The sequence below is a fragment of the Mycobacterium interjectum genome, from assembly GCF_900078675.2.
Lineage (GTDB): Bacteria > Actinomycetota > Actinomycetes > Mycobacteriales > Mycobacteriaceae > Mycobacterium > Mycobacterium interjectum.
Window position 1 is genome coordinate 2,977,347 of record NZ_LT546237.1, and the last position, 50,189, is coordinate 3,027,535.

At 68.2% G+C, this 50,189-nt stretch carries 45 protein-coding genes, 5 pseudogenes and 1 riboswitch; of the genes and pseudogenes, 27 read left to right on the plus strand and 23 right to left on the minus strand.

Features of this window, described 5'->3' with window-relative positions:
- The 9 genes from BN4348_RS48640 to BN4348_RS48675 all read right to left on the minus strand — a co-directional run.
- Nucleotides 1-672 (minus strand): PE family protein (locus tag BN4348_RS48640; RefSeq protein ID WP_235852785.1); only part of this gene is annotated, 672 nt, incomplete at its 3' end.
- A 290-nt stretch (nucleotides 673-962) separates the two neighbouring features.
- Nucleotides 963-1,247: a hypothetical protein gene (locus BN4348_RS59655; RefSeq protein WP_142308734.1), complete on the minus strand. Its 285-nt coding sequence runs from the start codon at nucleotides 1,245-1,247 to the stop codon at nucleotides 963-965.
- 199 nt (nucleotides 1,248-1,446) lie between these two features.
- Nucleotides 1,447-2,931, minus strand: coding sequence for an aldehyde dehydrogenase family protein (locus tag BN4348_RS48645; protein ID WP_066915016.1), 1,485 nt, complete (start codon nucleotides 2,929-2,931; stop codon nucleotides 1,447-1,449).
- Between the two features lie 91 nt (nucleotides 2,932-3,022).
- Nucleotides 3,023-4,240 carry a cytochrome P450 gene (locus BN4348_RS48650; RefSeq protein WP_066915018.1) on the minus strand — a complete coding sequence of 406 codons (1,218 nt, stop codon included), beginning with the start codon at nucleotides 4,238-4,240 and terminating at the stop codon, nucleotides 3,023-3,025.
- 8 nt (nucleotides 4,241-4,248) lie between these two features.
- Entirely contained in the window at nucleotides 4,249-5,229 is a 981-nt protein-coding gene (locus BN4348_RS48655) for an SDR family oxidoreductase (RefSeq protein WP_066915020.1), read from the minus strand.
- A complete protein-coding gene (locus BN4348_RS48660) occupies nucleotides 5,222-6,355 on the minus strand; it encodes a spirocyclase AveC family protein (RefSeq protein ID WP_066915022.1) in 1,134 nt (377 codons plus the stop codon). Before BN4348_RS48660 ends, BN4348_RS48655 begins: the two co-directional genes overlap by 8 nt.
- Nucleotides 6,356-6,358: 3 nt before the next feature.
- Nucleotides 6,359-7,477, minus strand: a complete 1,119-nt coding sequence (locus tag BN4348_RS48665; protein WP_066915024.1) for an ABC transporter substrate-binding protein — start codon at nucleotides 7,475-7,477, stop codon at nucleotides 6,359-6,361.
- A 64-nt stretch (nucleotides 7,478-7,541) separates the two neighbouring features.
- The gene (locus tag BN4348_RS48670) at nucleotides 7,542-8,384 is read right to left on the minus strand and encodes a CbbQ/NirQ/NorQ/GpvN family protein (RefSeq protein WP_066915026.1); all 843 of its coding nucleotides are present in this window, start codon (nucleotides 8,382-8,384) and stop codon (nucleotides 7,542-7,544) included.
- A 49-nt stretch (nucleotides 8,385-8,433) separates the two neighbouring features.
- Nucleotides 8,434-10,152 (minus strand): nitric oxide reductase activation protein NorD, encoded by a 1,719-nt coding sequence (locus tag BN4348_RS48675; RefSeq protein ID WP_066915028.1) that lies wholly within the window; start codon nucleotides 10,150-10,152, stop codon nucleotides 8,434-8,436.
- Nucleotides 10,153-10,224: 72 nt separating this feature from the next.
- Here BN4348_RS48675 and BN4348_RS48680 point away from each other — a divergent pair, with 72 nt between their 5' ends.
- The 4 genes from BN4348_RS48680 to BN4348_RS48695 are packed head-to-tail and all read left to right on the plus strand — an operon-like array spanning nucleotide 10,225 to nucleotide 14,135.
- A complete protein-coding gene (locus BN4348_RS48680) occupies nucleotides 10,225-11,199 on the plus strand; it encodes an SDR family NAD(P)-dependent oxidoreductase (RefSeq protein ID WP_066915030.1) in 975 nt (324 codons plus the stop codon).
- A gap of 43 nt (nucleotides 11,200-11,242) precedes the next feature.
- On the plus strand, nucleotides 11,243-12,388 hold the full coding sequence (locus BN4348_RS48685) for an acyl-CoA dehydrogenase family protein (RefSeq protein WP_066915032.1): 1,146 nt from the start codon (nucleotides 11,243-11,245) through the stop codon (nucleotides 12,386-12,388).
- On the plus strand, nucleotides 12,385-13,488 hold the full coding sequence (locus tag BN4348_RS48690) for an acyl-CoA dehydrogenase family protein (RefSeq protein ID WP_066915034.1): 1,104 nt from the start codon (nucleotides 12,385-12,387) through the stop codon (nucleotides 13,486-13,488). The genes BN4348_RS48685 and BN4348_RS48690 overlap by 4 nt, the downstream gene beginning before the upstream one ends.
- Nucleotides 13,488-14,135: a nitroreductase family protein gene (locus BN4348_RS48695; RefSeq protein WP_066915036.1), complete on the plus strand. Its 648-nt coding sequence runs from the start codon at nucleotides 13,488-13,490 to the stop codon at nucleotides 14,133-14,135. Before BN4348_RS48690 ends, BN4348_RS48695 begins: the two co-directional genes overlap by 1 nt.
- Before the next feature lie 45 nt (nucleotides 14,136-14,180).
- Here the strand turns inward: BN4348_RS48695 and BN4348_RS62550 are convergent, their stop codons facing one another.
- From BN4348_RS62550 to BN4348_RS48705, 3 genes and pseudogenes are all read right to left on the minus strand, one after another.
- A complete protein-coding gene (locus BN4348_RS62550; RefSeq protein ID WP_235852917.1) occupies nucleotides 14,181-15,089 on the minus strand; it encodes a PPE family protein, SVP subgroup in 909 nt (302 codons plus the stop codon).
- Nucleotides 15,069-15,686, minus strand: a pseudogene (locus BN4348_RS61730) (ATP-binding protein); the annotation flags it as partial. The gene BN4348_RS62550 and the pseudogene BN4348_RS61730, both read right to left, overlap by 21 nt.
- Nucleotides 15,687-15,735: 49 nt before the next feature.
- Complete coding sequence (locus BN4348_RS48705) at nucleotides 15,736-17,454, minus strand: nitric oxide reductase activation protein NorD (RefSeq protein ID WP_066915028.1); 1,719 nt, start codon at nucleotides 17,452-17,454, stop codon at nucleotides 15,736-15,738.
- A gap of 72 nt (nucleotides 17,455-17,526) precedes the next feature.
- Here BN4348_RS48705 and BN4348_RS63150 point away from each other — a divergent pair.
- The 4 genes and pseudogenes from BN4348_RS63150 to BN4348_RS61735 all read left to right on the plus strand — a co-directional run.
- Nucleotides 17,527-17,733: pseudogene (locus BN4348_RS63150) on the plus strand (short-chain dehydrogenase); the annotation flags it as partial.
- Between the two features lie 253 nt (nucleotides 17,734-17,986).
- The gene (locus BN4348_RS48715) at nucleotides 17,987-19,132 is read left to right on the plus strand and encodes an acyl-CoA dehydrogenase family protein (RefSeq protein WP_066915032.1); all 1,146 of its coding nucleotides are present in this window, start codon (nucleotides 17,987-17,989) and stop codon (nucleotides 19,130-19,132) included.
- On the plus strand, nucleotides 19,129-20,232 hold the full coding sequence (locus BN4348_RS48720) for an acyl-CoA dehydrogenase family protein (RefSeq protein ID WP_066915034.1): 1,104 nt from the start codon (nucleotides 19,129-19,131) through the stop codon (nucleotides 20,230-20,232). Before BN4348_RS48715 ends, BN4348_RS48720 begins: the two co-directional genes overlap by 4 nt.
- Nucleotides 20,232-20,429 (plus strand): annotated as a pseudogene (locus BN4348_RS61735) (nitroreductase family protein); the annotation flags it as partial. The gene BN4348_RS48720 and the pseudogene BN4348_RS61735, both read left to right, overlap by 1 nt.
- A gap of 12 nt (nucleotides 20,430-20,441) precedes the next feature.
- Here BN4348_RS61735 and BN4348_RS61740 read toward each other — a convergent pair.
- Nucleotides 20,442-20,696: pseudogene (locus BN4348_RS61740) on the minus strand (PPE domain-containing protein); the annotation flags it as partial.
- A 433-nt stretch (nucleotides 20,697-21,129) separates the two neighbouring features.
- On the opposite strand from BN4348_RS61740, the gene BN4348_RS48730 reads away from it, so the two are divergent.
- The 6 genes from BN4348_RS48730 to metE all read left to right on the plus strand — a co-directional run bounded on the left by BN4348_RS48730 (nucleotide 21,130) and on the right by metE (nucleotide 27,873).
- Nucleotides 21,130-22,410, plus strand: coding sequence for a TetR/AcrR family transcriptional regulator (locus tag BN4348_RS48730; RefSeq protein WP_066915040.1), 1,281 nt, complete (start codon nucleotides 21,130-21,132; stop codon nucleotides 22,408-22,410).
- A 77-nt stretch (nucleotides 22,411-22,487) separates the two neighbouring features.
- On the plus strand, nucleotides 22,488-23,330 hold the full coding sequence (locus BN4348_RS48735; RefSeq protein WP_066915083.1) for an SDR family oxidoreductase: 843 nt from the start codon (nucleotides 22,488-22,490) through the stop codon (nucleotides 23,328-23,330).
- Between the two features lie 30 nt (nucleotides 23,331-23,360).
- A complete protein-coding gene (locus BN4348_RS48740) occupies nucleotides 23,361-24,002 on the plus strand; it encodes an SDR family oxidoreductase (protein WP_066915042.1) in 642 nt (213 codons plus the stop codon).
- Nucleotides 23,999-24,931: a cytochrome P450 gene (locus BN4348_RS48745; protein WP_066915044.1), complete on the plus strand. Its 933-nt coding sequence runs from the start codon at nucleotides 23,999-24,001 to the stop codon at nucleotides 24,929-24,931. The genes BN4348_RS48740 and BN4348_RS48745 overlap by 4 nt, the downstream gene beginning before the upstream one ends.
- A gap of 130 nt (nucleotides 24,932-25,061) precedes the next feature.
- Nucleotides 25,062-25,184: a hypothetical protein gene (locus BN4348_RS62220; RefSeq protein ID WP_264033626.1), complete on the plus strand. Its 123-nt coding sequence runs from the start codon at nucleotides 25,062-25,064 to the stop codon at nucleotides 25,182-25,184.
- A gap of 129 nt (nucleotides 25,185-25,313) precedes the next feature.
- Nucleotides 25,314-25,480, plus strand: a riboswitch (cobalamin riboswitch).
- A 122-nt stretch (nucleotides 25,481-25,602) separates the two neighbouring features.
- Nucleotides 25,603-27,873, plus strand: coding sequence for a 5-methyltetrahydropteroyltriglutamate--homocysteine S-methyltransferase (gene metE, locus BN4348_RS48750; RefSeq protein WP_066915084.1), 2,271 nt, complete (start codon nucleotides 25,603-25,605; stop codon nucleotides 27,871-27,873).
- Nucleotides 27,874-27,891: 18 nt separating this feature from the next.
- On the opposite strand, the gene BN4348_RS48755 is transcribed toward metE, so the two are convergent.
- Entirely contained in the window at nucleotides 27,892-29,613 is a 1,722-nt protein-coding gene (locus BN4348_RS48755; RefSeq protein ID WP_066915046.1) for a DUF3556 domain-containing protein, read from the minus strand.
- 110 nt (nucleotides 29,614-29,723) lie between these two features.
- Here BN4348_RS48755 and BN4348_RS48760 point away from each other — a divergent pair, with 110 nt between their 5' ends.
- Both BN4348_RS48760 and BN4348_RS48765 read left to right on the plus strand, forming a co-directional pair.
- Entirely contained in the window at nucleotides 29,724-29,942 is a 219-nt protein-coding gene (locus tag BN4348_RS48760) for a hypothetical protein (protein ID WP_066915049.1), read from the plus strand.
- Nucleotides 29,943-30,055: 113 nt separating this feature from the next.
- Nucleotides 30,056-31,981: a hypothetical protein gene (locus tag BN4348_RS48765; RefSeq protein WP_235852786.1), complete on the plus strand. Its 1,926-nt coding sequence runs from the start codon at nucleotides 30,056-30,058 to the stop codon at nucleotides 31,979-31,981.
- A 134-nt stretch (nucleotides 31,982-32,115) separates the two neighbouring features.
- On the opposite strand, the gene prpD is transcribed toward BN4348_RS48765, so the two are convergent.
- Nucleotides 32,116-33,615, minus strand: a complete 1,500-nt coding sequence (gene prpD / locus BN4348_RS48770) for a 2-methylcitrate dehydratase PrpD (protein ID WP_096866306.1) — start codon at nucleotides 33,613-33,615, stop codon at nucleotides 32,116-32,118.
- Between the two features lie 126 nt (nucleotides 33,616-33,741).
- Between prpD and BN4348_RS48775 the strand changes: the two genes are divergently transcribed.
- Together BN4348_RS48775 and BN4348_RS48780 are read left to right on the plus strand one after the other, a co-directional pair.
- Nucleotides 33,742-34,803, plus strand: a complete 1,062-nt coding sequence (locus tag BN4348_RS48775; RefSeq protein ID WP_142308735.1) for a GGDEF domain-containing protein — start codon at nucleotides 33,742-33,744, stop codon at nucleotides 34,801-34,803.
- A gap of 192 nt (nucleotides 34,804-34,995) precedes the next feature.
- Nucleotides 34,996-36,369 carry a flavin monoamine oxidase family protein gene (locus BN4348_RS48780; RefSeq protein WP_066915054.1) on the plus strand — a complete coding sequence of 458 codons (1,374 nt, stop codon included), beginning with the start codon at nucleotides 34,996-34,998 and terminating at the stop codon, nucleotides 36,367-36,369.
- A 96-nt stretch (nucleotides 36,370-36,465) separates the two neighbouring features.
- Here the strand turns inward: BN4348_RS48780 and BN4348_RS48785 are convergent, their stop codons facing one another.
- The gene (locus tag BN4348_RS48785; protein ID WP_372513904.1) at nucleotides 36,466-36,972 is read right to left on the minus strand and encodes a DoxX family protein; all 507 of its coding nucleotides are present in this window, start codon (nucleotides 36,970-36,972) and stop codon (nucleotides 36,466-36,468) included.
- A gap of 156 nt (nucleotides 36,973-37,128) precedes the next feature.
- Here BN4348_RS48785 and BN4348_RS48790 point away from each other — a divergent pair, with 156 nt between their 5' ends.
- Complete coding sequence (locus BN4348_RS48790; protein WP_235852918.1) at nucleotides 37,129-38,706, plus strand: pyruvate, phosphate dikinase; 1,578 nt, start codon at nucleotides 37,129-37,131, stop codon at nucleotides 38,704-38,706.
- Nucleotides 38,703-39,308, plus strand: coding sequence for a hypothetical protein (locus BN4348_RS48795; protein ID WP_066915059.1), 606 nt, complete (start codon nucleotides 38,703-38,705; stop codon nucleotides 39,306-39,308). The genes BN4348_RS48790 and BN4348_RS48795 overlap by 4 nt, the downstream gene beginning before the upstream one ends.
- A gap of 3 nt (nucleotides 39,309-39,311) precedes the next feature.
- On the opposite strand, the pseudogene BN4348_RS48800 reads toward BN4348_RS48795, so the two are convergent.
- Both BN4348_RS48800 and BN4348_RS48805 read right to left on the minus strand, forming a co-directional pair.
- Nucleotides 39,312-39,638 (minus strand): annotated as a pseudogene (locus BN4348_RS48800) (WS/DGAT domain-containing protein); the annotation flags it as partial.
- 63 nt (nucleotides 39,639-39,701) lie between these two features.
- The gene (locus tag BN4348_RS48805; protein ID WP_066915061.1) at nucleotides 39,702-40,607 is read right to left on the minus strand and encodes an alpha/beta fold hydrolase; all 906 of its coding nucleotides are present in this window, start codon (nucleotides 40,605-40,607) and stop codon (nucleotides 39,702-39,704) included.
- 200 nt (nucleotides 40,608-40,807) lie between these two features.
- On the opposite strand from BN4348_RS48805, the gene BN4348_RS48810 reads away from it, so the two are divergent.
- Nucleotides 40,808-41,368 carry a TetR/AcrR family transcriptional regulator gene (locus tag BN4348_RS48810; protein WP_066915063.1) on the plus strand — a complete coding sequence of 187 codons (561 nt, stop codon included), beginning with the start codon at nucleotides 40,808-40,810 and terminating at the stop codon, nucleotides 41,366-41,368.
- Here BN4348_RS48810 and BN4348_RS48815 read toward each other — a convergent pair.
- Complete coding sequence (locus BN4348_RS48815; RefSeq protein WP_066915065.1) at nucleotides 41,358-41,840, minus strand: VOC family protein; 483 nt, start codon at nucleotides 41,838-41,840, stop codon at nucleotides 41,358-41,360. The genes BN4348_RS48810 and BN4348_RS48815 overlap by 11 nt on opposite strands.
- 130 nt (nucleotides 41,841-41,970) lie before the next feature.
- Here BN4348_RS48815 and BN4348_RS48820 point away from each other — a divergent pair, with 130 nt between their 5' ends.
- Together BN4348_RS48820 and BN4348_RS48825 are read left to right on the plus strand one after the other, a co-directional pair.
- On the plus strand, nucleotides 41,971-43,113 hold the full coding sequence (locus BN4348_RS48820) for an amidohydrolase family protein (protein ID WP_066915067.1): 1,143 nt from the start codon (nucleotides 41,971-41,973) through the stop codon (nucleotides 43,111-43,113).
- Nucleotides 43,114-43,157: 44 nt separating this feature from the next.
- Entirely contained in the window at nucleotides 43,158-44,024 is an 867-nt protein-coding gene (locus BN4348_RS48825) for an alpha/beta fold hydrolase (RefSeq protein ID WP_066915069.1), read from the plus strand.
- Here the strand turns inward: BN4348_RS48825 and gnd are convergent.
- Together gnd and BN4348_RS48835 are read right to left on the minus strand one after the other, a co-directional pair.
- Nucleotides 44,021-45,043 (minus strand): phosphogluconate dehydrogenase (NAD(+)-dependent, decarboxylating), encoded by a 1,023-nt coding sequence (gnd, locus tag BN4348_RS48830; RefSeq protein WP_066915071.1) that lies wholly within the window; start codon nucleotides 45,041-45,043, stop codon nucleotides 44,021-44,023. The genes BN4348_RS48825 and gnd overlap by 4 nt on opposite strands.
- Before the next feature lie 14 nt (nucleotides 45,044-45,057).
- Entirely contained in the window at nucleotides 45,058-46,467 is a 1,410-nt protein-coding gene (locus tag BN4348_RS48835) for a glucose-6-phosphate dehydrogenase (protein WP_066915088.1), read from the minus strand.
- A 112-nt stretch (nucleotides 46,468-46,579) separates the two neighbouring features.
- On the opposite strand from BN4348_RS48835, the gene BN4348_RS48840 reads away from it, so the two are divergent.
- The gene (locus BN4348_RS48840; RefSeq protein WP_235852787.1) at nucleotides 46,580-47,416 is read left to right on the plus strand and encodes an adenylate/guanylate cyclase domain-containing protein; all 837 of its coding nucleotides are present in this window, start codon (nucleotides 46,580-46,582) and stop codon (nucleotides 47,414-47,416) included.
- Here BN4348_RS48840 and BN4348_RS48845 read toward each other — a convergent pair.
- Nucleotides 47,368-47,577, minus strand: a complete 210-nt coding sequence (locus BN4348_RS48845) for a hypothetical protein (RefSeq protein WP_066915075.1) — start codon at nucleotides 47,575-47,577, stop codon at nucleotides 47,368-47,370. The two genes, BN4348_RS48840 and BN4348_RS48845, sit on opposite strands and share 49 nt — an antisense overlap.
- Nucleotides 47,578-47,598: 21 nt before the next feature.
- Here BN4348_RS48845 and BN4348_RS48850 point away from each other — a divergent pair, with 21 nt between their 5' ends.
- The 3 genes from BN4348_RS48850 to BN4348_RS48860 are packed head-to-tail and all read left to right on the plus strand — an operon-like array spanning nucleotide 47,599 to nucleotide 49,472.
- Nucleotides 47,599-48,417, plus strand: coding sequence for an SDR family oxidoreductase (locus BN4348_RS48850; protein ID WP_066915077.1), 819 nt, complete (start codon nucleotides 47,599-47,601; stop codon nucleotides 48,415-48,417).
- Complete coding sequence (locus BN4348_RS48855; RefSeq protein ID WP_066915079.1) at nucleotides 48,410-48,781, plus strand: carboxymuconolactone decarboxylase family protein; 372 nt, start codon at nucleotides 48,410-48,412, stop codon at nucleotides 48,779-48,781. The genes BN4348_RS48850 and BN4348_RS48855 overlap by 8 nt, the downstream gene beginning before the upstream one ends.
- A 10-nt stretch (nucleotides 48,782-48,791) precedes the next feature.
- The gene (locus BN4348_RS48860) at nucleotides 48,792-49,472 is read left to right on the plus strand and encodes a guanylate cyclase (RefSeq protein ID WP_066915081.1); all 681 of its coding nucleotides are present in this window, start codon (nucleotides 48,792-48,794) and stop codon (nucleotides 49,470-49,472) included.
- Here BN4348_RS48860 and BN4348_RS48865 read toward each other — a convergent pair.
- Entirely contained in the window at nucleotides 49,469-49,792 is a 324-nt protein-coding gene (locus BN4348_RS48865) for a putative quinol monooxygenase (protein ID WP_066915093.1), read from the minus strand. The genes BN4348_RS48860 and BN4348_RS48865 overlap by 4 nt on opposite strands.
- Nucleotides 49,793-50,189 lie beyond the last annotated feature (397 nt).

A 50,189-nucleotide genomic window follows, 5' to 3' on the forward strand; every position in this document is an offset into this window, starting at 1 on the left:
GCCCTGGGGTCCGATATCGCCATCGCCGTACGCGGCCCCACCGCCGCCGCCCACCCCGCCGTCGCCGAACACCCACCCACCGGCGCCGCCGGCGCCTCCGGACCCGCCTGCACCGGACTGGACGGGCCCGCCGGCCCCGCCGGCTCCTCCAGTGCCGATCAGCCCGGCGGCCCCGCCAGCGCCGCCGTTTTGGCCCGGCGCCCCGGAACCGCCCCCTCCGCCATTGCCGAGCAACCAGCCGCCGGGCGCGCCGTTGGCCCCGGTGCCGGGGGCGCCGTTGGCGCCGTTGCCGATCAGCGGGCGGCCTGTCAGCGTCAGGATGGGAGCGTTGATCGACGCGACCGCTTCCTGCTCCGCAATCTGCAGCGGGTTCGCCGTGAACGCGGTCGCAATGCCAGCCTCCGCGCCGGCATACGAATTCGCACCCGCGGCCAAGGCCTGCAGGAACTCGCCGTGGAATATCGATGCCCGCACGGTGGCCGCTTGATAAGCCCGACCATGCGTGGAGAACAGCGCCGCGATGGCCGCCGACACCTCGTCGGCGGCGGCAGCCGCCAGCTGCGTTGTCGGGGCCGCCGCCGCGGCGTTGGCCGCGCGGATCGCCGAGCCGATAGTGCCCAAATCCGAAGCCGCCGCTATCAGGGCCTCTGGTGCCGCGATCACAAATGACATGGCATTCATCCTGCTTTCGAAAAGAAACGGGAGGCCCGGCAGATGTTATTGGCCGGCGCAAAATGTCGGTATCCGTCGATACGACCACCAGCAATTTGTTATAGAACCGTTATCTTTTGCGATGTCGAAATTTTTGACAAATGCATCTTCCCGGCCCGAGGCGGGTTCCATGCGTACAGCATTTTGACTCGCGAAGGGTCGCGGGCAGACAGGGTTATCAACACGCAAGCGAGACAATGGGATCCCGCATGCCAAAGTTTGCTATAGGTCGGCAGCGCGTCGTCGTGAATTCATCCCCCGGTATTGCGCTTGCAGCTCATATTCATACGGATAGGTACCATTTCTGGGATCACCCAGACGTCGCGCAACGAATTCATATTAATCGGATTCGTGAGCGGCGAGCGCTCATGACGCAAAATAGTGTCTTCTCGCTTTGCCGCGGAGCCTGCGGCGACCCGCGGCAGCTTGTCGGCAACCCAGCCCGGTTCGGTGCTCGTGATCTCGTGACCGGTGTCGAGGTCCCACAGCCGGTGGTCGGCCCTCTGCCGGAGGCCATCGACATCACGCCAGCGCATGCACGGTGTGGTGCACAGGTGGGGTTACGGGATCCGGGCGAGCGCGGCTTCGTTGGCCAGCCGCAATCGCTGCTCGAACCACTTCCCCGAGTGCGGTGTCAACCCGCCCACATCTACTCGAGCCGGCCGGGGTAGCCACCATGGCCACCGCCGTGCACAAAGGCATCGGTGGCCATGTCTTGCGTCGCAACGCTTCGCGTCAGCCGGCGGGGTAGCCCACCGACTTGATCTCGGTGTACTGGTCGAAACCGGCGACGCCGTTCTGGCGGCCGACCCCGCTGTACTTGTAACCGCCGAACGGGGTGTCGGCGCCGTACGGCGCTCCGCCGTTGACGCCGATGAACCCGGCCCGGATCCGGCGGGCCACCGCCAGCGAGTGCTCCAGGGAGCCCGACATCACGTTGCCGGCCAATCCGTACTTGCTGTCGTTGGCGATCCGGATCGCGTCCTCCTCGTCGTCGAACGGGATGACGGACAGCACGGGCCCGAAGATCTCCTCCTGGGCGATCGTCATGGAGTTGTCGACGTCGGTGAAAAGCGTTGGCCGGACGAAGAATCCCTTGTCGAAGCCGGTGGGCGCGTCCGGTCCGCCGACCAGCGCGGTGGCGCCCTCCTCGACGCCCTTGCGGATGTAGCCCATCACGCGGTTGCGCTGCACCTCGGAGATCACCGGGCCGCAGAGGGTTCCGGGGTCCTGCGGGTCACCGCAGGTGACGTTCTCGTAGATGCTCTTGAGAATCTCCACCCCCTCGTCGTAGCGGGACCGCGGCAGCAGCATGCGGGTCGGGTTGGCGCAGCCCTGCCCGGCGTGCATGCAGGGGGCGATGCCGATCGCGCAGGCCATCCCGAAGTCGGCGTCCTCGAGGACGATGGTCGCCGACTTGCCACCGAGCTCCAGGAACAGCCGCTTCATGGTGGCCGCGCCCTTTTCCATGATCCGCTGGCCGACGGTGGTCGAACCCGTGAACGAGATCAGGTCCACCTTCGGCGACAGCGTCAACTCCTCGCCGACGAAGTGGTCCGACGCGGTGACGACGTTGACGACGCCCGCGGGGATGTCGGTCTTCTCGGCGATCAGCCGGCCCAGGCGGGTCGCGTTGAACGGCGTGTTGGGCGCCGGCTTGAGCACCACGGTGTTGCCGGTGCCCAGCGCCTGGCCGAGCTTGTTGATGGTGACCTCGAACGGGAAGTTCCACGGCACGATGGCGCCGACGACGCCCACCGGATCCCGCCAGACCTTGACGGAGGTGTTCGTGCCGGTGAGGCTGATCACCCGGTCGCCGAGGTCGGTTTCCCAGGCGTACTCGTCGATCAGCCTGGCCGGGTATTTCAGCCCGTCCTGCAGCGGCGCGTCCAGCTGCGGGCCGAACGTGATCGCCCGGGGGGAGCCGACCTCGAGGATGAGTTCCTCGCGCAGCTCCTCTTTCTCGGATTCGATGGCCTCGTGCAGCTGCAACAGGCAGCGCTTGCGCAACTCCTTGTTGGTCGACCAGTCGGACTCGTCGAAGGCGCGCCGGGCGGCGTCGATGGCCCGGTGCATGTCCTCCTTCGACGCGTCCGCAATCTCGCCGAGCGGCTCCTCGGTCGCGGGGTTGATGTTGGTGAAGGTGCCGGCCTGACCCTCGACGAGCTTGCCGTCGATCATCATCTTGGGCTCGAAGCGGACCTTTACAGCCTCGGTCATGTTTGTCACTCTCTTCTGAGTCGTTGAGGGGGCTACAGAGAGCCTTACCGCAACCTAGCCGATTGGCAAGGTACAAACGCTGCGGGGCTGGTTACTGGGGGTCGAACAGCACCGGCACCGAGGTCGGCGACCGGAAAACCTGCCCGCGGATGTGCGGGTCGTCGCCGTCGGGGTCGAGCCGCAGGTTCGGCAGCCGGTCGAGCAGCAGGTTGACCGCAGTCCGCATCTCCAGCCGCGCCAGGTGCATGCCGAGGCAGACGTGCACCCCGTGCCCCCAGCCCAGGTGGGCCCTGGCTTGCCGGAAGATGTCGAAGGTGTCCGGGTCGGGGTAGCGGTCCTCCTGCCGGTTGGCGGATCCCAGCATCGGCATCACCGTCGCCCCGGCCGGGATCGCCACGCCGCCGAGCTCGGTGTCGCGGGTCGCGACCCGGGTGATGGTCAGCAGCGGTGGTTCCCACCGCACACCCTCCTCGATGGCCTGCGGCAGCAGGGACCGGTCCGCGCGGATCGCGTCCAACTGCGCGGGATCCGACAACAACGCCAAGAGCAGGCTGCCCAGCGATCGGTAGGTCGTCTCGACGCCGGCGGGCAACAGCAGCCGAAGGAAGGAGAAGATCTCCTCGTCCGCGAGCTTTTGCCCGTCGATCTCGGCGGCACCGAGCGCGCTGATCAGGTCGTCCTTCGGCTCGGCCCGGCGGGCCTCGAGTATCGGGGCGAAGTAGTCGCACAGGGCGGCCGAGGCCGCCAGCCCCCGCTCCGGGTTCATCAACCAACTCAGCAGCGAAATCGACCACCGCTGGAACTGGGGGTAGTCCTTCTCCGGCAGGCCCAACAGTCCCGCGATGATCTGGCTCGGATAGTCGAAGGTGAACTCCTTCACCAGATCCGCCTTGCCGTTGGGTGCGAAGTTGTCGATCAGGCCATTCGCCACTCGGCCGACCAGCTCGTCCTGCCAGCGCGCCAATGACTTCTGCGAGAACGCCTTTGACACCAACGAGCGCAGCCGCCCGTGCACCGGTTCGTCCATGCCGAGCATCACACCTTCGCCCAGCACGGGGCCGAACGCCGCGATGACGGCCGCCGAGGAAAACGTCTCGTTGTCTCGCAACATCTGCTGGACGTCCTCGTGGCGATACGCGATGAACATCGGCAGCGATTCCTCGTGCGGCAGCGCTCCCGACGTCTCGAGTCGCTGCACCGGTTCCTCACGTCGCAGCCGCGCCAACTCGGTGTACGGGTCGCGCACGTCACCGGATATCGCGTCATCGAAGGCGCCGAAATCCTCCAGGTCGTCGAAAAGCTGTTCCATCGATACTCCTAATTTCCTTGTCGCCGTGCGGCCAAGCGCTGCAATAGCGGCTGCGGAAGAACCCGCGCGACAAGCACCATCGCTCTTTGGGCCGTCGTCAACGGCCACGCCCCGCCCCGCATCGAGCCCCGCCGCGGAATGCCGAGCACGATCCGCGACACGTGGTGCATACCCGACGCCGGGAGAATCCTGTTGGCGGCCAACAACATCGAGGCGTCCGGGCCAACGCCACGGCGACGGAACGCCCGCCGGTCGTCCAGCGCCTTCAGCAGGCCGTCGGTGAATCGCTCGGGCGGCCGGGCCAGCCTCATCGCGAAGCGCCCGCGGGTGTTCATGGTGGTGTGGATCCGGGCGTAGGGGCCGGCGAAATCGCGATTGTCGGTGGTGCCCGCGTCGGTGATGATCTCGGTGTCGTACATGCCGGCCACCAGGACGGTGACACCGAGCCCGAAGGGCGCGATCTCGCACGCCATGGATTCGCCCCACCGCTCCAGCGCTCCCTTGGCCGCCGAGTACGGCGCGGTGGCCGGCTGCCCGCGCACGCCGGCCGCGCTGGAAACCAACACGATTCGGCCCCCGCCCGCCGCCCGCATCGCGGGCAGCAAGGCCTGGGTGAGCGCGACGGGGCCCAGGACGCTGGTGGCGAACATCCGCTGCCACAGCGCCATGTCGGTCTCCTCCACCACGCCGGCGGCGGAGATGCCCGCGTTGTGCACGAGCGCGTAGGGCGCGCCCACGGCCTCCTCGATCGCCTTGGCCGCCGCGGCGATCGACGCGGCGTCCGTCAGGTCGAGCTGCACCCCGATCAGCCGGTCGTCCTCCGCACCGGCTCCCTCTGATCGGATGGCCTGGCGCAGCAGCGCCATTCCCGGGTCGGGCGTGCGCATCGCCGCGACGACCCGCCACCCTTCGCGGTAGAGACGCACGGCCGACGCGAACCCCAGTCCGCGCGACGCACCGGTGACGACGACCGTGCGCGGCTCAGCCATGCGCGCTCGGGGTGGCGCACGCGCCTTCGCCTGGCGGCGGCTTCTTCGCCTGGGGTCGGCCGTGGGGCTCCCCGCTCGCCCAGGTCGACCAGATGCCGACCGAGTAAGGGCCCTGCGCGCCGGCCTTCTCGTAATAACCTTGCGGGTCGTACACTTTCGCCTCTGGATAGGGCCACGGGCACGCGACAGACGTCGCCGCGTGGCTGGCCTTGATCGCCCAGAACCACGCCCCGTAGGCGAAGTAGGACACGTTGATGATGGCGAACATCACCAGGAACGTGCCGAGCACCGGGCGGCTCGGGAAAACCTTGGCTTTGGCGGCGAGCTTCTCCGCCACCGACTTTCCGGTGTCGTCGCGGTAACACAGGATCGCGGCCGGCACCATCACGAACGTCACCGAGAACGACTCCCAGATCAGCGGGAACTGGAAGGTGGTGCCGGTGAACACCGAACCCCACGGAATCACCTGAGAGTAGATGTACATGCCCATGTGGACCAGCTGGATCTCCAGCCACGCATCGAAGACGAAGCCGATGGCACAGGTCAGCACGCCCAGGCAGACCAACGGGTGCCGCGACACGAAAGCCTCGGGCCCCCGGCGCGCCTGCAGTTTGCGCAGGATCCAGATCGCCGGGAAGTACGGGCCGAAATAGAAAGTGACGTAACCGAACACGACGAACGGTTCGACCGTCGGCGACAGCGACACCAGCGGCCACGACTCCGGCCAGTGGATCAGGTCGGGGTTGTAGACGGCGAACGGCGACCAGTTCATGATCGGGTCCTGCCACACGATCAGCGTGGTGCACAGGAACATCAGCATCACCGGGCTGCCCGGATTGCGCCGCCAGCCCCTGATGAAAACCGCCAGCAGCACCAGCAACATGATCACGGTCGAGATCTGCAGGAACGCGATGTAGTCCAGCCCGAAGATGAACCTCACCGGCCGCGGCCGGCCGTGCACGTTCGGGTTTGCGACGCGCGGGTCCAGCGCAACGCGGCAGTTCGCGATGAACAAGAGCGCGAACGCGGCCAGGGCGGCGCCGGCGACCCAGCCGCCCCTGCCGCGCTTCTGCGGGGGCGCCGCCTTCTCGGCTACGACGGGCGGGGTGGACTGTTCGGTTGACACGATTCAGCCTTCCTCACCGAAGCGATCGACCAGGTGCGAGTTGACGCCGTCGGCATCGAGACTCCGGGCCACCAGGTAGCCGGCGCCCATCCAGGCCCGGCGCGTCCACTTGCCGAAGGACACCCGGGTGCCGGGGGCGCCCGAGGCGGCGGGCATCATCTTCACCCGCTCCAGCGCCTCCTTGACGCCGCGCGGGCTGAGCGGGTGCGCGTCGGCGAATGCGCGCGCGAGCGTGGCGGCGACGTCACGGTTGACCACCGGCACGCAGTATTCGGGACGGCTGCCGTCATACTTCGCGGCATAGCGGTCGAGGAAGTCCTGGCCGAGCCGGTTCGCCTCGTCGTACTGGTCGACCCCGACCCAGCCCAGGAAGGCGTCCCACATGATCGGGTTCACCCAGGCGTTCTGGAAGGCCGTGGTGGTGAACCGTGGCGGGTCCCAATCGACGGCCTGCAGCGCCGGGTTGATGAACACGATCCCGAAGCCGAAGCCCAGGTGCACGATCGCCTCGGCCTTCGCGTCGTGCAGGGTGCGCACGGCCTCGTTGATGTCCTGCGCGGTCTGCGCGATCGCCGCCTCCGCAACGATGCGAATCCCGTTGCGCCGGCACGCGCTTCGCAGGTTCTTCAGGTAGCTCTCGCCGATCAGGTTCTGCTCGACCAGCACCCCGATCTCGGTGAGCCCGCGTTTGGCGACCAGGTCGGCGATGAAGATCGGCTCGTCGGTCATGGATCCCTGCGGGAAGGCGAAGGTCCATTCGCCCAACCAGTCGTCGGTGCCGGTGACGCTGATCGCCGGGACCTTGAACCGCTCCTCGATCGCCTCGCGGGTGGGCACGCAGTTGTCGGTGATGTGCGGGCCGAACACCACCAGGCAGCCCTCGTCGACGAGTTCGCCGAAGGCATCGATCACCGCTTTGACCGATCCCTTGGGCAACCCCTCCACCTCGCGGTAGATCATGTGCACCGGGCGATCGATCAGACCCTGTTCGCGGGCTTCTTCGAAGATGAGGTCGAAGCACCGCGTGAAACTCGCCATCAATTCCTCGGGGAATCCCGGCGGCAGCGCGAAGTCCATCAGGTAGCCGACCTTGATCGGTTCCGCGCTGCTTTCGTAGGACATTCCGGCCTCCGGACGTAAACCTAATATTTGTTCAGACCCTAGCCGCGACGGTATACAGCGTCAATCATTCGGCCGCCGCGCCCAGGTAGATCTCGATCATCTCGGCCAGCGCTTTGCCGACCGCCGCGTCGTCGGTGAGCGGTCCCGCGACCGCGGCCCGGGCCGCCTCCCGCAGGGTCAGGCCCTCCGCGACCAACCTGCCGGCCGCGATCAGCACCCGGGTCGACGCGACCTCACGCAGCCCGCCGGTTTCCAGGCGGCGGATGGCCGCTCCGAGACGCACCAGCTCGGCCGCGGTGGGCGCGTCCACGCCCGCCTCGTGCGCAACGATGCCCTCTTCGACATCGGCTGGGGGGAAACCGAATTCGACGGCGACCATCCGCTGGCGCGTCGAATCCTTGAGATCCTTGAGCACGCTTTGGTAACCGGGGTTGTAGGACACCACCAGGCCGAACCCGGGCGCGGCGCCCAGCGTGATGCCGAGACGCTCGATGGGCAGCTGGCGCCGGTGGTCCGCGAGCGGGTGCAGCACCACGGTGGTGTCCTGCCGGGCTTCCACCACTTCGTCCAGGTAGCAGATAGCGCCCTCGCGCACGGCCCGGGTCAGCGGGCCGTCCACCCACACCGTCTCGTCGCCCCGCAGCAGATACCGGCCGACGAGGTCGGCGGTGGTGAGGTCGTCGTGGCACGCGACGGTGATGAGCGGGCGGCCCAGGTCGTAGGCCATCGCCTCGACGAAGCGGGTCTTGCCGCACCCCGTCGGCCCCTTCAAGACGAGTGACAGGCCCTGGCGGTAGGCGGCCTTGAAAATGGCTTCCTCGTTGCCGATCGCCTTGTAGTAGGGCCGCACGCTGTCCGCCTCGGGGGTCACGCCGTTCCGGTGAGCAACCCCAGGCTCGTTGGCCATGGCTTCCCTTTCGATGTTGATTGGAGCCTATCCGGAACAGATGTTTGTTTCAACGACCGCCGGCGGGCGCGGGGGTACGCGGCCGGCGGCGCACCTCCGCCGAGCGCAGCGCGGACCGGAACAACGGGCCGATGACGCCGGCGAGTTGATCCGGGCGCGCGATCGTGGCGTGCGCGGCGCTGCCGAAGACTCTGCGCAGCGACCGCACGTCGGTGCCCGCACCGATCGTCAGGCATACACAGCCGGTCCCCCGGCGGCGGGCCTCGGTCAGGGCGCGGCGCGCGTCGGCGGCGCCGTAGGCCCGTTCGTATCCGTGGTCATAGGCGAGCCCGTCGGACAGCACGACCAGCAGTCGCCGCGCCGTTCCCCCGCGCGCCTCCAAGACCGCCGAGCCGTGGCGGATGGCCGCACCGAGGCGGGAGTATGCGCCGGGTTCCAGGCTGTTCAGCCGCCTCATGACGCGGGAGTCGAGGTGGTCGTCGAACCGTTTCACCGGAATCATGCTGACCGCCTGCCGGCCCTGCGAGTAGTAGGCGTACAGCGCCACGCGGTCGCCCAGGTCATGCAGTGCGACGGCGAGATTGGCGACCGCCGCGCGCTGCTGCTGGTGCACCGTGCGGCCCACCGTTGCGGCCTCGGCCGCTGAGCCCGACACGTCGAGCAGCAGCAGCACCGACAGGTCCCGGCGGCGGCGCAGGCTGTCCAGGTAGACGGCCTCGTCGGGGACCGACCCGGCCCGCACCTCGACGCGGGCCTCCACCGCGGCGTCGATGTCGATGTCATCGCCCTGCGACTGACGATGGCGGCGGTGCAGCCCCATTCCCAGCCGCGAGAGCGGCCGCCGCACCCCGATGGCGGCGTCGATCTCCTGGGTCGCCTGCGCTTTGATCGTCGGCTCGACCTCGCGCACGGTGCACCACGCGGGCCGGTAGCCCTGGCGCCCGGCGTCCCACTCCGGATACCTCACGCCGTCCGCGGCCGCTGCGGCGCCCTCGTCGTTGATGTCCTGGGTCGAGGGCGACGCGAGCGACGACACGGCGTGCAGGCCGCGGATTCCCGAGTTCGTGCGATGCGTCGGGGTGTCCGCCCCCGGCGGTCCGCCGCCGCTGCCGGTCTTGCGCGCCGACGACAACATCTTCTTCAACCACTTGCCGATGAAGCCGCCCCCGCCCACCGGGCTGGTGAACAGGTCCGGATCGTCGGAATCGTCGGTCTCACCGTCATCGAGCTCCGCCAGTTCCCTCGCGCCCCGGCTGCGCGGCACGTGCCCGGGACTCGCCTGGTCCTGTTGTTCGGCCACGCGGCGCGCGGCCAGCACCTTCGCCGCACGGATCACGCCGAATCCAGCCGGCGGGTCGTCGATCCTCGCGCGCGCCTTGGCGATTCGCAGCGACGCCGCGGGTGAGTCGCTGCGGCTCGCCATCTCGCTGTCGGGCAACGACGCCAGCATGCCGGGGAGCAGGTCGCCGGCGGCGACCAGCGCGCGGTGCCCCTCGACCGCCAGGTAGCGCCGGGCCAACCGCGGATGACGGACGAGCGGACGCACGACGCCCGGGGCCAGGCTGCCCGCCGCGATCATCGATGCCTGTACGGCAACCGCTTCGAGTTGCGCGCGGCCTTCGGCGGCGGCATCGACGTAAATGGTCTGGCCGTCCGTCCAGGGGGGTTCGCCCGGTCGCAGCCCGGCGACCGCCGTGGCGCGGCCCGCCAGCGCGGACGCGAACATGCCCAGGGCCTGCAGCCGCTCGGCACGAGCGTCGTCCCCCACGCTCAACCTCCCTTTGACCAAATATCTGTTCCACCGTAGAGTCCGGCAAAATTGCAGTCAATCGGGAGACGCATGATCGACTTCACCGGCCAGGCGGCCGTGGTCACCGGGGCCGGTCGGGGGCTCGGCCGCCTTTACGCACTGGATTTGGCCCGCCGGGGCGCCGCGGTGGTGGTCAACGACCTCGGCGGTTCGATGCGTGGCGAGGGCGCCGACTCCGGCGTCGCCGACGAGGTGGTCGCCGAGATCACGACGGCGGGCGGCACGGCCGTCGCCTCGTATGACTCGGTCGACAGTCCCGCGGGTGGCCAGGCGATCGTCGATGCGGCGGTGGGCGCGTTCGGCCGCCTCGACGCGGTGGTCAGCAACGCGGGAATCTTCGGCAGCACGCCGTTCGAAGACCTCTCGGCCGACGAGTGGACGCGAATGCTGCGCGTGCATCTGGACGGCGGCTTTCATCTGGCTCAGCCCGCGTATCGCGTCATGAAGAAGAACGGCGGCGGCAGGTTCGTGTTCATCTCGTCCTCCGCCGGAATCTTCGGTCAGCCGATGGAGGCCCACTACGCCGCGGCCAAGGCCGGCCTGGTCGGGTTGACCAACGTGATCGCGATCGAGGGCGAGCCTCACGGAGTCCTCGCCAATTCCGTTATGCCCACCGGCTTCTCGCGCATGGTCACCGAGACCGTCGGCGACGAGAAGTTTCTCGCCGAATCCGGCTTCATGCAGGCCATCCGGCCCGACCTGGTCGTGCCGCTGGTGACCTTCCTCGCCAGCACCGCCTGCACGTTCACCCACCGGAACTATTCGGCCGCCGCCGGGCGCTACGCGCGGGTGTTCGTCGGGCTCAGCGAAGGCTGGCTGGCCGACCCCGAGAGCCGGCCGACGGCCGAAGACATCCAGGCGCACCTCGAGGAGATCTCGTCCACGGCGAAGTTCATCGTGCCCGCATCCATCGTCGACGAGGTACTGGAAGTGTGTGCGCGGCGCGGCATCAGCGCGATGCCGGGCAACGCGGACGTCGCTTTTCCGGAACCCCGTGGCGACTGACCGTTGTTGACCCGCTATCTGCTCAACCGTAAAGTCCGGAAAAATGGATTTCTCCTACCCCTCGGAAGTGGAACAGTTCCGCGCCGAGCTGCGCGACTGGCTGTCGGCGAACCTGACCGACGAGCTGGTGGCCGCGCGCAGGCCGGCCGGCCGCGACGACGCGGCAATCGAGCTGCTGCGGGCCTGGAGCCGGACGATGGCCGACGCGGGGTGGGCCGCGGTCTCCTGGCCGCGGGAGTACGGCGGCCGCGGAGCGACCGTTCTCGAACAGCTGATCTACACCGAGGAGACCACCCGCGCGCGGGCGCCGATGCCGCTCAACGTCATTGGGATGAACAACATCGCCCCCGCCATCATGCAGTACGGCACTGAAGACCAGAGGACAGCGCTGCTCCCCCGCATGATGCGTGCCGACGACATCTGGTGCCAGGGAATGTCGGAGCCCGAAGCTGGCTCCGATCTCGCCGCCTTGCGCACCCGCGCGGCGCGGGACGGTGACGACTTCGTCGTCAACGGCCAGAAGATCTGGACCTCGCTGGGGCATCGGGCGCACTGGTGTCAGCTGTACGTGCGCACCGACCCCGAAGCCCCGAAGCACAAGGGGATCTCCTGCCTCATCGTGGACATGGCGCTGCCCGGCATTGAGGTCCGGCCGCTCGTCACGCTCAACGGCGACACTGATTTCGCCGAGGTGTTTTTTCATGATGTGCGGGTGCCGGCCGACGCATTGCTGGGTCCGCTCAATGCGGGCTGGCAGGTCGCGACCACCACGCTCAGCCACGAGCGCGCGGGGGCGGCGCGGCTGTACGCGGAGATGCAGGTGAGGCTGGAAGAACTGGTGGACGACATCGCCACGCAAAGCGGTGCACTCGACGACCCCGTGATACTGCGGCGCCTCGGCGAAATCGCCGTCCGCATCAAGTATCTCGAGGTGCTCTGCCAGCGGTCGATCTCCGCGACCCTGCATGGCGGCGATCCGTTCGCGTCGGCCAGCCTCGCCAAGACCGTGTGGGGTGAGATTGGACAGGACATGGCCGTCCTGGCTTTCGACGTGCTCGGCACCGGAGGCGCCAACGCTGCGTGGGCCAACTACCGGCTCAGCTCCCGTTCGCTCACCATCGCGGGCGGAACGACCCAGATCAACAAGAACATCACCGCGCAGCGAGTGCTCGGGCTGCCGCGAAAATGAACCTCGAACTCACCGACGAGCAGGCCGCGCTGCGCGACACGACGCGGCGCTTTCTTGCTGAGAAGGCCCCGATTTCGGGACATGTGCGCGAGCTGCTCGACGACCAGACCGGCGTCGACGAAGCCGTCTGGCGCGGACTGGCCGATCTCGGGGTAACCGGGCTGCTGGTGCCGGAGGAACACGGCGGCGCCGGGATGACGATGGTCGAGGCCGGCGTGGTCGCAGAGGAGCTCGGCGCCGCACTGCACCCCGGCCCGTGGTTGTCGACCGCGGTCGCCGCGGCACGGACACTGACGCGGCTCCGCGGCGACGCCAGTGCCGCAACGATTCTGGCCGGGATCGCCGACGGGACCAGCATCGCCACGGTGGGCTTTCTCGATGAGGGCGCCGCCCGCGTCGAGGTGGCCGGGCAAGGACGCGACACCGTCCTGCGGGGCGAGATCGCCGGCGTGCCCGATGCAGCGGCGGCCGACACCTTGCTGGTGCTCGCCGGGGACCAGGCAAGCACCGGGCTTTTCGCATTAAGGACCGGCTCCGCCGGGATTTCGGTGACGCCGGAGCCCGGAATCGACCAGACCCGCAAGCGGTTCCGGGTCGATCTCGACGGCGCGTCCGCGCACCGGCTGGCCACGGCGCCGCCGGACGCCGTGGCGGCCATCGTCGACGACGTGCTCGTCGCGACGGCCGCCGACGCGCTCGGCGCGGCGCGCGCAGTTATGCACCTTGCCATCGAATACGCAAAAGTCAGAAAGCAATTCGGTCAGGTCATCGGTTCCTTCCAAGCGGTCCAACACCTCTGCGTCGACATGTATGAGACCGTCGAGCTCGCCCGCAGCGGCGTCATCCACGCGATCTGGGCGGCCGACAACGCCGGCGCCGAGGAGCGCCACCTATCCGCGTTGCGGGCCAAGGCCTTCGCGGGGCGGCTGGCCACCGTCGGCGACACCGCCATCCAGGTGTTCGGCGGCATCGGCTACACCTGGGAACACGATGCTCACCTCTATCTCAAGCGCCTGCTGAGCTGGAGCGGACTTCTTTCAGGGCCCGACCGCTACCTCACGGAACTTGGTGCGCGCCTTGCGAAGAGAGGCCGGCACTGATGGACATCGAGTACCTGCTCACCGCTACCCCGTCGGCGCGCAAGTCGCTCGACCTGAAGGCCACCGTCGACCTCGGGGACATCCGGGATTGCCTGCGCATCGGTTTGCAGGCGGCCAACGGCTCCAACCAACAGTCCTGGCGGTGGCTGGTGATCGCCGACCCCTCGTTGCGGGCCCGGATCGCCGCGCTGTACCGCGAGGCCTACCTGCTGAGGGTGGGCGGGCAGCTGCTCGCCGACCTGCTGCCGGCCGGCACGCCGGAAGGCCGCATCATGTCGTCGACGGAGTGGTTGGTCGAGAACATGGCGGACGTGCCGCTGCTGGTAATCCCTTGCTACCAGCCCTACCTCCCGCGCGTCGACGGCGACGAGTCGTTCCATCAGGCCACGCTCTACGGCTCGATCTTCCCGGCCGTGTGGAACTTCCAGCTCGCCCTGCACACCCGCGGCTACGGGACCTGCATCACCACTCTGCACCTGCACCGCGAAGCCGAGGTCCGCCGGCTGCTCGGCATACCGGAGAGCTACACACAGGGCTGCCTGCTGCCGGTGGCGCGCCTCCGCGCCGGGCGGACCTTTTCCCCTGCCCCCCGGCGACCCGTCGAAGAGGTGGTCGTGCGCGACCGCTGGGACGGCCCGGCGCTCTAGAACCGATCATCACGCCGCCCCGTGCGGTCAGTTCGGCGACGCCCCTCAGACTCCGGTCCGCGGGATCACGGTGGGCCGCTGCTGCGGCATTTGCGGACTCGCGCCACCGCGGCCCATCATCCCCCCGGGCATGGCGCCCGCGCCCATGCCACCCATGGGCATCGGCATCGGCATCATGCGACCGGCAGACGCCGCATCGGCCCCCTGCATCGCCGCAGTCGCGTTCATCCCACCCAGTCCCGACATCGCCGAACTGCCCAACCGGGTCGGCATCGATCCCTGCCAGGTCGACGGCACCGACAACGCCCCCACCATGCGGGCCTTGCCCAAACCGGCCGACATCGCCGCCCCCAGCCCGCCGCCGCCCAACGGCTTCATCGCCGGCAGTGCCGCATGAGCCGCCGGCGCAACCCCGTGAGCCAACGCAGCACCCCCAGCCGGCCCGGCTGCCGCACCACCCATGCCGCCCATTCGGGCAAAGCCCATGATCATGCTCAGCGGATACATCGCCATACTCAGCGGGTACATAAACCCCGACAGGCTCTGCAGTGGTAACGACTGAACCATCGACATCAAGGCGGGGCCCTCCGCCGCTATGCCCTGCAACGGCGCGGGCAAGGCCGACGAAATCCCCAGGGCGGCCTGGGACGCCCACGCCGTCAGCCCCGACAGACTTGCCGGCGGGACACTGAACGGCGCCAACGTCGAGGCCGCCGATGTCGCCGCCGAGTGATAGCCCAGCATTGCGCCGACGTCCTGAGCCCACATCTCCATGTATTCGAACTCGGTGGCCGCGATCGTCGGGCTGTTCTGACCCAGGAAATTCGTCGCGGCCAACGACGCCAACGTCTCCCTATTCGCCGTCACCAGCGCCGGATGCACGGTCGCGGCCAACGCCGTCTCGAAGGCGGTCGCGGCCGCCCGAGCCCCGCCGGCCGTCCCCGCNGCGTCCACGCCCGCCTCGTGCGCAACGATGCCCTCTTCGACATCGGCTGGGGGGAAACCGAATTCGACGGCGACCATCCGCTGGCGCGTCGAATCCTTGAGATCCTTGAGCACGCTTTGGTAACCGGGGTTGTAGGACACCACCAGGCCGAACCCGGGCGCGGCGCCCAGCGTGATGCCGAGACGCTCGATGGGCAGCTGGCGCCGGTGGTCCGCGAGCGGGTGCAGCACCACGGTGGTGTCCTGCCGGGCTTCCACCACTTCGTCCAGGTAGCAGATAGCGCCCTCGCGCACGGCCCGGGTCAGCGGGCCGTCCACCCACACCGTCTCGTCGCCCCGCAGCAGATACCGGCCGACGAGGTCGGCGGTGGTGAGGTCGTCGTGGCACGCGACGGTGATGAGCGGGCGGCCCAGGTCGTAGGCCATCGCCTCGACGAAGCGGGTCTTGCCGCACCCCGTCGGCCCCTTCAAGACGAGTGACAGGCCCTGGCGGTAGGCGGCCTTGAAAATGGCTTCCTCGTTGCCGATCGCCTTGTAGTAGGGCCGCACGCTGTCCGCCTCGGGGGTCACGCCGTTCCGGTGAGCAACCCCAGGCTCGTTGGCCATGGCTTCCCTTTCGATGTTGATTGGAGCCTATCCGGAACAGATGTTTGTTTCAACGACCGCCGGCGGGCGCGGGGGTACGCGGCCGGCGGCGCACCTCCGCCGAGCGCAGCGCGGACCGGAACAACGGGCCGATGACGCCGGCGAGTTGATCCGGGCGCGCGATCGTGGCGTGCGCGGCGCTGCCGAAGACTCTGCGCAGCGACCGCACGTCGGTGCCCGCACCGATCGTCAGGCATACACAGCCGGTCCCCCGGCGGCGGGCCTCGGTCAGGGCGCGGCGCGCGTCGGCGGCGCCGTAGGCCCGTTCGTATCCGTGGTCATAGGCGAGCCCGTCGGACAGCACGACCAGCAGTCGCCGCGCCGTTCCCCCGCGCGCCTCCAAGACCGCCGAGCCGTGGCGGATGGCCGCACCGAGGCGGGAGTATGCGCCGGGTTCCAGGCTGTTCAGCCGCCTCATGACGCGGGAGTCGAGGTGGTCGTCGAACCGTTTCACCGGAATCATGCTGACCGCCTGCCGGCCCTGCGAGTAGTAGGCGTACAGCGCCACGCGGTCGCCCAGGTCATGCAGTGCGACGGCGAGATTGGCGACCGCCGCGCGCTGCTGCTGGTGCACCGTGCGGCCCACCGTTGCGGCCTCGGCCGCTGAGCCCGACACGTCGAGCAGCAGCAGCACCGACAGGTCCCGGCGGCGGCGCAGGCTGTCCAGGTAGACGGCCTCGTCGGGGACCGACCCGGCCCGCACCTCGACGCGGGCCTCCACCGCGGCGTCGATGTCGATGTCATCGCCCTGCGACTGACGATGGCGGCGGTGCAGCCCCATTCCCAGCCGCGAGAGCGGCCGCCGCACCCCGATGGCGGCGTCGATCTCCTGGGTCGCCTGCGCTTTGATCGTCGGCTCGACCTCGCGCACGGTGCACCACGCGGGCCGGTAGCCCTGGCGCCCGGCGTCCCACTCCGGATACCTCACGCCGTCCGCGGCCGCTGCGGCGCCCTCGTCGTTGATGTCCTGGGTCGAGGGCGACGCGAGCGACGACACGGCGTGCAGGCCGCGGATTCCCGAGTTCGTGCGATGCGTCGGGGTGTCCGCCCCCGGCGGTCCGCCGCCGCTGCCGGTCTTGCGCGCCGACGACAACATCTTCTTCAACCACTTGCCGATGAAGCCGCCCCCGCCCACCGGGCTGGTGAACAGGTCCGGATCGTCGGAATCGTCGGTCTCACCGTCATCGAGCTCCGCCAGTTCCCTCGCGCCCCGGCTGCGCGGCACGTGCCCGGGACTCGCCTGGTCCTGTTGTTCGGCCACGCGGCGCGCGGCCAGCACCTTCGCCGCACGGATCACGCCGAATCCAGCCGGCGGGTCGTCGATCCTCGCGCGCGCCTTGGCGATTCGCAGCGACGCCGCGGGTGAGTCGCTGCGGCTCGCCATCTCGCTGTCGGGCAACGACGCCAGCATGCCGGGGAGCAGGTCGCCGGCGGCGACCAGCGCGCGGTGCCCCTCGACCGCCAGGTAGCGCCGGGCCAACCGCGGATGACGGACGAGCGGACGCACGACGCCCGGGGCCAGGCTGCCCGCCGCGATCATCGATGCCTGTACGGCAACCGCTTCGAGTTGCGCGCGGCCTTCGGCGGCGGCATCGACGTAAATGGTCTGGCCGTCCGTCCAGGGGGGTTCGCCCGGTCGCAGCCCGGCGACCGCCGTGGCGCGGCCCGCCAGCGCGGACGCGAACATGCCCAGGGCCTGCAGCCGCTCGGCACGAGCGTCGTCCCCCACGCTCAACCTCCCTTTGACCAAATATCTGTTCCACCGTAGAGTCCGGCAAAATTGCAGTCAATCGGGAGACGCATGATCGACTTCACCGGCCAGGCGGCCGTGGTCACCGGGGCCGGTCGGGGGCTCGGCCGCCTTTACGCACTGGATTTGGCCCGCCGGGGCGCCGCGGTGGTGGTCAACGACCTCGGCGGTTCGATGCGTGGCGAGGGCGCCGACTCCGGCGTCGCCGACGAGGTGGTCGCCGAGATCACGACGGCGGGCGGCACGGCCGTCGCCTCGNTCGGGCTCAGCGAAGGCTGGCTGGCCGACCCCGAGAGCCGGCCGACGGCCGAAGACATCCAGGCGCACCTCGAGGAGATCTCGTCCACGGCGAAGTTCATCGTGCCCGCATCCATCGTCGACGAGGTACTGGAAGTGTGTGCGCGGCGCGGCATCAGCGCGATGCCGGGCAACGCGGACGTCGCTTTTCCGGAACCCCGTGGCGACTGACCGTTGTTGACCCGCTATCTGCTCAACCGTAAAGTCCGGAAAAATGGATTTCTCCTACCCCTCGGAAGTGGAACAGTTCCGCGCCGAGCTGCGCGACTGGCTGTCGGCGAACCTGACCGACGAGCTGGTGGCCGCGCGCAGGCCGGCCGGCCGCGACGACGCGGCAATCGAGCTGCTGCGGGCCTGGAGCCGGACGATGGCCGACGCGGGGTGGGCCGCGGTCTCCTGGCCGCGGGAGTACGGCGGCCGCGGAGCGACCGTTCTCGAACAGCTGATCTACACCGAGGAGACCACCCGCGCGCGGGCGCCGATGCCGCTCAACGTCATTGGGATGAACAACATCGCCCCCGCCATCATGCAGTACGGCACTGAAGACCAGAGGACAGCGCTGCTCCCCCGCATGATGCGTGCCGACGACATCTGGTGCCAGGGAATGTCGGAGCCCGAAGCTGGCTCCGATCTCGCCGCCTTGCGCACCCGCGCGGCGCGGGACGGTGACGACTTCGTCGTCAACGGCCAGAAGATCTGGACCTCGCTGGGGCATCGGGCGCACTGGTGTCAGCTGTACGTGCGCACCGACCCCGAAGCCCCGAAGCACAAGGGGATCTCCTGCCTCATCGTGGACATGGCGCTGCCCGGCATTGAGGTCCGGCCGCTCGTCACGCTCAACGGCGACACTGATTTCGCCGAGGTGTTTTTTCATGATGTGCGGGTGCCGGCCGACGCATTGCTGGGTCCGCTCAATGCGGGCTGGCAGGTCGCGACCACCACGCTCAGCCACGAGCGCGCGGGGGCGGCGCGGCTGTACGCGGAGATGCAGGTGAGGCTGGAAGAACTGGTGGACGACATCGCCACGCAAAGCGGTGCACTCGACGACCCCGTGATACTGCGGCGCCTCGGCGAAATCGCCGTCCGCATCAAGTATCTCGAGGTGCTCTGCCAGCGGTCGATCTCCGCGACCCTGCATGGCGGCGATCCGTTCGCGTCGGCCAGCCTCGCCAAGACCGTGTGGGGTGAGATTGGACAGGACATGGCCGTCCTGGCTTTCGACGTGCTCGGCACCGGAGGCGCCAACGCTGCGTGGGCCAACTACCGGCTCAGCTCCCGTTCGCTCACCATCGCGGGCGGAACGACCCAGATCAACAAGAACATCACCGCGCAGCGAGTGCTCGGGCTGCCGCGAAAATGAACCTCGAACTCACCGACGAGCAGGCCGCGCTGCGCGACACGACGCGGCGCTTTCTTGCTGAGAAGGCCCCGATTTCGGGACATGTGCGCGAGCTGCTCGACGACCAGACCGGCGTCGACGAAGCCGTCTGGCGCGGACTGGCCGATCTCGGGGTAACCGGGCTGCTGGTGCCGGAGGAACACGGCGGCGCCGGGATGACGATGGTCGAGGCCGGCGTGGTCGCAGAGGAGCTCGGCGCCGCACTGCACCCCGGCCCGTGGTTGTCGACCGCGGTCGCCGCGGCACGGACACTGACGCGGCTCCGCGGCGACGCCAGTGCCGCAACGATTCTGGCCGGGATCGCCGACGGGACCAGCATCGCCACGGTGGGCTTTCTCGATGAGGGCGCCGCCCGCGTCGAGGTGGCCGGGCAAGGACGCGACACCGTCCTGCGGGGCGAGATCGCCGGCGTGCCCGATGCAGCGGCGGCCGACACCTTGCTGGTGCTCGCCGGGGACCAGGCAAGCACCGGGCTTTTCGCATTAAGGACCGGCTCCGCCGGGATTTCGGTGACGCCGGAGCCCGGAATCGACCAGACCCGCAAGCGGTTCCGGGTCGATCTCGACGGCGCGTCCGCGCACCGGCTGGCCACGGCGCCGCCGGACGCCGTGGCGGCCATCGTCGACGACGTGCTCGTCGCGACGGCCGCCGACGCGCTCGGCGCGGCGCGCGCAGTTATGCACCTTGCCATCGAATACGCAAAAGTCAGAAAGCAATTCGGTCAGGTCATCGGTTCCTTCCAAGCGGTCCAACACCTCTGCGTCGACATGTATGAGACCGTCGAGCTCGCCCGCAGCGGCGTCATCCACGCGATCTGGGCGGCCGACAACGCCGGCGCCGAGGAGCGCCACCTATCCGCGTTGCGGGCCAAGGCCTTCGCGGGGCGGCTGGCCACCGTCGGCGACACCGCCATCCAGGTGTTCGGCGGCATCGGCTACACCTGGGAACACGATGCTCACCTCTATCTCAAGCGCCTGCTGAGCTGGAGCGGACTTCTTTCAGGGCCCGACCGCTACCTCACGGAACTTGGTGCGCGCCTTGCGAAGAGAGGCCGGCACTGATGGACATCGAGTACCTGCTCACCGCTACCCCGTCGGCGCGCAAGTCGCTCGACCTGAAGGCCACCGTCGACCTCGGGGACATCCGGGATTGCCTGCGCATCGGTTTGCAGGCGGCCAACGGCTCCAACCAACAGTCCTGGCGGTGGCTGGTGATCGCCGACCCCTCGTTGCGGGCCCGGATCGCCGCGCTGTACCGCGNCCGTCCCCGCGGCCCGCTCCGCCGCCGCGTTCAGCCACAACGCATACGGCGCCGCCGCGGCCGCCATCGCCGTCGACGCGGGGCCCGACCACGGCCCCGCGGTCAGCTGGGTTATCACCGAATGAAACGACGAGGCCGAGGCCTGCAACTCCTGGGCCAACCCGTCCCACGCCCGCGCTGCCGTGAACAAGGGCGTCGTTCCCGCGCCGGTGAAGATCCGCGCCGAGTTGATTTCCGGTGGCAACCAAGAAAAGTCCAGGACCATCGCAACCCCCCTACGCGCCCGGCCGCATCGACGGCTTACTTGTCATCCACATATAACAGTCGCCTATCGATATAGTCGTCTATGGCGATTATTTCTACTATGTGCGGAATGGTAGGCGCATCGGACGCAGAAGTCTGCCCTTTCGCCAATTCTTGGCTGAGTCCAGGCACTTGTACGAGCCGCCGGGCGACGCGTCGGCGGCACCGCGGGAGCGATTGCCGGCGCAGTGGGCGCCTCCGTGCCGCCGGTCTACGCCCGTGGTCGCACGCGGCCTCCGCGTGGGCCGCAGCCTCTAGAATGGGACCGCAACGGCTTTATGCAGGGCGTTTGTGGCGTGTGGTCTGATAGCCTCTAACAAATATTTGGTTCGCGCGAGAGGACGAATGCGCATGTTTGCGAAGCCGCAATCGTCCGGATCTGCACACCGCTGATCATGGCGAAAGCGGAGCCATTGCGCGTCAGCGCCGCCGACGACTCCGGGACGCGCCGAACCGAGATCCTGCAGACCGCGGCTTCGTTGATCGCCTCGTCCGGACTGCGCACGTCGCTGCAGGAAATCGCCGATGCGGCAGGCATTCTTCCCGGCAGCCTGTACCACCATTTCGCGTCCAAGGAAGCGATCCTCATCGAGTTGATCCACCGTTACCAGGAGGATCTCAACCGCATCGGACAAACGGCGCAGGCGAAACTGGATGAACCCGACTCGCGACCCGCTTCGGAGAAGATCCTCGAGCTGGGAAAGGCGATCGCCAACTGCGCGGTGCGACACGGCGCCGCCCTGCAGATGTCGTTCTACGAGGGGCCGAACGACGATCCGGAGCTGATGAAGCTGACGCGGGAGGCACCCAACGCCGTGCAGGAGGCGATGCTGCAGACGCTGCGCGCCGGCAGGTGGAGCGGCTACATCAAACCCGACATCGACCTGCCCACGCTGGCCGACCGGATCTGCCAGACGATGCTGCAGGTCGGGCTCGCCGTCATGCGGCACAATTCTGCGGCCGACCAGGTGGCCGGGTTGCTGTGCCGAATCATCTTGGACGGGTTGGCGGCCCGGCCACCCACCGATGCGGCGTTGGATCGGTCCAACGCCTTCGCGGCCGCCCGCGACGTCATCGACACGTGGGCCGACGACGGCGAAACGGACTCTGATGACAAGGCGGCCCGCGTCCTCTCGGTGGCACGAACCGAGTTCGGTCGCCGAGGGTACGAGGTGACGACCATCCGGGACATCGCGTCCGCGGCCGGCCTCGGCACCGGGACGGTGTATCGGGTGATCGGGTCCAAGGACGAACTCCTCGCCTCGATCATGGAGTCCTTCGGGCGCAAGGTCGAGGCCGGTTGGGTCGGCGTCCTGCGCTCGGACTCGACGGCCGTCGAGAAGCTCGACGCCCTCAGCTGGGTCAACGTCAACGCGCTGGACCGGTTCTCCGACGAGTTCAGGATTCAGCTGGCCTGGATGCGGCAATCGCCGCCGGACACCCCCAACCCCGGCTGGCTGTACGCCACCCGACTGCGGCAGATGAAATCGCTGCTCTCCGAAGGGATCCAGTCGGGGGAGATCAGCATCGACGCCCCGTCCATCACGATGCTGGCACGCTGCGTCATCGGCCTGCAGTGGATACCGGAGAACATCCTGCGCGCCGTGGGGAAACGCGCGGCGCTGGTGCATGTCCGAGACACGGTCCTGCGCGGAGCCGCGGTTCGGGGCAGTTAGGTATTGAACCTAATAACTGTTACCCATACAGTTGGGCGGTTAGAACCGGATTGGCAGTGAACGAGAAGGGGCTTTCCATGACTATCGTCGATCGGTTGCGCTACGACGGCAAACGGGCTCTCGTCGTTGGCGGCGCCACCGGGATGGGCGCGGCGGCGGCCAAGTCGGCGGCCGAGCTCGGCGCCGAAGTCATCGTGATGGACTACGCGCCGGTGAACTACGACGTCGCCAAGTCCATCCAGGTGGACCTGCGCGACCCGGCCTCGATCGACGCCGCGATCGAGCAGTTGGACGGTCCGATCCACGCACTGTTCTCGGCCGCCGGCATCGCCGACGGAACGACCGACCTGATGGCGATCAACTTCATCGGCCACCGCCACCTCATCGGCCGCCTGCTCGAGAAGAACCGGCTTCCCTCGGGCTCGGCGATCTGCTTCATCTCGTCGGTGGCCGGCATGGGCTGGGAGAACGACCTGGAGCTGCTGACGGAGTTCCTCGCCACGCCGGACTTCGCGGCCGCCCAAGAGTGGGTCAAGGCGCACGAAGCGGAGGGCATCATCCACTACGGCTTTTCCAAGAAGGTCGTCAACGCCTACGTGGCGACGCAGGGCTACCCGCTGCTGAAGAAGGGCATCCGGATCAATGCGATCTGCCCGGGTCCCACCGACACCCCGCTGGCCCAGGCCAATGCCGACCTCTGGCTCACCTTCGCGCAGGACTACCGCGACGAGACCGGCTCCAAGGTGCACACGCCCGAGCAGATGGGCGACGTGATGGCGTTCCTGAACAGCGCCGCCGCCTTCGGCATCAACGGGATCACCCTGCTAGTGGATTACGGCCACACGATGGCGTCGCTGACCGGCGCCTACCCGCCCGGCAAGCCGATCATCGACCTGATCATGGGCCGGGTGAAGCTCTAAAAGGCAGGTGCGCCGGTACCTTCGGTTGGTATGGCACGCATCGTCGTCATCGGCGGACACGGCAAGGTCGGGCTGCAGCTGGCCCGGGTCCTGACCGACCGCGGCGACGAGGTCACTTCGGTGTTCCGCAACCCCGACCAGGCCGACGACGTCGCGGCGACCGGCGCGACACCGGCGGTCGCCGACATCGAGCGGCTCGACACCGACGCGCTGGCCGGCCTGCTGGCCGGTCACGACGCGGTCGTCTTCTCCGCGGGAGCGGGCGGCGGTAACCCAGCGCGGACGTTCGCCGTCGACCGCGACGCCGCGATCCGGGTGATCGATGCCGCCGCGCGGGCGGGCCTCAAGCGGTTCGTGATGGTGTCCTACTTCGGCGCGGGGCCGGATCATGGTGTGCCAAGCGAGAACTCGTTCTTCCCCTATGCGGAGGCCAAGGCGGCCGCCGATGCGCACCTGCGGGCCAGCGGCCTGCAGTGGACCGTGCTGGGACCGGGCCGTCTGACGCTGGAGCCGGCCACCGGACGCATCGCCTTGGGCCAGGGCAAGGGCGAGGTCTCGCGCGCCGACGTCGCCCTCGTCGCGGCGGCCGCACTCGCGGACGACTCGACCGTCGGGCGAACCATCGACTTCAACAACGGTGACACCCCCATCGCCGAAGCACTGGGCACATGAAGCTCGCCGACTGCCCGGTCTTTCCGGCCGAGGCGGGAACCGCCCTCAGCACGGACCGCGGCTTGGGTTGGCACCTGGCGCGACAGGCCGGTCCGGTTTTGCGAGATCCGGTGGCCAACTGGGTGTTTGTCGTGGGGCGAGAAGAAGTGTTGGCGCATCTGGACGATCCGAGAATGGATCGCGCCCGCGCTGTGCCCGACCGCGATCTCGAGGTCCACCAGCAGCTCTTCGCGCCGAAATCAGCCCACGACATTGCGGCGGCAATGCGTCCGATCGCAGCCGCGCTGATCGATCGTTTCGTCGCCGCTGGTGGGGGTGACGCGGTGGCCGATGTGACCGCGCCGATGGCCGCCGCCCTTTTCGACATCGTGGCGCGCCTGAGGTTGTTGCCCGCCGGGCACCTTGCCGGGCAGTCCGGCCACGTCTTCGCCGAGGCCTGCCGCAACCTGTTCAAACACGCCGGCTGGCACCTGCTCGAGTTGGCACGCCTGCCCGAATTGAGCGACCTGCTTCGACGTCAGCCTGAGCTGATCGGCGGGTTCGTCGAAGAGGTCCTCCGGTTGGAGCCGATGGTGCAGGGCTGCCAACGCTTTACGACCCAGCCGACGACCGTCGGTGCCGTCGAGCTGCCGGCCGGCATGGTGGTGATGTTGTGCATCGCCGCGGTGCAGCGGGACGGCAGCGACGCCATGTCCACCGATGATCTGGTGATTGGCGTTAGGGCGCACCGGCATTGGAGTCTGGGCGCGGGGTCGATGCGGTGCCGAGGCGGGCACATCGTCCGGCAGGTGTTGCGCGTGCTGGTTGAGGAGTGGGTCGACCGGGCCGGGCATATCGGGCTGGTTCCCGGTTTCCGGCCGACGGCCGGGTTCCCGCGGACCGAGAGCTCGCTGTGGCTGCCGCAGCTGCCGCTGGCGCCGAGGGCTTAGTACCGCCGCCTAGGGCTGCGCGGGACCGGGCGCAGGCGCCTTCCCCGACATACATTGCTGAAACTCCGGACTACCGGGGGCGAAATTGAAGCCACAGTTGCAATCGCGAGCGTCCTTGGGCGGGAGCGAGTTGCAAAAGTCGCTGTCGGCCGAGGCCGACGGCGCGGCCCCGAGCGCACCGGCGGCCAAGGCCGCCGCAGCGCCGAACGTGGCCATCAACAGTCTCGTCTTCATGGTGGGATTCCTTTTCTAGCGTTGAGAGCATTTGTATCAGCGCGGACGGTCCCGCGCAGTACTTGACGGCCTTCACCGCGACGGTCGACGCGGTAAACTCCGCTGCGCAGCTGGTTTGCCGTCGCCGCAACCGTGGCGCCGGCATCGAGCGGGGCATGTTACGCATGCCCCGCGAGAGGGAACCCGGTGGAAGTCCGGGACTGTCCCGCAGCGGTGAGCAGGAACGACCGCCGTCACACGCACTGATCGAAGGATTGGGAAGCAACGGCCAGTAGGAGCACCGCCCGGTGCGCGCCTGCGAGTCCGAAGACCTGCCGGCTGTGCCGGGCGCGCCGCGTCCGGCGGCTCATCGCCTCGTGGAATGGGCGTTCGGTCGTTGCTTCGGCTGCGCGTCCGGCGGCGGTGAACCACCCGTCGAGTGTTAGGACGACAAAGTGATCACCTCTCAACCATTCACCGCCACGGTTACCGGCTCCCCGCGCATCGGCCCGAAGCGCGAACTCAAGCGCGCCACCGAGGGTTACTGGGCCGGCCGGACCAGTCGGGCCGAGCTGGAATCCGTCGCCACCGATCTGCGCCGCGACACGTGGTCCGGGCTGGCCGCCGCCGGCCTGGACTCGGTCCCGGTGAACACCTTCTCGTATTACGACCAGATGCTCGACACGGCGGTGATGCTCGGCGCGCTGCCGGCCAGGGCCACGCGGGTTTCCGACGATCTGGACCGCTACTTCGCCGTGGCCCGTGGCAACCCCGATGTCGCGCCGCTGGAGATGACGAAGTGGTTCGACACCAACTACCACTACCTGGTTCCCGAGATCGAACCCGCCACCAAGTTTTCGCTGAACCCCGACAAGGTGCTCTCCGAGCTGAAGGAGGCGCTGCAGCAAGGGATTCCCGCGCGCCCGGTCGTCATCGGGCCGATCACCTTCCTGCTGCTCAGCAAGGCCGTCAACGGCGGCGGCGCGCCGATCGAGCGGCTTGAAGAGCTGGTGCCGATCTACTCGGAGTTGCTCGGTTCGCTCGCCGACAGCGGGGCGTGGTGGGTGCAGTTCGATGAGCCCGCGCTCGTCACCGACATCTCCCCCGACGCGCCCGCGCTGGCCGAGGCGGCGTACAACGCGCTGGGCGCGGTGAGCAACCGGCCCGCCATCTACGTCGCCACCTACTTCGGCGACCCCGGCGGCTCGCTGGCGGGGCTGGCCCGCACGCCCGTCGAGGCGATCGGTGTCGACCTGGTCGCCGGCGCGGACACCGCGGTCGCGGGCATCCCGGAACTGTCCAGTAAGCTGCTCGTGGCCGGCGTCGTCGACGGGCGCAACGTGTGGCGCACGGATCTGGAAGCGGCGCTGGGCAAGCTGGCCACCCTGCGGGGTTCGGCTGGTGCGGTTGCGGTTTCGACGTCGTGCTCGACAATGCACGTTCCGTATTCGCTCGAGCCCGAAGCCGAACTCGACGACAACCTGCGCAGCTGGCTGGCGTTCGGGGCCGAAAAGGTGGGCGAGGTCGTCACCCTCGCGCGCGCACTGCGGGACGGGCGTGACGCCGTCGCCGAGGAGATCGCGGCGTCCGACGCCGCCGTGGCGTCGCGCAAGGGCGATCCGCGGCTGCACGACGATCAGATTCGGGCGCGCATCGACTCGATCGTCGCGTCGGGCGCGCACCGCGGCGACGCGGAGCAGCGACGCGCCAGCCAGGAGGCGCGGCTGCACCTGCCGCCGCTGCCCACCACCACCATCGGCTCGTACCCGCAAACCTCCGCAATCCGCAAGGCGCGCGCGGCGTTTCGGGCCGGCGAGATCGACGAGGCGGAGTACATCGCCAAGATGCGCCAGGAGATCGCCGACGTCGTCAAGCTGCAGGAGGAGCTCGGCCTCGACGTGCTGGTGCACGGCGAGCCGGAGCGCAACGACATGGTGCAGTACTTCGCCGAGCAGCTGCAGGGGTTCTTCGCCACCCAGAACGGCTGGGTGCAGAGCTACGGCAGCCGCTGCGTGCGTCCGCCGATCCTCTACGGCGACGTGTGGCGACCGCACCCGATGACCGTCGAGTGGATCAGCTACGCCCAGTCCCTGACCGACAAGCCGGTGAAGGGCATGTTGACGGGGCCCGTCACGATCCTGGCCTGGTCGTTCGTGCGCGACGACCAGCCGCTGGCCGACACCGCCAACCAGGTGGCGCTCGCCATTCGCGACGAGACGGTGGACCTGCAGGCCGCCGGGATCGCCGTCATCCAGGTCGACGAGCCGGCGCTGCGCGAGCTGCTGCCGTTGCGCCGCGCCCAGCAGGAGGACTATTTGCGTTGGGCCGTGGGGGCTTTCCGCCTGGCCACGTCCGGCGTCGGCGACTCGACGCAGATTCACACCCACCTGTGCTACTCGGAATTCGGCGAGGTGATCGGGGCGATCGCCGACCTGGACGCCGACGTCACCTCCATCGAGGCGGCCCGCTCGCACATGGAGGTGCTCGACGACCTGAACTCCGTCGGCTTCGCCAACAGCGTGGGACCGGGCGTCTACGACATTCACTCGCCGCGGGTGCCGAGCGTCGACGAGATGGCCCGCTCGCTGCGCGCAGCGCTGCGAGCCGTTCCGCCGCAACGGCTTTGGGTCAACCCCGACTGCGGTCTCAAGACGCGCAACGCCGACGAGGTGACCGCGTCGCTGCGCAACATGGTCGCGGCGGCGCGGCAGGTGCGGGCGGGCGCTTAGCCCCGCGAGCGGACGCGGTTAATCAAGGACCTGGACCGGCACGTCGTCGGCCCAGGGCTGCCGGGTCACCATGTCGGCGACCCGCACGATGCCGCGCTCGAACTCGCCGGTCGCGGCGTCCACCAGCCGATAGGCCTGGGTCTGTTTGTGGATGGGCTGCGCGTCGAGCAGCACGACGCGCACCTCACCCGGCTCGAAGTGGCAGCGCTGCTGCATGGCGGTGATGAGCTGCTCGTTGTGCATGTGGCCGTCGCCGAAGTTCCAGCCGATCGCGGTGCTGCAGATCCGTTCGCCGTCGGTGATGACGTAGTCGTCCTCGTTCTGCCCCGCCATGGCGCGGTGGGCCAGCGTGAACAGGGCTCGGCCATGGGTGTTGAACCCGCGGAACGCGTACCCCATGAAGATCGGTATCTGGGCCGCTTCCGGGCTGCCGTAGAACCGCTCCAGCTGGGCCTGCGGCATGCTCGCGATCGCGATGATGCCCCGCCCGATCTTCTCGTTGGCCGATCCCTTGATGCACCACAGCGTCGTGTCCCAATTGCCGGCGTAGTAGCGCATCCCCGGCAGGAAGGAGATCTTGCGCGGAAACATGTTGCCCAGCACCACGATTCCCGCGATCACGACGAACAGGATCGCGACCAGCACCGGATGCTTCAGGTCGGTCAACCCCAGGCGGGCGTGCGCGACGAACAACGACAGCACACCGAAGATCATGAAGACGTTCCACTCCAGCGGCACGCCCATCGGGATCGACACGAGGATGCCGAGGTGAAAGCACACCATCACGATCGCGGCCACCGTCGTCGGCCAGCCGCCGTGGCAGAAGAACAGCGGCAGCGGCACCAGCATCTCGATGGCGGTGCTCACGTGGGCCACGAACCGCGACAGCCGGCCGGGCCGTAGGTCGTCGGGAAACTTCTCGAAGAAACGCCGCTTCAGCCACCGGGGCCGCATCAGCGGGTTGTTGGACATCATCGTCGAGATCACGAACGGGAAGTGCTTGTTGAGCTTCGAGGTCGCCGCCCCCATCCAGATGACCAGGAACACCACCTTGGACCCGACGATCATGTCGGGCCCGCCGAAGAGGAAGGTCACCGCCATCGTCGCGTAAACCTCGCCGCGCGCGGCCAGGAAGATCACCTTGTCGCGCAGCCCCGCCAGACCGAGGAACAGCAAGATCCACACGATCTGCCACGTCGGCAGCAGCCCCACCCTGGTGCCCAGCTCCGGCACCGGGCCGGTGCCGTCGGAGAACAACGCCCACAGCGTCATAAACAGCAGCGCCGCGTACAAGAAGACGTCCATCGGCCGGCGGGCGCTGCCCTTGGTGAACGGAACGCGGTCGGGCCACGGTGGCAGCCGGATGGTGCCGAACCGCATCCAGTACAGGATCGAGCCCAACGGCGGGAAGAACCGGTTGTTTAGCGGCCCAAAGCCGCAACCCAGCCCGACCACCTCGAACAGCATCGTGTACAGCACGACCTTCTCGAAGACGATCGGCTCGGACCACCAGTGCGCGACGTTGGTGAACCCCCCGAGTCCCCCGGTGGCCGAGGCGAACAGCCACCCGCCCAGGATGTACAGGAGGATCTTGACGACGTAGAACAGGTGCAGGGCGACCGGCGTGCCGAAGCCCACCTCGGCCCAGTGCCGGGCCATCGGACGGATCTTCTCGCTGCGGGTGCCCTTGTTCCATTCCGCCATGTCGAGCTGAGGCAGCTCGGGCTTGAGAAATCCCATGGTTTGACAGATTAGAACGCGTTCTAGGCCCGTGGCTCGGATAGGGGCAAAGAATCCTTTGCCCGCGAGTTAATGCCCGGATAACGTGAAGTCGCCAGGAGAACTCCGCCATGAACAGACTTCGCTTCCTCGTCGCGGCGCTGATAGCGGCCGTCGCACCGGTGGCCGGCGGCGGTGTCGCCCGCGCCGACGCCCCCGGGCCGGGTGACGCCTGCACGGTGCTGCACGCCACCACCCAGGACGCCAACGGCCGGACGATGTGGTGCAACCCGACCATGACCGGCAACCACAGCCTGGTGTGGCAGTACGGCGGGCCGTCCACCCCTTAGCGGCGTCGCCGGAAAGCCATGCCGTCATATCGTGGCGCGGCGACTCGCTGCGGAATAAGATGCCTTCGTCTCAATGAGCTTGCCCGCAAGATTGTTCTGCTACGAGGGAAGTCATGCTCAAACTATTCCGGAGCAGACTGTCGGCGGTGGCGATTATCGTTGTTTTCACCGTTGCATCATGCTGTTCGCCTTCCGAGCGGGCAGATGCTTGTGCAGGCCCGTCCGAGGAGACGACGACGCAGCCCGCTGCCGACACGGACGCGGACTCGGGTATGGACAGCATGCGAGGGACGAAAAAGCCGACCCAGACTTGTCCCCTATCCAGCCTGGCCGAGGATGATCCGGCGCCGCCGCCGTTATACCCCTTTATCGGAACCGCGCATTGGCCCGTGCCCGTGCCGTCGAGCCAGCCGTATTTTGATCAGGGCTTACAATTCTTCTTCGCGTTCAACAATCGTGAGTCCTTGAGAGCGTTCCGCGCAGCGGCCGATGAGGCCGAGAATGCTGGCATTCGTTGCTCGGCGTGCTACTGGGCCCAAGCGCTGCCGCTTGGCGTAGACATCAATATGCCCAAACAATCGGAGCCTGACCGGAAGGCCGCGAGAGAGGCGCTCCACCGCGCCATAGATGCGAATCCGAGTGCTAAAGACTGGGAGATCATCCGGGCTTTGTTCGAACGCTACCAGGATTGCACTGTTAAGGACGAAAAGGAATGCCAACGGGTTCGCAACCAAGCCTATTACCGCGGGATGAAAAGAGTGCGTGACGAGTTCGGCAGCGATGACACCAATGTCATGACGCTTTTCGCTGACTCGGCCATGAACCTGACGCCTTGGAATTACTGGGACAAAAACGGAAAACTGATCACCGAGTGGAGCGGGCCGCTCACGGAGGCACAGACTTCTCTCAAGGAGGCTTTGGACTTTGGCCGGTACCCGCAAAACGAAGGGCCCATCCACTGGTATATCCACCTCATGGAAGGGTCACGCACGCCGGGCGCGGCGAAACCATATGCGGGCCTGTTAGCGTCATTGGCACCGAATGCAGGTCACCTGGTCCACATGCCGTCCCACATCTACTACCGCATCGGGGACATGCAGGACGCGATCTGGGCCAACAAAAAAGCCATCGAGGCGGACGAAGCGTATTTTGCCAAGGAGCCGGATTTGTATCGCCCGGACGACGATCGCTATAGGTATGACTATTACCTCCACAATATTCATTTCCTACTCGCCGCTGCGGTGTTGAGCGGCGACACTCAGGACGTCAATCCTTACGCGGAGAAGCTGTTGAGATCGGCGCCCGGCGAAGGGAAGGGAAGCGGTGCGGACAGATACAGAACCATCTATTACCTCGCAAGGATGAATTTCACCAGTACGGGGGATATTCGTAACTTCCGGGGACCGGATTCTTTCGACCAGCAGCCGCTCGCAAATCTTGCCTATGACTACGCGCAGCTGATGGCGGATATCTGGGACGGAAATCGTTCCAGTAAATGGGTCGGCAAATTCGGCAACGACCTCGCACAATATCGCAAGAACAAGGGCGAACAGAACGAGAACTGCGATCCTCCCGCAGCCGGCGTCCAACTCCCTAGGGATTGGAAAGGCCTGTGCCTGGCCGCGATCCTCAATGAGCTGGGACAGGCGCGGATCGCCGGCTCGGAAGCCAAGTGGAACGAAGCGGTTGACCATGCGGACCGCGCGAGGGTGATCCAGGACGCCCTGCCCTATAAGGAGCTTCCCGTATGGCTCTATCCCGCGCGCCAAACCCTGGCCTCCGTCCTGATCCGGAGGGCGGATTCGGCCCGACACGACCTGGACACGGCCAAGCAGCTGCTGTTGGAGAGCTTGAATAAGCTCCCGGGCGCCGATCCCGACCAAATCCCGACGGGAACTTTTCCCGGAAACGGCTGGGCTTACTACGGGCTGTGGGAGATCGCGAACAAGATCAGCCCGGCTGACGTTAATCAGGCCACGGCGGATCTCGAAGCCCATTGGTTCGGGACCGACGAATTCCGAAACCTCGAACGCATGTAGGTCGGCGGCTACCCTCCTCGCAGCCGCGCCGCTCGAGTGTGCGCTGACGGCTTTGCGTGTGCGCCCAGGGCGGCGACACGCCGCGGCGGCGTCGCCCAGGATTCACAGTCAAAGCCAAGGCGGCGCAACTTAACTCACCCGAAGATGCCCGGCGGGATCGTCGGCGCGCGGCCCAGCAGCCGCGGGTCGATCACCACGTTCAGCGCGTCTACCGTGTCAAGGTCGGGCAGGGCCTCTACGGCGGACAGGAACCTGCGCTGCTCAGCCGGGTCCACCACACCGTCGGCCAGCTCGGTGAACTTCTGCACGTACTGCGGCCGGCGGAAGGGGCGGGCGCCCAACGGGTGGGCGTCGGCCACGGCCAGCTCGTCGCGGATCACCTCGCCGCTGGTGAGCGTCACCTCAGCGCGCGCCCCGAACGCCTTCTCCGCCGGATCCGACGCGTGGTAGCGGCGCGTCCACTCCGGGTCCTCGACGGTGGAGATCTTGCGCCACAGTTCGACGGTGTCCGCCCGGTGCGCGCGCTCCGGAGCGTAGGAGCGCTCATGATGCCAGGTGCCGTCCTGCAGCGCGACGGCGAAGATGTACGGCAGCGAGTGGTCGAGCGTTTCGCGTGACGCGTCGGGGTCGAACTTCTGCGGATCTCCGGATCCGGTCCCGATGACCACATCGGTGTGATTGCTGGTGTGCAGCACGATGGCCGCGACCTGGTCGAGGTCGCCGATCCGCCGCCGCAGCCGCCGGGCCAGGTCGATCGGCGCCTGGCTCTGGTACTCCGCCGAGTGCTCCTTGGTGTAGCTGTCCAGGATGGCGCGCTTGGGTTCGCCGGGAGCCGGCAAGGGCACGCGGTATTCGCGCCCGGGCCCACCCAGCAGCCGGGCGATCACCCCGTCCTCGCCCTCCCAGATCGGGGCCGGCGACCGTTCGCCGCGCATCGCCCGGTCCACAGCCTCGATGGCCGTCTTGCCGGCGTGCGCCGGCGCGAACGCCTTCCAGCTCGAGATCGAGCCCTTACGCGATTGGCGGGTGCTGGTGGTCAGGTGCAGCGCCTGCCCGATCGCCTGGTAGATGGTCTCGGTGTCCAGCCGCAGCATGGTGCCGATGCCGGCCGCCACCGAGGGCCCGAGATGCGCGACGTGGTCAATCTTGTGCTCGTGCAGGCAGATTCCGCGAGTCAGGTCGATCTGGACCTCGTACGCGGTGGCCACGCCGCGGATCAGGTCGGCGCCGCGCACGCCGAGCTGCTGCGCCACCGCGACGAGCGGGGGGATGTTGTCGGCGGGGTGGGAGTACTCCGCGGCCAAGAATGTGTCGTGGAAGTCGAGCTCGCGCACCGCGACGCCGTTGGCCCACGCCGCCCATTCCGCCGAGTAGGCGCCGGCGACACCGAAGACCCCGGCCCCCGGCCGCCCGGGATGGCACAGCGCCTGCCGGCGGGCCACGGCGACAGGCCGGCGCAGCACCGCCGCCGCGCTGACCGCGGCGTTGTCGATGATCCGGTTGGCCACCATCTCCGCCGTTTCCGGCTCGACGGCGACCGGATCTGCGGCGACGTCGGCGATCTTGGCGGCCAGGTGCTCGCCACGGGGGATGTCCTCGGCGCTGCGCCGCGCCCGGACCGTATGCATCAGCATGATCGGCACACTATGCAACGCCGGTTGCGCCCGATATTCGAACGCTGAGAGGTTCGCCGATTTGGCACATTTGCTTCGCCGATCGCTGTTTGATGCTGAGCTATCTCCTGGAAGGGGGTGCGCAGCGTGTCCCGATTCGCGTCGTGGGTGGGCAAGCCGGACCAGTTCGACTGGATCACCGCCGTCTTGCGCGAGCGCGGGCTGCTGCGCGCGACACAGTGGAGCCTGGCTGTCATCTCCTCGATTTCGGCGCTGGTCCCGGTCACCACCATGCTCGGCACCCACCGGCCAACCACCGAGGTGGTGCTCGTCGACGCAGCGGCCGCGGTCTTCGTCGTCGCGGTCAGCGTCTTCTGGTTGACGCGGTGGCCGACCCGGGTCCAATCGGAAGTTTTCGGAGTTGTCGCCGGGACGTGCATCGCGGCGTGGACCCTGACCCAGCCGACCGCCGCGCTGGCGGCCGTCGGTTGCTGCGCCATGGCCACCAATAGCGGCTATGTTGCCCTCTTCCACAGCAACAAGTTTCTGGTGTTTAGCGCCGCCCTGGCGGCCACCGTCTCCGTCGCGACCGGGGTGCACCTGGCTCGCGAGTCCGACATCGGAACCGGGCTCGCCGCGTTCTGGGTGATCTCCATGCTCAACCTGTCCTTCCCCCTGGCGATGCGGGGGATGTCGCGGGCGATGGGGACCTACATCGAGCGCGCCGACGAAGACGCGCTGACGGGGTTGTTCAACCGCCGCGGGTTCATCGCCGCACTCACCCGGAGGCTCGGCGATCCACGCGCCGACGACACCCATCTGACCATGATCATGATCGATCTCGACGCGTTCAAACGCATCAACGACACCTTCGGCCACGCGGCGGGCGACCGCGCGTTGATCGCCGTCGCCGACGTGCTGCGGCAACAGGTGGCACCGACAGCGGTGCTTTGCCGCGCCGGCGGCGAAGAGTTTCTCATCGCCGCCACCGGCTCATCGCCGAACGCCGAGCCCATCTCGGAGCAATTGGGCGCTGCCATCGCCGCACTTCCTCAGGGACTGACTGCCAGCATCGGTACGGCCACCGCCGAACTGCCCCCGATGGGCGTATCCGACGTCCCCGGACTCATCGAAAAGCTCATCGACGTCGCCGACAGCGCGATGTACACCGCCAAACGCCGCGGCGGCAATCAGGCCCACCACCTGTGACCCGCCAACCGCCAAGCGCGACAAGGACTTTGACCGCCCCGCCGGCGCGGGACATCGGCGTCGTCCGGACCATCGCCGCGTCAATCGATTTGAATCACCCGAGAAATCCGGGTGAACACGCTACTGCCGGTCGTGCGATCGGTGTAGTTTGCTGCTTGGGGCGGGCCGCGAACTCCACGTGAGGAGCCAGTCGTGCCAGATGTCGATTACTGCGTGGTCGGGGCCGGGTTCGCGGGTTTGACGGCCGCCCTGCGGCTGAAGCAAGCCGGTCGCTCGGTGGCCTTGCTGGAGGCGCGCGACCGGGTCGGCGGCCGCACGTTCACGGTCACTCGCGACGACGGCGCCTGGATCGACCGCGGCGGCGCCTGGATCGGCCCGGGTCAGGATCGCATCTACGCGCTGATGGACGAGTTCGGCGTGCCGGAATACAAACAGCACAACGACGGCGACGCGATGATGATCGTCGACGGCAAGAAGCACCGCTACGGCGGCACCATTCCCTGGTCGATGAGCCCGTGGGCGGTCACCAACCTCGGAATCGGCTTGCTGTCGATCGAGAAGATGTGCAAATCCATTCCGCGCGAAGCGCCGTGGGAGGCGAAGCACGCAGACGAGTGGGACCGCATCAGCCTCGGCGAGTGGATCGAGAAGAACACCATGTCCAAGGCCGCCCGCGAGATGCTGGACATGGCCCTGTCCGGCGTGTACACCTCGGCCGGGTCGGAGACGTCGCTGCTGTGGGCACTGCTGCAGATGGGATCGGGCGGCGGGCCCACCTTCGTCATCTCCGGCAAGGGCGGCGCCCAGGACGCCCGACCCGTCGGGGGAATGGGCGCCATCTATCGACCGATCGTCGCCGAACTCGGTGAGGCGCTGCACCTTTCGCGACCCGTCCGCCAGATCACCCAGGACGCCGACGGGGTGACGGTCACCGCGGACGGCTTGACGGTGCGGGCACGGCGCGCCGTGGTGGCGATCCCGCTCGCCATCGCCAGTTCGATTGTGTACGAGCCGCTTTTGCCGGTGGATCGGGCGCTTCTGCACCAGCGCATGCCAGGCGGCTCGGTCATCAAGATCTCGATCATCTACGACGAGCCGTTTTGGCGGGCGGACGGGTTGTGCGGCCAGTCGGCCGCGCCGGGGACGCCGGCGACGCTCACCATCGATGCGTGCACGAACACCGCGGACCCCGGGATCATGTGCGTGATCACCGAGGGACCGGCCGCGCGTGGGCTGACAAGAATGGACGAGGCCGACCGGAAAGCGGCGGTCATCGGCGAACTCGTCGATCGCTTCGGCAGCAAGGCCAATTCGCCGCTGGAATTCCACGAGCAGAACTGGACTACCGAGCGCTACTCCGGTGGCGGCATGATCAGCCACGCCCCGACCGGCGTGTTGACCGAATTCGGATACACCCTGCGCGCGCCCTGCGGCCGCGTCCACTGGGCCGGCACGGAGAGCTCGGCGATCATGTGCGGGTGGGTAGACGGTGCGATCCGCTCCGGCGAGCGGGCGGCGACCGAAGTGATGACGGCCGACACCGCCGCCACGGCGGCAGTCACCTAGAGCGACTCTAGATGCCACGGGCGGGGGTCGATTCCGCCGTTCCGCGATCGCGGGCTGACGAGCGGGCCCGCGGCGAATGCGCCCAGCCGCTGACGGCTATCCGGCCTGCTTTACCGGAGGCCGGTAGAAGATCAGCAACTGCCCGAGGGCGCCGGCGAGACCCAGTCCCGCCGAGATGACGAGGCCGGGCCAGCCGTCGAACCAGTTCTTGCCGAAGATCAGCCAATCCAGGCTCAACCGCCCGGCGCCCAGCGTGGCCACCGCGACGGCGCTGACGGCCAGCACCAGGTTGTACTCCCAGCCCTCCTTGACGATGAAGAAACCGTTGGCGCGGTGCACGGTCCAGGCCGCGACCAGCATCAGCGAGACGAACCCCGCCGCCGGGATCGGCGTCAGAAGACCGGCCGCCAGGCCCAGCCCGGCCGCCATCTCCGTGGTGGCGGCCACGGTGGCGTGGAACTTGCCGGGTTTCATGCCGATGCTCTCGAACCAGCGCGCGGTCCCCGGTATGCGGCCGCCGCCGAAGAACTTGTTGAAGCCATGTGCGGCGAGCGTCAGTCCCAGCGCCAGCCGCAAGATCAGTAACCCGACATCGTCATACATGTGCATAGGTGCAAACCTAGATCATGGGCCCTTTTTGTTGGTTGACAGCGTTTGAGAACCGGAAAGGAGGGGACGGGTCCTGACATACTCGTCGGGGCCTGCCGGGAAGGTCCCGACAGGTCGGGCCGCACGACGAGGGAGTACACCACGACCCGCATCAATCCCGTGGTCGAGCTGGACGGCGGCGCGCGTCACCCGCGCGAGCTGTTGGGCAACAAGGGCCACGGCATCGACGCGATGCGCCGGCAGAACCTGCCGGTGCCCCCGGCGTTCTGCATCACCACCGAGGTGGGCCTCGACTACCTCGCCGAGGCCGGGGCGACGATGGACGCGATCTGGGACGACGTGCTGGACCGGATGGGCTGGCTGGAGGCGGAAACCTCACGCACGTTCGGCCGGGGGCCGCGGCCGCTGTTGGTCAGCGTGCGTTCGGGAGCCACCCACTCGATGCCCGGCATGATGGACACCATCCTCGACGTGGGCATGAACGACGCCGTCGAGCAGGCACTCACCTCCGAAGGCGGCCCGCAGTTCGCCCGCGACACCCGCCGGCGGTTCATGACGATGTATGAGCGGATCGTCGGGCAATCCGTGCCCGCGGATCCCTACGCGCAGCTGCGGGCCGGCATCGAGGCGGTGTTCGCCTCGTGGGATTCGCCCCGCGCGGTCGCCTACCGCTCCCACTACGGCCTCGACGGCGGGGGCGGTACCGCGGTCATCGTGCAGGCGATGGTGTTCGGCAACCACGGCCCGAATTCCGGTGCCGGGGTTTTCTTTTCGCGCAACCCCATCACCGGGGCCGACGAGCCCTTCGGCGAATGGCTGCCCGGCGGCCAGGGCGACGACGTCGTTTCGGGGCTGGTCGACGTCGCGCCGATCTCGGTGTTGCGGGACGAGCAACCGGCCGTCTACGACGAGCTGACGGACGCCGCCCGCGGCCTGGAGCGGCTCGCGTCGGACATCCAGGAGATCGAGTTCACCGTCGACGACGGCAAGTTGTGGCTGCTGCAGACGCGGGCGGCCGAGCTCTCGGCGCCGGCGGCCGTGCGGCTGGCGCTGCGACTGCACGGCGAGGGACTGATCGACGATGCCGAGGCGCTGCGCCGGGTGACGCCGGCGCACGTGGCGGCCTTGCTGCAGCCCGCGTTGCAGCCCGAAACACGTCTTGCCGCACAGCTTTTGGCCAAGGGCCTGCCCGCCTGTCCTGGCGTGGCATCGGGTACGGCCTACGTCGACGTCGACGAGGCGCTGGCCGCCGCCGACCGGGGCGAGCGCGTCATCCTGGTGCGCGACCACACCAGGCCCGAGGATGTCCTGGGCATGCTGTCCGCCCAGGGCGTCGTCACCGAGGTCGGCGGCGCCGCCAGCCACGCGGCGGTGGTCAGCCGCGAACTCGGCCGGGTGGCCGTAGTGGGTTGCGGGCGCGGCGCCGCCGCGGCGCTGGCCGGCAGGCAGATCACCGTCGACGGCTACGAAGGCGAAGTGCGCGAAGGCAATCTGAGCCCGTCGGCCTGGTCGGAGAGCGACACCCCGGAGCTGCGCGAGCTGGCCGCCATCGCACGGCGCATCAGCCCGTTGCGCGCCCACGCCGCCGGCCATCACCCGAGGCTGGCGGACACCTCCGATGCCGCGGTGCGCGCGGCCCTGGAGGCCGGCCACACGGACGTGCTCTGCGCAAACCCGCTGACCGTCATGCTGACCGCGATCCGGTTGACGGCGGAGGTCGCCGGATGACCGAACTGGCGGTGCTGCAGGCGGTCCGGCTGAAGGGCCGGGTGCGTCCCGCCGAGCTGGCCGCGACCCTGGGCCGGGACCTTGGCGACATCGCCGCCGTCGTCGAGCGGCTCACCGCGGCGGGGTTGCTGCTCGACGACGCGACCCTGCGGATCAGCCCCGGCGGCCGCGCCCGGCTCGAGACGTTGCTTGCCAAGGAGCGCGCGGGCATCGACTCGCCCGCGATGGCCGCCGCCTATCGCGACTTTCGGCCGGTGAACACCGATTTCAAGTCGCTGGTCACCGATTGGCAAATCAAGGGGGAGGCGCCCAACGCCCACGACGACGCCGACTACGACGCCGCGGTGCTGGCTCGCCTGGACGAGGTGCACGCGCGGGTGGTGCCGATCATCGAGGCGGCCACGGTCCAGCTGCCGCGTTTGGAGGCCTACGGGGCGAAACTGCTTGCCGCGCTGGACAAAGTCAAGGCCGGCGACACCGCCTGGCTGAGCAGGCCTCTCATCGACTCTTACCACACCGTGTGGTTCGAGCTGCACGAGGAGCTGATCGGCGCCGTCGGTCTGACCCGGGCCGAGGCGGCCAGATCCGATGACGCGCAATAGCTTTCACAGCGCAGCGTCGAGCAGTCGGAGATATGCGTCGGTGTCGGGAATGGCCGACGCGGCGGCGTGCACGCTGATCGCTATGGTGTCGCCGATGCCGTGCACCCCGTGAGTCAGCCCCATCGCCGGCGACAGGGCCGGGTATCCGGCGGTCAGCACCACCCGCGCACCCCCGAAGCTCAGATCGGCGGCCCCGCGGTTGACGCTGGACACCACGGTGTTGCCGGCCACCTGGGTGGGCCGGACAGACGGGTCGAACTGCGCGACGCCCCAACGCAATAGCGCGGCGGGCACCGCGGCGAAGGCGCGGTCGGCGGCCGGGGTCGCCGGGTNTTGGCCGACATCCAGTAGAACTGCGCATCGACGGCCGCCATCCGCCGCGCCGTCATGACTTCAGCCGGGCGAGCCGATGAACGTCAGCACCAGGTTGGCGACCTTGTCCGGCTGTTCGAGCTGCAGGAAATGCCCGGCGTGCTCGACGATGGCGACCTCGCTGCCCGCCGGCAGCGCCTTTTCCGTCCAGCGGGTGAAAGCCGATGTCATGCAACCGTCGTCGCGCCCATGCAGATAGAGGCACGGCAGCAGGGGCTCTTGGGTCCACAGCCGGTTCAGGTCGGCATACTCCGCCGGCGGCCGCGGGTGGCGGATCGTGGCCCGGTAGGTTCCCAGCGCCGCCCGCCAGCTCTCCGGCGTGCCGATGGCCGCGTCAACGTGGCGCAGGTCCTCGTCGGCGCGGTAGCCCGGCGACCACCGTCGCCACAGCAGCGGCAGCACCCAGGACGCGGAACGTTCTGGCAGCCAAGGCAATTGGAAGTACAGGATGTACCAGCTGCGCACCAGCTGCGGCGGCAGGTGGCCGAGCAGCCGCAGCCGGTCGGCCGCGCTGCCTCGCCGGCGAAATCCCGCGGAAACGGGCACCGACATGATCACGGCCTTGGCGAACGGGCTGTCGGGCATCGCGGCCAGGCCGGTCGCGGCGATCGCGCCCCAGTCGTGGCCGATCACCACATCACGCTCCGTGCCGCCCGCGGCCGAGCGCACCCGCAGGGCGTCGTCCATCAGCGCGCCGACGTGAAAATCGCCGTCGACCGGGAGCGACGACGGCGCGTATCCGCGCATGAACGGCGCGACGACCCGCCACCCCGACTCGACCAGCCGCGGGGCGAGCTTGCGCCATCCGTAGGCGGTGTCGGGGAAGCCGTGCAGGCACAGCGCGATCGGCGCGTCCGGCGGCCCCCACGTCAAGGCCTTCAGATCCCCGGCCGGTCCCGGCACGTCGAGCCAGCCAGGTTCACCCATCGGGGGCTCGCTCGGTGTCTTCAGCCATGTTCACTCCCTCGTCGGCGCGCGTCCGCACCGACCAACCTAACGCCTGTTCACTCCAGACGCACCGACCCCGGTAGGAAATCACCCAGTTGTCTACGGCGGCAATCACTTTCGGACCCAACGCGGGCTACTGATAGCGTCATGGGCATGGCGACCCCAGCGCAGGCCCGGCGGTGGCCAAGACCGGCGCCACCCAGCAACGGATCCTCGACGCGGCCACCGAGGTCTTCGCGACCAGGGGATTCACCGCGGCGACGATGGCCGACGTGGTGGCCGCTTCCGGCGCCAGCGTCGGCAGCATCTATCACCACTTCGGCGGCAAGAACGAGCTGTTCCTGGCGATCTTCGAGCAGATGGCCACCGCCGTCGACCGCCGCATCGAGGAGGCGATGCGGCAGGCCGGCGAGGCGCCCGCCCCGCGGCGCGTCTTCGAACTGCACGTGCGGGCCTACCTCGAGGCGATGTGGGAGAACCGGCGGCTGGCCCGGGTGCTGACGTCCGGGGACACGCCTCCGGGCTTCGAGGTCGCCCGTCGCGACCGCATGCAGGCCGCCTTCCGCCGCTGGATGGCGGTGCTGGAGCTGGACAAGTCGGTGCGCGGACAACTGCTGAGCCGCGTCCTGGTCGCGACCGTGGCCGAGTCGTCGCTGATGGTCTCCGGCTGCGAGGACCCCGCCGAGGTGCCGGCCATCACCGACGCCACCATCGAGTGGATCGGCCGGCTTACCGAGTGAGCTCCCCCGCCACGGCCCGCTCCAGGTCGGCGATGACGATCTTGCGCATGCCGTACATCGCCTGTGTGGCCGCCGCCGCGCGGGCGCGGTCCGGGTCGCCGATCAACTCGTAGAGCCGATCCGGGATGACCTGCCAGCTCAGGCCGAAGCGGTCCTTGCACCAGCCGCACTGCGATTCCTCGCCGCCGTGGGTCAACCGCTCCCAGTAGTAGTCGACCTCGTCCTGGTCCTTGCAGCCGATGGTGAACGACACCGCCTCGCTGAATGGGAACTGCGGCCCGCCGTTGATGCCGATGAACCGAGTGCCGTCCAGCACGAAACTGCCCGACAGGACCGTTCCCGGCTCCCCCGGACCGGCCTCGGTGGTCCGGTTGAAGCCCTCGATCCGGGAATTGGGGAACACCGACGTGTAGAACTCCGCCGCCTCCTCGAGGTTGTGGTCGAACCACAGCGAGGGCGTGATCGAGGGCATGGGCAACTCCTTGTGCGTGCGTGGGTGGGCGGTTTCAGTGATAGACCGCGGCGGCGGCGAGAACTCATCGGGTCAGCGAGGATACTCAGGATCGTTGACAGTATTAGAACGTGATTCTAATATCTGGCTTATGACCGCCCCGACGCTGTGGGCAAATTCGGGCGACTCGCACTTCCTCGAGCCTGAGGACCTGTGGCGCTCGCGGCTGCCGCGGCGCCTGGCCGAGCTGGTGCCGCGGACCGAGAAGGACCCCGACGGCCGGTGGGAGTCCATCCACGTCGACGGCCAGGTGTTCCGGCGGCGCCTGCCCAGCCTCGCGCAGCAGGAGTTCATGGCTGCCACGGTCGCCGCGGCGGGCTCACGCGACGTCGGCAAACGGCTGGCCGACCTCAACGACGAAGGTATCTGGGCGGAGTTGGTGTTCCCGTCGCTGGGCATGTGGTCCGGCTCGTTTCGCACGCCCGAACTGCTCCGTGAGGCGATGCGGGTCTCCAACGACTGGGCCAAGGAAGCCCTGATGGATCACTCGCCGCGGCTCATCCCGGCGGCGCAGGTGTCGACCATGGACATCGACGACGCGGTCGCCGAGCTCAACCGTTGCGGCGCAATGGGATTCAAGGCGGTGTTCCTCCCGGTCACGCCCCATCCGGCGCAGCGCGACTACCACCGCGAGGAGTGGGAGCCGTTCTGGGCGGCCGCCGAGGACGCGGGCATGGTGATCGCGTTCCACATCGGCACCGAGCCAATCGATTTCGCCGCGGGCAACGCGATCGGTGTGACGTATCACGGCCCCGGCGGCGCGGTGCTGAACTACACCGAAACGTCGTTCGGCGGGCAGCGCGCGGTGGTGAAGCTGGTCGCATCGGGGGCGCTGGATCGGCACCCGGATCTCAAGGTGCTGGTGTCGGAGGGCGGCGCCAGCTGGGTGCCGTTCATCGCCGACCGGATGGAGGAGGGCTATCGGCAGCACGCAATGGTGGTGCGCCCCAAGCTCAAACGCGGGCCGCGGGAGATCATCTACTCGCAGGTGTACGCGTCGTTCCAGCACGACGCGTCGGCCGTCGCGGCGGTGACGGCAATGGGTTTCACCAACGTGTTGTGGGGCAGCGACTACCCGCACATCGAGGGCACCTTCGGCCACACGCAGGCGACGCTGCATCAACTGTTCGACGGCGTCGACGCCAAGGCCCGGGACCGCATCCTGTTCGGCAGCTTCGCGGAGCTGTTTCCCGACGCGCCGCTGCCACCGGGGGCCCACGTCGGCGGTGAATAGATTGCCTAGGTAACGTCGAAGGGCGATCTAGCGAGAGGACGCCCGTGAGTGCCGTGAGCAGCAGCAATGAGACGGTCGAGTTTTCCGGCCACAACGGGATCACCCTGGTCGCCGACGAGTGGAACCGCGGCTCGGCCGCGGCGGCCGACCGGCCCACGATTCTGATGTTGCACGGCGGCGGCCAGAACAGGTTTTCCTGGAAGAACACCGGCCAGATCCTGGCCGACGACGGGTTTCACGTCGTGGCCCTGGACTCCCGGGGTCACGGCGACAGCGATCGCGCGCCCGACGCCGACTACGACGTCGAGACGCTGACGGCGGACGTGATGCACGTGCTGGATGCCATCGGCCGGCCCGTGGCGATCATCGGCGCCAGCATGGGCGGGCTGACCGGCATCCTCGCCGCCGACCGCGCCGGCCCCGACCGGGTGACGCAATTGGTGCTGGTCGACGTGGTGCCCCGCTTCGAGAAGGGCGGCAGCGCCCGCATCCGCGATTTCATGTTCAGCGGCCTCGACGGGTTCGAAACGCTGGAGCAGGCCGCCGACGCCGTTGCCGCCTACCTGCCCTACCGGAAAAGGCCGCGCAGCCCCGAGGGGCTGAAAAGGAACCTGCGGCTGCGTGACGGGCGCTGGTACTGGCACTGGGATCCGGCATTCATGACCAAGCCCGGCGACGACCCGGAGCTGCGCACCGAAAAATTCGAGCACGCCGCGACCAACCTGACCATCCCGGTTTTGTTGATCCGCGGAAAGCTGTCCGACGTCGTCAGCCCCGAGGGGGTCGAGCATTTCCTGACGCAGGTGCCGCGGGCCGAGTTCGTCGAGCTGTCCAACGCCGGGCACACCGCGGCCGGCGACGACAACGACGCGTTCAGCGAAGCCGTGGTGGCGTTCGTCGAGAGAGGTTAGTTCGCCGGCTTTTCGGCGTGCCCGCCGAATTGCTTGCGCATCGCCGACAGCGCCTTGTTGGCGAAGTCGTCGAGCTGACGGCTGGCGAAGCGGGATTGCAGCGCGGTGGTCAGCACGGGCGACGGGACGCCCTCGTCGATCGCCGCGATGGCGGTCCAGCGGCCCTCCCCCGAGTCGGACACCCGCCCGGAAAACTCCTTCAGATCGGGCGATTCGTGCAGCGCGATCGCGGTCAGGTCCAACAGCCAGGACCCGATGACGCTGCCGCGGCGCCACACCTCGGCGACGTCCGGGATGTCGAAGTCGTATTGGTAGAACTCCGGGTTCGACAGCGGCGCCGTTTCGGCGTCCCCTTGCTGGATGTGCTTGCCGATGTCGGCATTGCGCAGGATGTTCAGCCCCTCGGCCAGCGAGGCCATCATCCCGTACTCGATCCCGTTGTGCACCATCTTCACGAAGTGCCCCGCCCCGGACGGGCCGCAGTGCAGATAGCCCTTTTCCGCTTGCGCGATCTCGCCGTCGCGGCCGGGCGTGCGCGGCGCCGCGTCCACCCCGGGCGCGACGGTGGCGAAGATCGGCTCGGCGCGGGCGAACGCCTCCTCGTGGCCACCGATCATCAGGCAGTAGCCGCGCTCCCGGCCCCACACCCCGCCGCTGGTGCCGCAGTCGAGCAAGTGAATACCCTTGTCGAACAGAGTCTTTGCATGCGTAATGTCGTCGCGGTAGTACGAGTTGCCGCCGTCGATGACGATGTCGCCGGACTCCAGCGTCTTGGCCAGCTCCTCGATGACCCCCGTCGTGATCGTCCCCGCCGGCACCATCACCCAGACGACCCGCGGAGCGGTCAGCTTCTCGGCGAGCTCCTGCAGCGACGACACGCCGGTGGTCCTCTCCTCCCCCGCCATCGCCTTGACCGCGTCGGCGCTGTGGTCATACACCACGCACTCGTGGCCGCCCTTGGCCACCCGCCGCACGATGTTCGCGCCCATCCGGCCCAGGCCGATCATCCCTAGCTGCATCGTGTCCCGTCTCCTTAGTCTTTGGTCTGCTTGGTGTGGGGCAGCCACGGTTCCTGCCAACTGTGGTGGCCGTGCAGCAGCGACTGCGCGGCCTCGGGTCCCCAGGAGCCGGGGTCGTAGTGATGGATGCGGCCGGGCTTGTCCAGCACCGGCTGCACGATCCGCCAGGTTTCCTCGATGGCGTCCTCCCGGGCGAAGAGCTGCCGATCGCCGGTGAATGCGGCGTAGAGGAGCCGTTCGTAGGGCCGGACGGCCTCACCGAGGTCTTCGGCGAACGAGGAATCGAGGTGAACGTCGTGCCACGAGTTGCCGGCCTGGGCGGACAGCTGCAGGCGCATCCCCGGGTCGGGGTCGATGCGCAGCACGATCTGGTTGGGCTCGGGCGGACGGCGGTTGGGCAGAAACGAGAACCCGGGCACGTGGTGGAGGAACATCCGCACCTCGGTGACCCTTTCCGGCAGCGCCTTGCCGGCACGCAGGAAGATCGGCACCCCGGCCCACCGCCAGTTGTCGATTTCGGTCCGCAGCGCGATGTAGGTCTCGGTCCGTGAATCCTTCGCCACCCCGGCGACGTCGGTGTAGCCGCGGTATTGCCCACGCACGCAGCGCTCCGGGTCCAGCGCCGGCATCGCCCGGAACACCTCGGCCTTCTTGTCGTTCAGGTCGTCGTCGCTCGGGCCGACCGGCGGCTCCATCGCCACCAGCGCGAGCACCTGCAGCAGGTGGTTTTGCACGACGTCACGCAGCGCACCCACCGCGTCGTAGAACTTGCCGCGATCATCGATCCCGAAGTCCTCGGCCATGCTGATGTGGATTTCGGAGATGCTGTCGCGGTCCCACACCTTGGCGAGGCCGTTGTTGGCGAAGCGCAGGTACTGCAGTTCTTCGACGGGCTGCTTGCCCAAAAAGTGGTCCACGCGCAGGATTTGGTCCTCGTCCAGCACCGCGCGCAGCCGGGCGTTCAGGTCGCGCGCGGAGGCCAGGTCGTGGCCGAACGGCTTTTCCACCGCGACGCGCGCGCGCTCCAGCAGGTCGACCTTCGCCAGGTTCTCGACGATCGGCGCGAACAGCGACGGCGGCATCTCCAGGTAGTACAGCGGGCGGCAGTCCTTGCCGACCCGCTTGGCGAGCTCTTTGTACAGTCCGGGATCGGTGACGTCGCCGTGCAGGTAGGACAGCCGGGCCGCGAACCGGTCGAACACCGCATCGTCGAGGGTCTCGCCGGAGTCGCCGATGGCCTGCCGCGCCCGCTCGACCAGCTTCTCGAGGGGCATGTCGTCGCTGGCCACACCGATGATCGGGCACTTGAGCAGGCCGTGCGATTCGAGCCGGTACAGGGCTCGGTATGTCATCTTGCGGGCCAGATCGCCGGTAATGCCGAAGATCACCAGAAGATTTGACGAGCTACTGTCACCGTCGGCCAAGACGCGCACCTCCCTTGAGATTCGCTACCCGCGGCGACCCGTGCTCAACCCTAGACATTGCGGATAGGCCCGACAACCTGAATCCACGGCGGCCTTTGGCAGGATGCCAAGCGTGGGTTCGCAAGCAGTAGACGTCCTGCATATCGCGCTCTACGCCCTGGCCGGGATCGCCGCGGTCGAAGCGGGCGCGATCGCCGTTGTGTCGGTCCTGCTGGTACGCAGCCGCCGCGAGATCGCGCAGTTGCAGCACCGGGTCGACCCCCGGACCCAGCTGCTGACGGGCGGTCGCGAGGCCGTCAAAAGGGTGTGGAACGCGGCCAACCTGATGCGCAAGGAGGGCTTCGGCGCCGCGGTCCGCAGCTCGATCGAAGACCTCGCCGACTGGGCCGAGGTGGAGCGGCCCGACCTGGCCCGCGTCACCCCGGACGGCCGGGTGGTGATCCTGTTCACCGACATCGAGGAGTCCACCGCGCTCAACGAGCGGATCGGCGACCGCGCCTGGGTCAAGCTGATCGGCTCGCACGACAAGCTGATTTCAGGACTCGTGCGGCAGCGCTCGGGGCACGTGGTGAAAAGCCAGGGGGACGGCTACATGATCGCCTTCGCGCGCGCCGAAGAGGCAGTGCGGTGCGGCATCGACGTCCAGCAGGCGCTGCACAGGGACGCAAAACGCAAGCGGGGTGAGGACATTCGGGTGCGGATCGGCATCCACATGGGCCGCTCGGTGCGACGCGGCGACGATCTGTTCGGGCGCAACGTCGCGATGGCCGCGCGGGTCGCCGCGCAGGCGACCGGCGGCCAGATCCTGGTGAGCGAACCGGTGCGGGACGCCGTCGCCGATTGTGCTGGCATCGGATTCGACGAGGGCCGCGACGTCGAGCTGAAGGGGTTTTCGGGCAGCTACCGCTTGTTCGCCGTCGAATCCGACGCCGACCCCGGCTTGGACTGAAACCTCTCCCCATCGGACTCGGCCAGCCGCTGATGCAGCCGCGCGCGGATCTCGTCGGCGGTATAGGCGCGTCGCTTACGTTGGTCGCGGGCGACCAGGACTCCCCCGGCGACGACGCCGGCGACACCGGCCAGGCCGATCCACTTCCAAACGCTGCGCATGGTTGACAGGCTATTACCGCAATGGACACCCTCCGCGACAAGGTCGCCGTCGTCACCGGGGCGGGCAGCGGCATCGGCCGCGCCACCGCCTGCGCGCTCGCCGGCCGCGGCGCACTCATCGTGGCCGTCGACATCGACGACGCCCGCCTGGCTGCCGTCGCCGGCGAGCTGACCGACGCCGGCGTGCTCATTGCGCCCGCCGACGTCTCGGATCCGGTTGCCTTCGACGGGGTTCGGGACGCGGCGCTGCGGCGATTCGGCCGGGTCGACATCGTGATGAACAACGTCGGCGTGCTGACAAACGGGCTGCCCGAAGACATTCCGGTGACCGAGTGGCAACGCATTGTCGACATCAACCTCATGTCGGTGGTGCGCAGCAACGCCGCCTTCCTGCCGCTGCTGCTCGATCAGGGCAGCGGGCATGTGGTCAACACCGCCTCGTTCGCCGGGCTTTTCACCTATTCCTACGACCGGCTGCCGTATGCCGCCACCAAGGCCGCCATCGTGCAGATCAGCGAGGGCCTGGCAATTTATCTGCGGCCCAAGAACATCGGCGTCACCCTGCTGTGCCCGGGGCCGGTGCTGACCAACATCGCCGCCGCGGTGCCGACATTCGGCGGCGGGGCGCCGCTGCGGGTTCCCGGTGAGCAGTTCGAGCTGCTCGACCCCGTGCCCGTCGGCGAGCTGGTCGCCGAGGCGATCCTGCGCAATCGATTCTTCGTGCCCACCCACGCCGGTGTGGTCGACGAGCTGCGCCGCCGGGTCGGCGACTGGGACGCGTACATCGACTACCAGATATCCCGCGAACCACGAAAACGAAAGGCAGACAACGATGACTGACACCCGCGCCCGCGGCTTGGATGCGCTCAAGGAGATGCTGCCCGGGGTCATCGGCGACGGCGCCACCGGCCTGAGCGATGGCGGCGTCGCCGACGAACTCGGTGACATGAGCCTCGATCATGTTTTCGGCGCCCTGTGGACGCGGCCCGGCCTCGATCGGCGCTCCCGCAGCCTGGTGACCCTCGGCGCGCTCATCGCCCTGCGGGCCAGCGACGAATTGAAGCTCCATTTCCAGATCGCACTGCACAACGGGTTGAGCCTCGAGGAGATCGAAGAGACGATCTACCACATGTCGGGCTACGCGGGCTACCCGGCGGCCGTCAGCGCGCGCAGGGTCGCGCGCGACGTTCTTCGGCGTTCATAGGCTGGCTCGGATGCTGACCCTGGACCAGGCGGTCGAAGAGACCCGGACCGGCGACCTTTGGCTGTTCCGCGGCGTGTCCGGGCCGGACCGCGCCATCCAGACCCTGACGAACAGCCCGGTGAACCACGTTGGGATGACAGTGGCCATCGACGACCTGCCGCCGCTGATGTGGCACGCCGAACTCGGCGACAAACTCACCGACCTGTGGACCGGCACCAACCACCGCGGCGTGCAGCTCAACGATCTTCGCGAAGCCGTCCGGCAGTGGATGGAGCGCTATCACCAGCGGTGCTGGCTACGGCAGCTGACGCCGTACGCCACCCGGGAACAGGAGAACGAACTGCTGCGGGTGATCGCCCGGATGGACGGCACCCCGTTTCCCGCTACCGCGCGTCTCACCGGCCGGTGGCTGCGCGGCCGGCTGCCGACCGCGTACGACTGGATACGGGGAATTCCGGTCGTGGACAAGAAGGTTCGCGAGTCGACGCAACGGCGCAAGGCGCGTCAACGCGTCGGCGTGGAAGCGGCGTACTGCGCGGAGACGGTGGCCATCACCTACGAGGAGATGGGATTGCTGACCACGGAGAAGTACTCGAATTGGTTCGACCCGGGTTCATTCTGGAGCGGCGACACGCTCCCGCTTGCGCCTGGTTATCAGCTGGGCCACGAAATCTCGGTTGCCCTGAGCTAATCGACCGACATCTCCCCCATCTCGGACCACCCCGCGGCGTCGAGGGTCTGGCTGATGATCTTGGGCGTGGACTTCAGCGCCTGCGGGAGCTCGCGCATCGCCCGCTTGAAGTGATCGCTGTTGACATGGACGCCCCCGGCGTCAGCGTCCCGGAAGGCCTCCACGAGGACGTACTCCGCCGGGTTGTCGAGGCTGTGCGACCACTCGAACCACAGGTTGCCCTCCTCGGCGCGGGTTGCGGCGGTGAACGGGGCGACCAGTTCCGGCCAGCGATCGGTCCACTCGGGTTTGGTCTCGAACTTGACGACGATGAAGATCACGGCCGCTCCCCGCCTCTGCTTGCAGCTCTCCGGCAGCGCCAGCATACGTGCCGCGCGCGAGCGCTCACCATTCGACGCTTCAGCAAAGTTTTGCCTAGGCGTCCTCATTGACGCCTAGGCAAATCCTTGGTAGTGAACTTTCGCGCTCGAGGCAGTGATGTAGGCCACAATTTCCGCTCCTCGGGCGTCGGATCACAATCGCATCGAAATTACGAAATGTTTTCCGCTAACCGAATCGAAAGCGATTCAATTTGTTATTTATTCGCAATTCCCGGGTCGCCGGGCGGCGGCGGCTCAGGCGCCGGGGGTGCAGGGAGCACGGGAGCCGGCGCGTCGATCAGAATCGGCGCAGGCGGAGCGTCCGGGGGTGGCGGCGGCGCAGCCGGGGGTGGCGGCG

Bases quoted from the DNA above. Each gene is read 5' to 3' on its own strand.
- BN4348_RS59655 (WP_142308734.1), bottom strand. From the start codon at position 1,247: ATGCGCTGGCGTGATGTCGATGGCCTCCGGCAGAGGGCCGACCACCGG.
- BN4348_RS48645 (WP_066915016.1), bottom strand. From the start codon at position 2,931: ATGACCGAGGCTGTAAAGGTCCGCTTCGAGCCCAAGATGATGATCGAC.
- BN4348_RS48650 (WP_066915018.1), bottom strand. From the start codon at position 4,240: ATGGAACAGCTTTTCGACGACCTGGAGGATTTCGGCGCCTTCGATGAC.
- BN4348_RS48655 (WP_066915020.1), bottom strand. From the start codon at position 5,229: ATGGCTGAGCCGCGCACGGTCGTCGTCACCGGTGCGTCGCGCGGACTG.
- BN4348_RS48665 (WP_066915024.1), bottom strand. From the start codon at position 7,477: ATGTCCTACGAAAGCAGCGCGGAACCGATCAAGGTCGGCTACCTGATG.
- BN4348_RS48670 (WP_066915026.1), bottom strand. From the start codon at position 8,384: ATGGCCAACGAGCCTGGGGTTGCTCACCGGAACGGCGTGACCCCCGAG.
- BN4348_RS48680 (WP_066915030.1), top strand. From the start codon at position 10,225: ATGATCGACTTCACCGGCCAGGCGGCCGTGGTCACCGGGGCCGGTCGG.
- BN4348_RS48685 (WP_066915032.1), top strand. From the start codon at position 11,243: ATGGATTTCTCCTACCCCTCGGAAGTGGAACAGTTCCGCGCCGAGCTG.
- BN4348_RS48690 (WP_066915034.1), top strand. From the start codon at position 12,385: ATGAACCTCGAACTCACCGACGAGCAGGCCGCGCTGCGCGACACGACG.
- BN4348_RS48695 (WP_066915036.1), top strand. From the start codon at position 13,488: ATGGACATCGAGTACCTGCTCACCGCTACCCCGTCGGCGCGCAAGTCG.
- BN4348_RS48715 (WP_066915032.1), top strand. From the start codon at position 17,987: ATGGATTTCTCCTACCCCTCGGAAGTGGAACAGTTCCGCGCCGAGCTG.
- BN4348_RS48720 (WP_066915034.1), top strand. From the start codon at position 19,129: ATGAACCTCGAACTCACCGACGAGCAGGCCGCGCTGCGCGACACGACG.
- BN4348_RS48730 (WP_066915040.1), top strand. From the start codon at position 21,130: ATGGCGAAAGCGGAGCCATTGCGCGTCAGCGCCGCCGACGACTCCGGG.
- BN4348_RS48735 (WP_066915083.1), top strand. From the start codon at position 22,488: ATGACTATCGTCGATCGGTTGCGCTACGACGGCAAACGGGCTCTCGTC.
- BN4348_RS48740 (WP_066915042.1), top strand. From the start codon at position 23,361: ATGGCACGCATCGTCGTCATCGGCGGACACGGCAAGGTCGGGCTGCAG.
- BN4348_RS48745 (WP_066915044.1), top strand. From the start codon at position 23,999: ATGAAGCTCGCCGACTGCCCGGTCTTTCCGGCCGAGGCGGGAACCGCC.
- BN4348_RS48755 (WP_066915046.1), bottom strand. From the start codon at position 29,613: ATGGGATTTCTCAAGCCCGAGCTGCCTCAGCTCGACATGGCGGAATGG.
- BN4348_RS48760 (WP_066915049.1), top strand. From the start codon at position 29,724: ATGAACAGACTTCGCTTCCTCGTCGCGGCGCTGATAGCGGCCGTCGCA.
- BN4348_RS48765 (WP_235852786.1), top strand. From the start codon at position 30,056: ATGCTCAAACTATTCCGGAGCAGACTGTCGGCGGTGGCGATTATCGTT.
- prpD (WP_096866306.1), bottom strand. From the start codon at position 33,615: ATGCTGATGCATACGGTCCGGGCGCGGCGCAGCGCCGAGGACATCCCC.
- BN4348_RS48785 (WP_372513904.1), bottom strand. From the start codon at position 36,972: ATGTATGACGATGTCGGGTTACTGATCTTGCGGCTGGCGCTGGGACTG.
- BN4348_RS48795 (WP_066915059.1), top strand. From the start codon at position 38,703: ATGACCGAACTGGCGGTGCTGCAGGCGGTCCGGCTGAAGGGCCGGGTG.
- BN4348_RS48805 (WP_066915061.1), bottom strand. From the start codon at position 40,607: ATGGGTGAACCTGGCTGGCTCGACGTGCCGGGACCGGCCGGGGATCTG.
- BN4348_RS48815 (WP_066915065.1), bottom strand. From the start codon at position 41,840: ATGCCCTCGATCACGCCCTCGCTGTGGTTCGACCACAACCTCGAGGAG.
- BN4348_RS48820 (WP_066915067.1), top strand. From the start codon at position 41,971: ATGACCGCCCCGACGCTGTGGGCAAATTCGGGCGACTCGCACTTCCTC.
- gnd (WP_066915071.1), bottom strand. From the start codon at position 45,043: ATGCAGCTAGGGATGATCGGCCTGGGCCGGATGGGCGCGAACATCGTG.
- BN4348_RS48845 (WP_066915075.1), bottom strand. From the start codon at position 47,577: ATGCGCAGCGTTTGGAAGTGGATCGGCCTGGCCGGTGTCGCCGGCGTC.
- BN4348_RS48850 (WP_066915077.1), top strand. From the start codon at position 47,599: ATGGACACCCTCCGCGACAAGGTCGCCGTCGTCACCGGGGCGGGCAGC.
- BN4348_RS48855 (WP_066915079.1), top strand. From the start codon at position 48,410: ATGACTGACACCCGCGCCCGCGGCTTGGATGCGCTCAAGGAGATGCTG.
- BN4348_RS48860 (WP_066915081.1), top strand. From the start codon at position 48,792: ATGCTGACCCTGGACCAGGCGGTCGAAGAGACCCGGACCGGCGACCTT.